Annotated in this window: 51 protein-coding genes and 3 tRNA genes (2 of these 54 running past the window's edge); 28 read left to right on the top strand and 26 right to left on the bottom strand. The window is 73.3% G+C overall.

The window, feature by feature from the left end; genetic code table 11:
• The 3 genes from ACZ60X_RS22695 to ACZ60X_RS22685 all read left to right on the top strand — a co-directional run.
• Positions 1–968 carry the 3' portion of a carbohydrate ABC transporter permease gene (locus tag ACZ60X_RS22695; protein ID WP_469601255.1) on the top strand. Its footprint begins 40 nt before the window's first position, so only the last 968 of its 1,008 coding nucleotides appear in the window; its start codon lies off the left edge, out of view; it ends in the stop codon at positions 966–968.
• A 10-nt stretch (positions 969–978) separates the two neighbouring features.
• Positions 979–1,887 carry a carbohydrate ABC transporter permease gene (locus ACZ60X_RS22690; protein ID WP_469601252.1) on the top strand — a complete coding sequence of 303 codons (909 nt, stop codon included), beginning with the start codon at positions 979–981 and terminating at the stop codon, positions 1,885–1,887.
• Between the two features lie 110 nt (positions 1,888–1,997).
• Complete coding sequence (locus ACZ60X_RS22685; protein ID WP_469601249.1) at positions 1,998–3,428, top strand: GH1 family beta-glucosidase; 1,431 nt, start codon at positions 1,998–2,000, stop codon at positions 3,426–3,428.
• Between the two features lie 101 nt (positions 3,429–3,529).
• Here ACZ60X_RS22685 and ACZ60X_RS22680 read toward each other — a convergent pair whose 3' ends face one another.
• The 3 genes from ACZ60X_RS22680 to ACZ60X_RS22670 form a co-directional block, all read right to left on the bottom strand.
• On the bottom strand, positions 3,530–4,996 hold the full coding sequence (locus ACZ60X_RS22680; RefSeq protein WP_469601247.1) for a glycoside hydrolase family 18 protein: 1,467 nt from the start codon (positions 4,994–4,996) through the stop codon (positions 3,530–3,532).
• A gap of 132 nt (positions 4,997–5,128) precedes the next feature.
• Positions 5,129–6,514 (bottom strand): sensor histidine kinase, encoded by a 1,386-nt coding sequence (locus ACZ60X_RS22675; protein ID WP_469601245.1) that lies wholly within the window; start codon positions 6,512–6,514, stop codon positions 5,129–5,131.
• Positions 6,511–7,215 carry a response regulator transcription factor gene (locus ACZ60X_RS22670; protein WP_469601243.1) on the bottom strand — a complete coding sequence of 235 codons (705 nt, stop codon included), beginning with the start codon at positions 7,213–7,215 and terminating at the stop codon, positions 6,511–6,513. The genes ACZ60X_RS22675 and ACZ60X_RS22670 overlap by 4 nt, the downstream gene beginning before the upstream one ends.
• 100 nt (positions 7,216–7,315) lie before the next feature.
• On the opposite strand from ACZ60X_RS22670, the gene ACZ60X_RS22665 reads away from it, so the two are divergent.
• Positions 7,316–7,813: a hypothetical protein gene (locus ACZ60X_RS22665; protein WP_469601240.1), complete on the top strand. Its 498-nt coding sequence runs from the start codon at positions 7,316–7,318 to the stop codon at positions 7,811–7,813.
• A gap of 6 nt (positions 7,814–7,819) precedes the next feature.
• Here the strand turns inward: ACZ60X_RS22665 and ACZ60X_RS22660 are convergent, their stop codons facing one another.
• Entirely contained in the window at positions 7,820–8,680 is an 861-nt protein-coding gene (locus ACZ60X_RS22660) for a spermidine synthase (RefSeq protein WP_469601238.1), read from the bottom strand.
• A 34-nt stretch (positions 8,681–8,714) separates the two neighbouring features.
• A complete protein-coding gene (locus tag ACZ60X_RS22655) occupies positions 8,715–9,128 on the bottom strand; it encodes a hypothetical protein (RefSeq protein ID WP_469601235.1) in 414 nt (137 codons plus the stop codon).
• Between the two features lie 209 nt (positions 9,129–9,337).
• Between ACZ60X_RS22655 and ACZ60X_RS22650 the strand changes: the two genes are divergently transcribed.
• Positions 9,338–10,855, top strand: coding sequence for a hypothetical protein (locus ACZ60X_RS22650; RefSeq protein ID WP_469601233.1), 1,518 nt, complete (start codon positions 9,338–9,340; stop codon positions 10,853–10,855).
• A 6-nt stretch (positions 10,856–10,861) separates the two neighbouring features.
• On the opposite strand, the gene ACZ60X_RS22645 is transcribed toward ACZ60X_RS22650, so the two are convergent.
• Complete coding sequence (locus tag ACZ60X_RS22645; RefSeq protein WP_469601228.1) at positions 10,862–11,458, bottom strand: histidine phosphatase family protein; 597 nt, start codon at positions 11,456–11,458, stop codon at positions 10,862–10,864.
• A 246-nt stretch (positions 11,459–11,704) separates the two neighbouring features.
• On the opposite strand from ACZ60X_RS22645, the gene ACZ60X_RS22640 reads away from it, so the two are divergent.
• The 7 genes from ACZ60X_RS22640 to ACZ60X_RS22610 all read left to right on the top strand — a co-directional run bounded on the left by ACZ60X_RS22640 (position 11,705) and on the right by ACZ60X_RS22610 (position 18,040).
• Positions 11,705–12,649, top strand: coding sequence for a phosphatase PAP2 family protein (locus tag ACZ60X_RS22640; RefSeq protein WP_469601225.1), 945 nt, complete (start codon positions 11,705–11,707; stop codon positions 12,647–12,649).
• Entirely contained in the window at positions 12,546–13,757 is a 1,212-nt protein-coding gene (locus tag ACZ60X_RS22635; protein WP_469601223.1) for a hypothetical protein, read from the top strand. Before ACZ60X_RS22640 ends, ACZ60X_RS22635 begins: the two co-directional genes overlap by 104 nt.
• Positions 13,748–15,346, top strand: a complete 1,599-nt coding sequence (locus ACZ60X_RS22630; protein ID WP_469601220.1) for a hypothetical protein — start codon at positions 13,748–13,750, stop codon at positions 15,344–15,346. The genes ACZ60X_RS22635 and ACZ60X_RS22630 overlap by 10 nt, the downstream gene beginning before the upstream one ends.
• A complete protein-coding gene (locus tag ACZ60X_RS22625; RefSeq protein WP_469601217.1) occupies positions 15,343–16,680 on the top strand; it encodes an AAA domain-containing protein in 1,338 nt (445 codons plus the stop codon). Before ACZ60X_RS22630 ends, ACZ60X_RS22625 begins: the two co-directional genes overlap by 4 nt.
• Before the next feature lie 223 nt (positions 16,681–16,903).
• Entirely contained in the window at positions 16,904–17,272 is a 369-nt protein-coding gene (locus ACZ60X_RS22620; protein WP_469601215.1) for a hypothetical protein, read from the top strand.
• A 131-nt stretch (positions 17,273–17,403) separates the two neighbouring features.
• Complete coding sequence (locus ACZ60X_RS22615; RefSeq protein WP_469601212.1) at positions 17,404–17,976, top strand: hypothetical protein; 573 nt, start codon at positions 17,404–17,406, stop codon at positions 17,974–17,976.
• Positions 17,967–18,040 (top strand) — tRNA-Lys (locus ACZ60X_RS22610). The genes ACZ60X_RS22615 and ACZ60X_RS22610 overlap by 10 nt, the downstream gene beginning before the upstream one ends.
• 102 nt (positions 18,041–18,142) lie before the next feature.
• Here ACZ60X_RS22610 and ACZ60X_RS22605 read toward each other — a convergent pair.
• Positions 18,143–19,402 carry a M6 family metalloprotease domain-containing protein gene (locus tag ACZ60X_RS22605; protein ID WP_469601209.1) on the bottom strand — a complete coding sequence of 420 codons (1,260 nt, stop codon included), beginning with the start codon at positions 19,400–19,402 and terminating at the stop codon, positions 18,143–18,145.
• 347 nt (positions 19,403–19,749) lie between these two features.
• Between ACZ60X_RS22605 and ACZ60X_RS22600 the strand changes: the two genes are divergently transcribed.
• A complete protein-coding gene (locus ACZ60X_RS22600) occupies positions 19,750–21,576 on the top strand; it encodes a putative bifunctional diguanylate cyclase/phosphodiesterase (RefSeq protein ID WP_469601207.1) in 1,827 nt (608 codons plus the stop codon).
• 107 nt (positions 21,577–21,683) lie between these two features.
• Here the strand turns inward: ACZ60X_RS22600 and ACZ60X_RS22595 are convergent, their stop codons facing one another.
• The 3 genes from ACZ60X_RS22595 to ACZ60X_RS22585 form a co-directional block, all read right to left on the bottom strand.
• Positions 21,684–22,781, bottom strand: coding sequence for an LLM class flavin-dependent oxidoreductase (locus ACZ60X_RS22595; protein WP_469601205.1), 1,098 nt, complete (start codon positions 22,779–22,781; stop codon positions 21,684–21,686).
• A gap of 791 nt (positions 22,782–23,572) precedes the next feature.
• The gene (locus ACZ60X_RS22590; protein ID WP_469601203.1) at positions 23,573–24,304 is read right to left on the bottom strand and encodes a maleate cis-trans isomerase family protein; all 732 of its coding nucleotides are present in this window, start codon (positions 24,302–24,304) and stop codon (positions 23,573–23,575) included.
• 11 nt (positions 24,305–24,315) lie between these two features.
• Positions 24,316–25,098 carry a maleate cis-trans isomerase family protein gene (locus ACZ60X_RS22585; protein WP_469601590.1) on the bottom strand — a complete coding sequence of 261 codons (783 nt, stop codon included), beginning with the start codon at positions 25,096–25,098 and terminating at the stop codon, positions 24,316–24,318.
• Positions 25,099–25,237: 139 nt separating this feature from the next.
• Here ACZ60X_RS22585 and ACZ60X_RS22580 point away from each other — a divergent pair, with 139 nt between their 5' ends.
• Complete coding sequence (locus ACZ60X_RS22580; protein WP_469601201.1) at positions 25,238–26,188, top strand: D-2-hydroxyacid dehydrogenase; 951 nt, start codon at positions 25,238–25,240, stop codon at positions 26,186–26,188.
• A 40-nt stretch (positions 26,189–26,228) separates the two neighbouring features.
• A complete protein-coding gene (locus tag ACZ60X_RS22575) occupies positions 26,229–27,641 on the top strand; it encodes an amidase (RefSeq protein ID WP_469601197.1) in 1,413 nt (470 codons plus the stop codon).
• On the opposite strand, the gene ACZ60X_RS22570 is transcribed toward ACZ60X_RS22575, so the two are convergent.
• Positions 27,628–28,122 carry a DUF3830 family protein gene (locus ACZ60X_RS22570; protein ID WP_469601194.1) on the bottom strand — a complete coding sequence of 165 codons (495 nt, stop codon included), beginning with the start codon at positions 28,120–28,122 and terminating at the stop codon, positions 27,628–27,630. The two genes, ACZ60X_RS22575 and ACZ60X_RS22570, sit on opposite strands and share 14 nt — an antisense overlap.
• Before the next feature lie 46 nt (positions 28,123–28,168).
• Here ACZ60X_RS22570 and ehuB point away from each other — a divergent pair, with 46 nt between their 5' ends.
• From ehuB to ACZ60X_RS22540, 6 genes are all read left to right on the top strand, one after another.
• Positions 28,169–29,095 (top strand): ectoine/hydroxyectoine ABC transporter substrate-binding protein EhuB, encoded by a 927-nt coding sequence (ehuB, locus tag ACZ60X_RS22565; RefSeq protein WP_469601191.1) that lies wholly within the window; start codon positions 28,169–28,171, stop codon positions 29,093–29,095.
• The gene (ehuC, locus tag ACZ60X_RS22560; protein WP_469601186.1) at positions 29,092–29,811 is read left to right on the top strand and encodes an ectoine/hydroxyectoine ABC transporter permease subunit EhuC; all 720 of its coding nucleotides are present in this window, start codon (positions 29,092–29,094) and stop codon (positions 29,809–29,811) included. Before ehuB ends, ehuC begins: the two co-directional genes overlap by 4 nt.
• Positions 29,808–30,458 (top strand): ectoine/hydroxyectoine ABC transporter permease subunit EhuD, encoded by a 651-nt coding sequence (ehuD, locus tag ACZ60X_RS22555; RefSeq protein ID WP_469601183.1) that lies wholly within the window; start codon positions 29,808–29,810, stop codon positions 30,456–30,458. The genes ehuC and ehuD overlap by 4 nt, the downstream gene beginning before the upstream one ends.
• A gap of 55 nt (positions 30,459–30,513) precedes the next feature.
• Positions 30,514–31,263 (top strand): ectoine/hydroxyectoine ABC transporter ATP-binding protein EhuA, encoded by a 750-nt coding sequence (ehuA, locus tag ACZ60X_RS22550; protein WP_469601588.1) that lies wholly within the window; start codon positions 30,514–30,516, stop codon positions 31,261–31,263.
• 217 nt (positions 31,264–31,480) lie between these two features.
• On the top strand, positions 31,481–32,239 hold the full coding sequence (locus ACZ60X_RS22545) for an IclR family transcriptional regulator (RefSeq protein ID WP_469601181.1): 759 nt from the start codon (positions 31,481–31,483) through the stop codon (positions 32,237–32,239).
• Between the two features lie 86 nt (positions 32,240–32,325).
• Positions 32,326–32,399, top strand: a tRNA-Lys gene (locus tag ACZ60X_RS22540).
• A gap of 56 nt (positions 32,400–32,455) precedes the next feature.
• On the opposite strand, the gene ACZ60X_RS22535 is transcribed toward ACZ60X_RS22540, so the two are convergent.
• The 4 genes from ACZ60X_RS22535 to ACZ60X_RS22520 form a co-directional block, all read right to left on the bottom strand.
• On the bottom strand, positions 32,456–34,093 hold the full coding sequence (locus ACZ60X_RS22535) for an AMP-binding protein (protein ID WP_469601179.1): 1,638 nt from the start codon (positions 34,091–34,093) through the stop codon (positions 32,456–32,458).
• A gap of 101 nt (positions 34,094–34,194) precedes the next feature.
• Complete coding sequence (locus tag ACZ60X_RS22530; RefSeq protein WP_469601175.1) at positions 34,195–34,800, bottom strand: lytic polysaccharide monooxygenase auxiliary activity family 9 protein; 606 nt, start codon at positions 34,798–34,800, stop codon at positions 34,195–34,197.
• Positions 34,801–34,875: 75 nt separating this feature from the next.
• Positions 34,876–36,084 (bottom strand): SPFH domain-containing protein, encoded by a 1,209-nt coding sequence (locus tag ACZ60X_RS22525; protein ID WP_469601172.1) that lies wholly within the window; start codon positions 36,082–36,084, stop codon positions 34,876–34,878.
• A 77-nt stretch (positions 36,085–36,161) separates the two neighbouring features.
• Positions 36,162–37,514 carry a peptidoglycan-binding protein gene (locus ACZ60X_RS22520; protein ID WP_469601169.1) on the bottom strand — a complete coding sequence of 451 codons (1,353 nt, stop codon included), beginning with the start codon at positions 37,512–37,514 and terminating at the stop codon, positions 36,162–36,164.
• Positions 37,515–37,700: 186 nt separating this feature from the next.
• Between ACZ60X_RS22520 and ACZ60X_RS22515 the strand changes: the two genes are divergently transcribed.
• The 4 genes from ACZ60X_RS22515 to glxA all read left to right on the top strand — a co-directional run bounded on the left by ACZ60X_RS22515 (position 37,701) and on the right by glxA (position 42,569).
• Positions 37,701–37,774: transfer RNA gene (locus tag ACZ60X_RS22515), tRNA-Lys, on the top strand.
• 67 nt (positions 37,775–37,841) lie between these two features.
• Complete coding sequence (locus ACZ60X_RS22510) at positions 37,842–38,591, top strand: FadR/GntR family transcriptional regulator (RefSeq protein ID WP_469601165.1); 750 nt, start codon at positions 37,842–37,844, stop codon at positions 38,589–38,591.
• A 136-nt stretch (positions 38,592–38,727) separates the two neighbouring features.
• Positions 38,728–40,638: a glycosyltransferase family 2 protein gene (locus tag ACZ60X_RS22505; protein WP_469601162.1), complete on the top strand. Its 1,911-nt coding sequence runs from the start codon at positions 38,728–38,730 to the stop codon at positions 40,636–40,638.
• Positions 40,635–42,569: a radical copper oxidase GlxA gene (glxA, locus tag ACZ60X_RS22500; RefSeq protein ID WP_469601159.1), complete on the top strand. Its 1,935-nt coding sequence runs from the start codon at positions 40,635–40,637 to the stop codon at positions 42,567–42,569. Before ACZ60X_RS22505 ends, glxA begins: the two co-directional genes overlap by 4 nt.
• 1 nt (position 42,570) lies before the next feature.
• Here the strand turns inward: glxA and ACZ60X_RS22495 are convergent, their stop codons facing one another.
• The 10 genes from ACZ60X_RS22495 to ACZ60X_RS22450 form a co-directional block, all read right to left on the bottom strand.
• Entirely contained in the window at positions 42,571–43,605 is a 1,035-nt protein-coding gene (locus ACZ60X_RS22495; RefSeq protein WP_469601157.1) for a glycoside hydrolase family 6 protein, read from the bottom strand.
• 110 nt (positions 43,606–43,715) lie between these two features.
• Positions 43,716–44,381, bottom strand: a complete 666-nt coding sequence (locus tag ACZ60X_RS22490) for a class F sortase (RefSeq protein WP_469601153.1) — start codon at positions 44,379–44,381, stop codon at positions 43,716–43,718.
• A 9-nt stretch (positions 44,382–44,390) separates the two neighbouring features.
• Positions 44,391–45,326, bottom strand: coding sequence for a hypothetical protein (locus tag ACZ60X_RS22485; RefSeq protein ID WP_469601150.1), 936 nt, complete (start codon positions 45,324–45,326; stop codon positions 44,391–44,393).
• A 105-nt stretch (positions 45,327–45,431) separates the two neighbouring features.
• Positions 45,432–46,211: an HAD-IIA family hydrolase gene (locus tag ACZ60X_RS22480; protein WP_469601148.1), complete on the bottom strand. Its 780-nt coding sequence runs from the start codon at positions 46,209–46,211 to the stop codon at positions 45,432–45,434.
• Between the two features lie 193 nt (positions 46,212–46,404).
• Positions 46,405–47,112 carry an HAD family hydrolase gene (locus tag ACZ60X_RS22475; protein ID WP_469601146.1) on the bottom strand — a complete coding sequence of 236 codons (708 nt, stop codon included), beginning with the start codon at positions 47,110–47,112 and terminating at the stop codon, positions 46,405–46,407.
• A complete protein-coding gene (locus ACZ60X_RS22470) occupies positions 47,106–48,230 on the bottom strand; it encodes a TIGR03364 family FAD-dependent oxidoreductase (protein WP_469601142.1) in 1,125 nt (374 codons plus the stop codon). Before ACZ60X_RS22470 ends, ACZ60X_RS22475 begins: the two co-directional genes overlap by 7 nt.
• Positions 48,231–48,321: 91 nt before the next feature.
• Positions 48,322–49,077, bottom strand: a complete 756-nt coding sequence (locus ACZ60X_RS22465; RefSeq protein ID WP_469601140.1) for a GntR family transcriptional regulator — start codon at positions 49,075–49,077, stop codon at positions 48,322–48,324.
• Between the two features lie 49 nt (positions 49,078–49,126).
• Positions 49,127–50,053 (bottom strand): hypothetical protein, encoded by a 927-nt coding sequence (locus ACZ60X_RS22460; RefSeq protein ID WP_469601137.1) that lies wholly within the window; start codon positions 50,051–50,053, stop codon positions 49,127–49,129.
• A 128-nt stretch (positions 50,054–50,181) separates the two neighbouring features.
• Positions 50,182–50,541, bottom strand: a complete 360-nt coding sequence (locus tag ACZ60X_RS22455) for a hypothetical protein (protein ID WP_469601133.1) — start codon at positions 50,539–50,541, stop codon at positions 50,182–50,184.
• 442 nt (positions 50,542–50,983) lie between these two features.
• Positions 50,984–52,507 (bottom strand): ROK family protein, encoded by a 1,524-nt coding sequence (locus ACZ60X_RS22450; protein WP_469601585.1) that lies wholly within the window; start codon positions 52,505–52,507, stop codon positions 50,984–50,986.
• A gap of 63 nt (positions 52,508–52,570) precedes the next feature.
• Here ACZ60X_RS22450 and ACZ60X_RS22445 point away from each other — a divergent pair, with 63 nt between their 5' ends.
• From ACZ60X_RS22445 to ACZ60X_RS22435, 3 genes are all read left to right on the top strand, one after another.
• Entirely contained in the window at positions 52,571–53,641 is a 1,071-nt protein-coding gene (locus ACZ60X_RS22445; protein ID WP_469601131.1) for a Gfo/Idh/MocA family protein, read from the top strand.
• The gene (locus ACZ60X_RS22440) at positions 53,641–54,141 is read left to right on the top strand and encodes a heme-degrading domain-containing protein (RefSeq protein WP_469601128.1); all 501 of its coding nucleotides are present in this window, start codon (positions 53,641–53,643) and stop codon (positions 54,139–54,141) included. Before ACZ60X_RS22445 ends, ACZ60X_RS22440 begins: the two co-directional genes overlap by 1 nt.
• Positions 54,142–54,227: 86 nt before the next feature.
• Positions 54,228–55,127: an LLM class F420-dependent oxidoreductase gene (locus ACZ60X_RS22435; RefSeq protein WP_469601125.1), complete on the top strand. Its 900-nt coding sequence runs from the start codon at positions 54,228–54,230 to the stop codon at positions 55,125–55,127.
• A gap of 126 nt (positions 55,128–55,253) precedes the next feature.
• On the opposite strand, the gene ACZ60X_RS22430 is transcribed toward ACZ60X_RS22435, so the two are convergent.
• A protein-coding gene (locus tag ACZ60X_RS22430; protein ID WP_469601123.1) for a fumarylacetoacetate hydrolase family protein crosses the window boundary here: on the bottom strand, positions 55,254–55,500 show its 3' portion. Its footprint extends 611 nt past the window's final position; 247 of the gene's 858 nt are visible here — the last part of the coding sequence; its start codon lies beyond the right edge, outside the window; its stop codon occupies positions 55,254–55,256.

The raw sequence follows: 55,500 nt of genomic DNA, 5'->3' as shown, positions 1-55,500 counted from the left end.
AGGGGGGCGCGGCCCCGGCCCGCTCCGCCGCCACCGCGGCCGTGGACGAGCGGCGGCGGGCGCGGCTGTCCCGCCGCTGGCAGCGGGACATGCGCTTCAGTCCGTACGCGTTCGTCGCCCCCTTCTTCCTCCTGTTCGTCGCGTTCGGGCTGTTCCCGCTGATCTACACGGGCTGGGCCTCGCTGCACACGGTGGAGCTGACCGCGCCCACCGACATGCAGTGGGCGGGGCTGCACAACTACACCCGGATCTTCGACGACGACTTCTTCTGGAACGCGGCGAAGAACACCCTGACCATCGGCATCATCTCCACCGTCCCGCAGCTGGCGATGGCGATGGGGCTCGCCCACATCCTCAACTACAAGCTGCGCGCCTCGACCTTCTTCCGGGTCGTGATGCTGGCGCCGTACGCGACGTCGATCGCCGCCGCCTCGCTGGTCTTCGTGCTGCTCTTCGGCCGCGACTACGGCATGATCAACTGGGCGCTGCACTTCGTGGGCGGCGGCCACATCGACTGGCAGAACGACAAGTGGCCCTCGCAGATCGCGGTCTCCTCGATCGTGGTCTGGCGCTGGACCGGCTACAACGCGCTGATCTACCTCGCGGCGATGCAGGCCGTCCCGCAGGACCTGTACGAGTCGGCGGCGCTGGACGGCGCCAACCGCTGGCAGCAGTTCTTCCATGTGACGCTGCCGCAGTTGCGCCCGACCATCCTGTTCACCTGCGTCGTGTCGACCATCGGGGCGTCGCAGCTGTTCGGCGAGCCGCTGATGTTCGACGCCAACAAGGGCGCCTCCGGCGGTGCCGAGCACCAGTTCCAGACGCTCGGCCTGTACCTGTACGAGCAGGGCTGGGTCAACCAGCACCTGGGCCGCGCCTCCGCGATCGCCTGGACGATGTTCCTGATCCTCATCGTGATCGGGCTCGTCAACTACGTCATCTCGCGCCGCCTGCGCGAGAGTGGTTAGGAGTACGGCCGTGACGACGACCCTGACCCCGACCTCCGAGGCGACGGAGCCCGGTCGAGCGCGGCGGCTGCGGCGGCCGCGGGCGGCGCGGGCCGGCGGGACCCTGCACGCGGGCCCCCTCGCCTACGCGGTCCTGATCCTGTTCTCGATCGGCTCGCTGTTCCCGCTGGTGTGGACGGCGATCGCCGCGTCCCGCGACAACAACCGGCTGGCCGAGACCCCGCCGCCGTTCTGGTTCGGCTCGAACCTGATGCACAACCTGAACGTCGCCTGGAACGACGCCAATCTCGGCAAGGCGTTCGTGAACACGACGTTCGTGGCGGGCGTCTCGGCGGCGACGATCGTCTTCCTCTCCACGATCGCCGGGTTCGCCTTCGCCAAGCTGCGGTTCAGGGGCCGGGGCGCCCTGATGCTGATCGTGATCGGCACGATGATGGTGCCGCCGCAGCTCAGCATCATCCCGCTGTACATGATGGTCGCCAAGCTCGACTGGACCGACCAGCTCCAGGCGGTGATCCTGCCCTCGCTGGTGAGCGCGTTCGGGGTGTTCTTCATGCGGCAGTACCTGATGCAGGCGCTGCCGGACGAGATCATCGAGGCGGCCCGGGTGGACGGCGCGAGCAGCTGGCGGGTGGTGTGGCACGTCGTGTTCCCGGCGGCCCGGCCCGCGATGGCGGTCCTCGGGATGCTGATGTTCGTGCAGACCTGGAACGACTTCCTGTGGCCGTTCCTGGTCCTGACCCAGAACGGCAACCCGACCGTGCAGGTCGCGGTCTCCGCCCTGGGCCGCGGCTACACCCCCGACCAGTCCCTGATCATGGCCGGCGCGCTGCTCGGCACGCTGCCGCTGCTGCTCGTCTTCGCGATCTTCGGCAAGCAGATCGTGGGCGGGATCATGCAGGGCGCGGTCAAGGGCTGACACGCCCGCGGCCGCCGGCAGGGGGCCGGGCCGGTGCCGCTCCGGCCCCCTGACCCCTCTTCCCCGTCTCACTTCGCCGGTCTTCCACGACCTCTTATGGGAGCGCTTCCATGCCTGACTCTGTCTCCTCCGTGACCTTCCCGCCCGCCTTCCTGTGGGGGGCGGCGACCTCGGCTTACCAGATCGAGGGGGCGGTGCGGGAGGACGGCCGCACCCCTTCGATCTGGGACACCTTCAGCCATACGCCGGGCAGGACGGCCGACGGCGAGAACGGTGACGTCGCCGTCGACCACTACCACCGCTACCGCGACGACGTGGCGCTCATGGCGGAGCTGGGCCTGACCGCCTACCGCTTCTCGGTGTCCTGGCCCCGGGTGCAGCCGACCGGACGGGGCCCGGCGGTCCAGCGGGGCCTGGACTTCTACCGCCGGCTGGTGGACGAGCTGCTGGCCCACGGCATCAAGCCCGCGCTCACCCTCTACCACTGGGACCTGCCCCAGGAGCTGGAGGACGCGGGCGGCTGGCCGGAGCGGGACACCGCGCTGCGGTTCGCCGAGTACGCGCAGATCGTCGGCGAGGCGCTGGGCGACCGGGTGGAGCTGTGGACCACGCTCAACGAGCCCTGGTGCAGCGCCTTCCTGGGCTACGGCTCCGGCGTGCACGCCCCGGGCCGCACCGACCCGGTGGCCTCGCTGCGCGCCGCGCATCACCTCAACCTGGGGCACGGCCTGGCCGCTTCGGCCCTGCGTGCGGTGATGCCCGCCCGCAACCAGCTCATGGTCAGCCTCAACTCCTCGGTGGTGCGGCCGCGTTCGGAAGCGGCGGCCGACCTGGACGCCGCCCGCCGGATCGACGACCTGGCCAACGGCGTCTTCCACGGCCCGATGCTGCACGGCGCCTACCCGGAGTCCCTGCTCACGGCGACGGCGTCCCTCACCGACTGGTCGTACGTCCACGACGGCGACCTCGCCACGGCGCACGCCCGGTTGGACGCGCTGGGGCTCAACTACTACACCCCGGCGCTGGTCTCGGCCACGTCCGGCGATGTCACCGGCCCGCGGGCGGACGGCCACGGCGCCAGCGACCACTCCCCCTGGCCGGGCGCCGACGACGTGCTGTTCCACCAGACGCCGGGTGAACGCACGGAGATGGGCTGGACGATCGACCCGAGCGGCCTGCACGACCTGATCATGCGCTACACGCGCGAGGCACCGGGCCTGCCCCTGTACATCACCGAGAACGGCGCGGCCTACGACGACAAGCCCGACCCCGAGGGCCGCGTCCACGACCCGGAGCGCATCGCCTACCTCCACGGCCATCTGTCGGCGGTCCGCCGCGCCATCACCGACGGCGCCGACGTACGCGGCTACTACCTGTGGTCCCTGATGGACAACTTCGAGTGGGCCTACGGCTACGGCAAGCGGTTCGGCGCGGTGTACGTGGACTACACGACGCTGGAGCGCACCCCGAAGTCGAGCGCCCGGTGGTACGGCGAGGTGGCGCGCACGGGCGCGCTGCCGCCGGTGGACTCCGCCGCCTGACGGAGCGGCGGTGCGCGGCCTGTCGTGGGGGCGGGTCGCGCGCGGCCGGGCGCGGCACCCCGGGGGGATGCCGCGCCCGGCCGTGTGGCCGGCGGGCCGCGTCAGTGGAAGGCGCCGAAGGCCTTCGAGAAGGCGTACGGGCTCTGGCTGATCGAGCTGCACGTGGGGTCGGCGGCGTTCTTGGGGCCGCCGGGGCACTGCTTGTCGCGCGCGGCGGACCACATCGACAGGCCGCCGAGGCCCTTGGTCCTGGCGAAGTCCGCGAGCCGGGTGGCGTCGGCGACCGTGAAGGTCTCGGCGGAGACGTCGTTGACGCCGATCATCGGGGTGACGGCGACGGCCTTCCATGCGGCGGAGTCGGACAGCCCGAGCACGCCCTTGATCTGGGCCTGGGTGGCGGTGGCGGCCTGCTGGGCGTAGGCGCCCATGTCGCCGCTGTACGAGGGGCCGTAGTCCATCGCCATGATGTTGACCGTGCCGATCCGCACGCCGTTGGACTTGGCGTCGGTCAGCAGGTTCACGCCGTCCTGGGTGAGGCCCTCGGGCATCACCGGGAGGGTGAAGGAGACGTCCAGGTCCGGGTGCTGCGCCTGGAGCTTGGCTATCGCCTCGGCCCGCAGGGTGTTCGCCGCCGTGTTCGGCAGCGCGGCGCCCTCGACGTCGAAGTCGACCTTGGTGAGCTTGAAGGCGTCGATCACCTTCCCGTACGCCGCGGCCAGCGCGTCCGCGGAGGAGCAGGTGGTGGCCAGCTCCGAGCCGGAGGCGCCGCCGAAGGAGACCCGGACGTCGCCGCCCTTGGCGCGCAGGGCGCCGATCTGGGCGGCCACCGCGTCGCCGGTCACGTCGGTCACGCCGCCCCACTTGGGGGTGCAGCCGCCGCCGTCGGTGACGAAGGCGAGGTTGTAGTTCTTCACTCCGGTCGCGTCGGCCGCGCCGACCAGGTCGAAGGCCGGGTAGAGGGAGGTGTCGACATAGGGGGCGAAGCCGGCGGAGGCGGCCGTGCCCGAGCCGGTGCCGGTGCCGGTGCCGGTCGTCCGGGAGGCGGTCGGGGTCGGGGTCGCGCTCTGGGTGGGCGTGGCCGTCGGGGTGGGGGCCGGTGACGGGGTCCCGGTGGGGCGGCCGCTCGGCTCGGGGGTGGGGCCGCTGTCCGCGGAACACGGGGAGTCGTCGATACGGCAGCCGGTCGGGGCGCCGCTGCCGTCGACCACGAAGCCGATGGTCACCGACGCGCCCGGGGCGAGCCCCTCGGTGTCCCACGTCGCCGGCCTCACCGTGACGTGCGAACCGCTCACACTCGACTCGCCGTTCCACAGCGAACCGATCCTGGCGCCCGCCGGGAGGTCGAACCGGAGCGTCCAGTTCTTCTCCCGCGAGCCGCTGTTGTTGGTGACGACGTACTGGGCGGTGTAGCCGGTCGACCAGTCGCTGGTCCTGGTGTACGCGGCGTTCACCCCGGCCGCGTTCGCGGTGCCGGTGAGCAGGACCGCGCCGCCGCCGGCCACGGCCGCTGCCACGAGGCCGCCGATCGCCTTGTTCCTGCCACTGATCCTGCGCCGGTGCGTGCTCATGCGCCTGCCTGCCTTCGATGGTCACGGGGGTGGGGTGCGGCAGCACGCTAGCGAGCCGGAATCGGACAAACGGCCTGATCGGGGCGGTGGTTGAAGACCTTAGGGTGCGCTTAAGGAAGGGATCGGGGACGGTTAATGGTCGAGACCGGCCGGCACCGGTCCGCGCGCCCGGCGGCGTCTGCGCGCCTGTCCCCCGCTCCGGGGCCGGCGCCCGTCGAGCTGGAACCAGATGCGCACCTCGGTGCCTCCCAGCACCGAGGAGCCGATCCGCACGTCACCGCCGGTGGACTCGGCGAGCCGGCGCACGATGTCGAGGCCGAGCCCGGTGGAGCCGGCATGGCCCGAGCCGCGCCCCCGGGCCATCGCGGCGTCCGGGTCGGATATGCCGGGGCCCGCGTCGGAGACCAGCACGATCACCGCGTCCTCGGCGTTGTGCACGTCGACCGCGAAGGCGGTGCCCTCGGCGGTGTGCCGGAAGACGTTGCCGAGCAGGGCGTCGAGCCCGGCCGCCAGGTCGGCGCGGGCCACCGGTACGCGCACCGGCCGCTCGACGCCGGCCACCCGCCACGTGCGGCCCTCGTCCTCGGCGAGCGCGGACCAGAACTCCATGCGCTCGCGGACCACTTCGGCCGCGTCGCACCCGGCGCCGGGCCCGGCCGCGGCCGTCTGCGGCTTGGCCTCCCGCGCCGTGCGGATGATGGTGTCCACCTCGCGCTCCAGCTGGGCGACGGCCGCCCGGGTCTGCTCGGCGGCCGGACCGGCGCCGAGGGAGGCCGCGTTGAGCCGGAGCACGGTCAGCGGTGTGCGCAGCCGGTGGGAGAGGTCGGCCGCCAGCTCCCGTTCGTTCGCCAGGAGTTGGACGACCTGGTCGGCCATGGAGTTGAAGGCGACGGCGGCGAGCCGCAGTTCGGTGGGCCCGTCCTCCGGCACCCGGGCGCCGAGCCTGCCCTCGCCCAGCTCGTGCGCTCCCCGCACCAGCCGCTGCGCGGGCCGCACCATGCGCACCCCGAGCCGGTCGGCGACCGCGACCGAGCCGACGATCAGCGCGAGGCCGACGCCGCCGAGCACCGCCCAGGCCGTGCCGACACCGTGGGTCACCTCGGACTCGGGGACGTAGACCTCGACGACCGCGATCGTGCCGGAGCCGAGCGCGACCGGCTGGAGCAGGGTGGAGCCGCCGGGGACGGAGGTGGTCGAGGCCCGGCCCAGTCTCCGTACGGCCTCGATGTCGCGGCCGGCCGCGCGCCTGCTGCCGAGGTCGAGCGCCGAGCGGCCGTCGGCGGCGGGCAGGTGCACGGCCATCCCGGAGTCGGCGCCGGCCGAGGCCACCACGCGCTCCAGCTCGTCCCGGTCGGTGGTGATGGACAGCGCGGGCGCGACGGCGGCGGCCTGCCGCTCGGCATTGGAGAACGCCCGGTCCCGGGCCATCTCCTTGACGACCAGTCCCAGCGGCACGGCGAACGCGACCACCACCATCGTGGTGACCGCCAGGCAGACCTTGACCAGGGCCCATCTCATCGCGGCGCCGCCTCCCCCGGTGGTTCCAGCTTCACGCCGACCCCCCGCAGGGTGTGCAGGTAGCGGGGCCGGGCGGCCGTCTCGCCCAGTTTCCTGCGCAGCCAGGACAGATGGACGTCGATGGTCTGGTCGTCGCCGTAGGACTGCTGCCAGACCTCCGCGAGGAGTTCCTTGCGCGACACGACGACGCCCGGCCGGCCGGCGAGGAAGGCGAGCAGGTCGAACTCCCGGCGGGTCAGGTCGAGGCGGACCCCGTCCAGCTCGGCCTGCCGGCGCAGCGGATCGACGCTCAGGCCGCCGGCCCGCAGCACCGGCGAGACGGGGGCCTCGGCACCGGCGGCCCGGGCCCGGCGCAGCACGGCCGCGATCCGGGCCGAGAGGTGCTCGACCGAGAAGGGCTTGGTCAGATAGTCGTCGGCCCCGGCGTTCAGCAGCCGGACGATCTCCGTCTCGTCGTCCCGGGCGGTGGCGATGATGACCGGTACGTCCGTGATGCCGCGCAGCATCTTCAGGGCCTCGGAGCCGTCCAGGTCCGGCAGTCCGAGGTCCAGGATGACGACGTCGAAACGGACGTGGGCGACCTCGCGCAGCGCCTCCAGCGCCGTGCCGACACTGCGCACGGTGTGCGCGGCGTCGGTCAGGTGCCGGATGAGCGCCGAGCGTACGAACTGGTCGTCCTCGACCACGAGCACACTTGCCATGCGCCGCACCGTACGCCATGCGGCCCGGCCCGGTTCGGGGCTGTGGACAACTCGGGGGTTGTGGACAACGGGTGGAGTTCGTGCGGCAGTATGGCCCGCGATGCGCAGAGGACTCGTACCGGTGATGGCGTGGCTGCTCGCGACGGGAGCGGCGGTCACGCTGTCGTGGTGGGGCGTGCACACGGTCATGGCGGGGACGGTGTACGACCCGCCGCGCGCCCTGCCGATCACGGCGGCCGACGCGCGGGACCGGGCCTCGACGCCCGCGCCCCCGCCGTCCTCCTCCCCCACCCCCTCGCGCACCCGCTCCGCGCAACCGGCGCCCAGCCCCTCGCGTACCCCGGTCCGCACCCCTGCCCCCTCCGCGACCGCCTCCGGCGAGGTCAAGGCGTACGACACCGACGGCGGCCGGGCGGTGTTCGACCTGGGCGCGACCAGTGCCACGTTCGTCTCGGCGACCCCGGGGGCCGGCTGGTCGATGCAGGTGTGGAAGACGGACACCTGGATCCGGGTGGAGTTCAGCCGGGGCACGGACCGGGTGTCGGTGTTCTGCACCTGGCACGACGGGCCGCCGCACGTCGAGGTCGGGACCTACTGAGCGGGCCTACCGGAACACTGAGGGCGGCGGTGCCGGGGAGGCGACGGCGGCCGCGTCCGTCACGGGTACGGCGCCGCCGGTGAATTCGGTGAGGGCCCTGCCGTGTTCGACCCGGCCGGGATGCGCGTCGCAGGCGGCGCGGCGGGTGAGTTCGGCGAGCGGGAGCGGGGCGTCGCAGGCCACCAGGATCGCGTTGCCGAAGCGCTTCCCGCGCAGGACGGCGGCATCGGCGATCAGCGCGAGTTCGGCGAACCGGGCGGCGGCGGTGGCGATCTGGCCGCGCAGGTGGGCGAGCGGCGGGCCGTCGGCGAGGTTGGCGGCGTAGACACCGGAGGGCTTCAGCGCCCGGCGGACCTCGTCCAGGAACTCGGTGGAGGTGAGGTGGGCCGGGGTGCGGGCGCCGCTGAAGACGTCGGCGACGATCAGGTCGGCCCAGCCGTCCGGGACCTTGCCGAGCCCCACGCGCGCGTCCACCGAGCGCACGCGTATCCGGGCGGTGGGGTCGGGCGGCAGCTCCCGGCGCACCAGTCGCACCAGGGCCGCGTCCCGTTCGACGATCTGCTGGGTGGCGCGGGGCCGGGTGGCGGCGACGTACCGGGCGAGGGTGAACGCCCCGCCGCCGAGGTGCACCGCCTGCACGGGCTTGCCGGGCGGGGCGACGAGGTCGATGACATGGCCCAGGCGGCGCTGGTACTCGAAGGAGAGGTACGCCGGGTCGTCCAGGTCGACGTGCGACTGCGGGGCGCCGTCGATCAGCAGGGTCCAGGCCCGGCTCCGGTCGGGGTCGGGGACGAGCTGGGCGAGCCCGCCGTCGACCGGCTCCTCGATGGCCGCAGCGCCGCCGCGTGTGTTCCTGGACCTTCCCACCGGCCCATTTTCGCAGGTGCCGGGGCGGGGTGCCTCAGCGACGGCTGTCGGCGGCCTTGATGAGCCGGGCGGCCTCCCCGAGCGCCTCGCGCAGCACCACGGGGTCGGTGGCGAGGTCGGCCCCGCCGGGCGGCAGCAGCCAGTCGGACCCCTCCACCGGCGGCTGGGGGGCCAGCCGCATGCCGCGCCCGTCCGTCCCGGTGCAGGTGCTGCCGGGGACGTCCCAGCCGGCCGCGGTGCCGGCCGGGACCAGGAAGCCGAGGGTGCCGCAGCCGTCGTCGTGCAGCACGGGGCCCATCGCGTCGCCGGAGCCGCGCCGCAGGATGTCGACCGCCTCCAGGCCCTGCCGGGCGGGCACCGTCACGAGGTCGCACGCCGCCGCGTCCGCACCGGCCCGCGCGGCCGACGACGGCGACGTACAAGGTTCGTTGCTCTGGCTGGTCTCCATGCCGGCCTCCACCACACAGCACTGTTGCGGTCCAACCTGTCCAACGCGCGAGGGCGTCAACGGCTACGGCACAAGTGCGCCGCAAAGGATGGCACTTCATGGCAGATCGTGGATGAGATATCCGGTTTGTAGCCAAACAGCGCGTGGCGGGTCCGTCACAGCAGGTACGTTCATGCCCGGTTCGACGGTTCGCACGAGAGGACCCGGCCATGGCGTCGTCAACCGTGACCTCGTCACAGCCCGACCGGCCAGCACGGCCCAACCTCGCCTTCCGGCAGTTGCGCGGCAGGCGCTCCCCGGCCGAGTTCGCGGCGCTCGTACGGCGCGCCGCGCGCGAGATCGGTGAGCGGGTGAGCTGTGACGCGCGTTACGTCGGCAGGGTCGAGGCGGGCGAGATCCGCTGCCCGAACTACGCGTACGAGCGGGTGTTCCTGCACATGTTCCCCGGCCGCACGCTCACCGACCTCGGCTTCGCGCCCCGCTCGTCCGTCCGCGGCCGGGCGGCGCGCCCCGCCGCGGACGCGGCCGGTGAGTCGCGCACGGCCTCCGGGCCGTATGACACGCCGGACCCGCACCACGGGTACGACCCGCAGGACCAGCAGGACCAGCACCACGGGCACGACCAGCACCACCCGTACGACCCGCACGAGCCGTATGACCCGCACGAGCCGTACGTGAACCACCCCCTGAACCACGAGGAGAGCGACGTGCTGCGTCGCGCATTCATGACCGGCGGAGGCGCCACGGTGGCCGCCGTCACGCTGGGCCCGCTGGGGCTCACCCCCGACGCCGTGGCCGCGGTCAGGCGCCCGGGGCGGCCCGGCGCGGCCGAGGCGACCGCCCTGGAGGAGGCCGTCCGCCGCATCCGGCTGCTCGACGACCGGCACGGCGCGGACGGCCTCTACCGGCGCGCGGCGGCTCCGCTGCGCGCCGCCTACGCGCTGCTGGACGCCGGCGCGACCCGGCAGACCATCGCGGACCGGCTGCACTCGGGCGCCGGTGAACTGGCCATCTCCGTGGGCTGGCTGGCCCATGACTCGGGCCGCTTCGAGGACGCCCGCTCCCACTACGCGGAGGCGTTGGCCACGGCCCGGATGACCGGGGACCCGGCACTGGAGGCACACGCCTTCTGCAACACGGCGTTCCTCGCGCGGGACGCCGGCCGTCCCCGGGAGGCCGTCCGGGCCGCCCAGGCCGCCCAGCGCGCCGCCCGCCCGCTCGGCTCGGCCCGGCTGATGTCCCTGCTGGCGCTGCGCGAGGCGGGCGGCTGGGCGGGGCTCGCCGACCGCACCGGCTGCAGGCAGGCCCTCGCCCGCGCCCAGGCCCTCTTCGCCCGCGGCCGCTCGGACGCCGACCCCGAGTGGATGAGCTTCTACGGCGAGGCCGAACTGGAGGGGCTGGAGGCGCAGTGCTGGTCCATGCTGGGCGACTGGCGGCGCGCGTCACGGCACGCCTACCGCGCCGCCGAACTGCAGGATCCTCACTTCACCCGGAACATCGCGCTGTACACGGCCGAGTTGGCCGACGATCTGGCGCGCGAGGGGCGGCCGGACGAGGCGGCGGCCGCGGGGATGCGGGTGCTCACCTTGCTGGACCAGGTCCAGTCCTCGCGCATCCAGGGCATGTTGGCGGGTACGGCGCGGGTTCTGCTGCCGCACCGCAGGGCGTCCGGGGTGTCCGAGTTCCTGGACCGGCACGCGTCCGTGCCGCGGGCGGCGAGGGCCTGACCGGTCTCAGGGCGCCAAGTGCCCCGTGTCGTTCCAGCTCTCGATCGCCGGCTCCCCGTAAGCCCAGCCCAGCACGGACAACGACGTCGGGTTGAGCCGTATCCGCGCGGCGAAGTCCAGCGGCAGGCCCAGCCAGCGGGCGCCGACGGAACGCAGGATGTGGCCGTGGGCGAAGATCAGGACGTCGCGGTCGGCCGAGCGCGCCCAGGCGACCACCTCGTCCGCGCGCGCGGTGACCTCCGCGACGGTCTCGCCCTCGGGAACCCCGTCCCGCCAGATCAGCCAGTCCGGCCGCCGGCCGTGGATCTCGGCGGGGGTCAGGCCCTCGTAGCCGCCGTAGTCCCACTCCATGAGCGTGTCCCAGTCGGTGGCTCGGTCGCCGAAGCCGGCCAGTTCGCACGTCTCACGCGCGCGTACCAGCGGGCTGGTGCGCACCTCGACGTCAGGCAGCCCGTCCAGCGGCGCGTGGTGCAGGCGCTCGCCGAGCAGCTTCGCGCCGCGCCGGCCCTCCTCCAGCAGCGGTACGTCGGTCCTGCCGGTGTGTTTGCCGGACAGCGACCACTGCGTCTGTCCGTGCCGGGCCAGCAGGATGCGCGGTGCCATGGGAGACCTTTCCGGATGCGAAGGGGGCTCCTCCATCATCGCGCACCCCGCGCCGGGGCAACCCGGCGGGCGATCCCGGCGTCTTCGAGGGCTGAGTGCCCGCTCGGCGCGTCGCCCGGGCGAACACTCGGGCCGCCCTCGAACGGCGAGGGAGCGCCCGCGTGGGCGACGGACGAACACCGTAAAGTGGCACGGTCGCCCTTCAGGGCGCGGGCCGCACAGCACGACAAGGGGGAGGGCGATCGGATGCCGCAGACCGAGACACCGAGCACCGGGGCGGTCACGCGCACCCGGTTGCGTTGGTGGACCGAGCTGCCGCTGCTCTTCCTGGTCTACGGCTGCTACTCGGCCGGCCGTCTCGTCGTCCGCGGTGACGTCCCCTCGGCCGTCGACCACGGCCTGGCGATCCTGCGCATCGAGAAGACCCTGCACCTCAACGCCGAGCACCCGCTCAACCGGCTGTTCACGCGCGAGCCGTGGCTCGGCGTGCCGGCGGACTTCTGGTACGCCTCGCTGCACTACCTGGTCACGCCGGCCATCATGGTCTGGCTGTTCCGGGCCCGCTCCGAGCACTACCGGCGCGCCCGCACCTGGCTGATGACGTCCACGTTCATCGGGCTGATCGGCTTCACACTGCTGCCGACGGCCCCGCCCCGGCTGCTCGCCGCCGGCCAGGGCTTCGTGGACACCATGGCCCACTACAGCTCGTACGGCTGGTGGGGCGGCGACGCCAGCGCCCCGCGCGGGCTGGGCGGCATGACCAACCAGTACGCGGCGATGCCGAGCCTGCACGTCGGCTGGGCCCTGTGGTGCGGGGTGATGCTGTGGCGGTACGGCGGCACGCGCCTGGCGAAGGTCCTCGGCGTCCTCTACCCGCTGGGCACCGCGCTGGTGGTCATGGGCACCGCCAACCACTACCTGCTGGACGCGATCGCGGGCATCGCCGTGATGGGCCTCGGCCATCTGCTGGCGCCCGTGGTGATGCGGGTGCTGGACCTGCTGCGGGCCCGCTTGTTCCCGGGCACCACCCGGGGCGCGCAGGCCGCTGGTTCCCCGATTGTCAGTGGCGGATGCCAGACTTCCGCGGGTGAGCGAATTCCACGGCAGCGCCAGTCGCGGCTCGACGCCGGGGCCCAACCGGACGCCTCCCCCAGCGACGAGGGAGAAGGGGCTGCGGCACCGGCTCGCTGAGCTGCGTGGTCCCGACGTACCGGCCAAGGCCCTGGACGCGCGCGCCCTCGCGGCGCTCGCGGCGAACCCCGGGTGCGCGCGGCGGGCGATCCTGGACGGCGCCGGGGTGGACAAGGCACGGCTGGCGAGCGCGCTGGGCGCGCCGTCCGGTTTCGGGCAGTCGCAGTTCGCGCTGACCCGGGGCAACGCGTTCGAGGCGCGGGTGAAGGCGGACGGCGGCGCGGAACTGCTGCGCCTGGCGCACACCCGGCTCGACCCGGACGCCGAGCCACCGGAGGGCGCCGCCGTGCCCGACCTGACGGCGCACGGCCCCGAGGGGCGTACGGCGCGTACGGCGCTGGCGCTGCGGGAGGCCACGCGCGCGGGCGGCTGGACGCTGCTGGACCATCCGATGCTGGCCCTGGACGTGGCCGGCTCGCTCGCCTTCCTGGAGCCGGACGCGGTGGTGGTGCACCCCGACGGCAGTTGGTCGGTGGTGGAGATCAAGTCCTTCCCGATGCTGGACGGCGCGGCGGACCCGGCGAAGGTCGGCGCGGCGGCCCGCCAGGCGGCGGTGTACGTCCTGGCCCTGGAGGAGGTCGCCGCCCGCCTCGATCCCCCCGCGGTCGTAGGGCACCGGATCCTCCTCGTGTGCCCCAAGGACTTCTCCAACCTGGCGGCCGGCTCCGCCGTGGACGTGCGCAAGCAGCGCGCGGTCACCGCCCGCCAGTTGGCCCGGCTCACCCGGATCGAGGAGATCGCAGAAGCCCTGCCCGAGGGCACCTGTTTCGCGCCCGACCGCAGTGCCGAGGAGCTGACGGCGGCCGTGGCGGCGGTCCCGGCGACGTACGCGCCCGAGTGCCTGTCCGCGTGCGAACTGGCCTTCCACTGCCGGGAGCGCGCGCGTGAGGCGGGCGCCGTCACCCGCCTCGGCCGGCCGCTGCGCGCCGAACTGGGCGGACTGGCCACGGTGGCGGACGTCCTCGCCGCGGCCCGGGGCGTGAGCGGCGACCCGGACGACCCGGCGGTCGCCGCCCTGCGCCGGGCCGCCGCGCTGCGCGCCGAGGCGCTGGAGGGCGCGCGGGACCGGCACTCCGAAGCGGTGGAGGGGGTGGCCGCGTGTCGCTGATCACCACTCTCGCCCGGCTGGAGGCCGTCGACAGCGGCCGGGCGCAGCCCCTCGCGACCGTCCGGCACCGCCATCTGTCCGAGCACCCGCTGGTGTTCGTGCCGCTCACCACCGCCGGTGAGACCGGCGCCCCGCTCGGCGCGCTGGTCGGCACCGACCGGGACACGCCCCGCCTGCTGGTCGTACCGCAGCCCCGCGACCGGGACCAGCGCTTCGGCTTCCTCGCCGACCTGGCCGACGTCGTCCTGCCGTACATCGACGCGTACGCCGAGTCCGTGGAGGCGGCCGAGCGCACGGAGACCGACCCGGAGACCGGCAAGCGGGTCAAAGTCGAGGTGGAGCTGTGCGCGGACGCGCCCCAGCTGATCGTGCCGAGCCGCGCGGGCCTGGACTTCGTACGGCTGCTCGGCCGCTCGATGCGCTTTCGCCGGACGGCCGAGCAGGACCCCGACTCGCCCCATCCCGCGCCGCCGCGCGTGCCGTTGCTGGGCCGCTGGCTGACGCACTACGGCGAGCGGGCGCGGGTCCCCGGCTCCTCGCTGCTGCTCGCCCTCACCGACGTGCTGTCCCGGCACTGGGCGACGGGCCAGTCCAGCCTGGAGGACCAGCACCTGGGCGCACTGCTCGCCTGGATCGACCCCCCGGACGGGATGTCGGGTGCCGAGGCGGCGCGGCGGGCGGAGCTGGCCCGGGACGCCGGCGGCCAGTTGCTGTGCCCGCCGGCCGGACCGGCCACCGACCCGGCGTTCGACAACAAGCTGCTGGCCCCGGCCATCGAGCGCTACGACCGCGCGCGTGCCGCGCTCGCCGCCGCGGAGGACGCCGTGAGCGCCGACGGCCGGCTGGCCGCGCTGACGGCGGCCGAGCGGGAGGTGCGCGAGCTGGTGGCGAGCCGCACCCGGCCGACCTGGGACGCGGTGTGGCGGGGCCTGGACCTGCTGCGGGCGCTGCCGGGAGCCGCGCACGCCGAGGAGCGCTGGCTGCGGGACCGCTGGTCGTTCACGGGCCACCGGGACCGGGTGCTGGCGGGCGAGCCGCCGCAGCCGCGCCGCGACGACGCGGTGACGGCGGCGAACAAGCTGGCCACGCGTGAGCGTGAGCAGGCCCGGCTGGAGGCGCAGGAGGCGCTGGACGACCCGCTGGTGATGGCCGGGCGGCGGCTGGCCGGGGAGGCGTTCGCGGGCGAGGTGACCGACGTCGTCATGGCGTACGGCGAGGGCAGGCGGCCGAGCCCGCGCCCGCTGGTCACGGTCCGCACGGACGACCGGCCGCAGCTCGCCGAGCGGGTGAAGGTGTACCGCTCGCTGGGCGGCAGGCCGCAGTCGGCGGAGGTGGTCGAGGTCATGGGGCCGGAGACCGGCGGGGCGGTCGTGCTGCGGGTGCTGGACAAGATGGGGCGCGGCAAGGAGCCGGAGCCGGGTTCGGTGCCGGAGAAGGGCGACCGGATCTGCTTCACCCTCTTCGAGCACGAGCAGCGCGGGGGCGCGAAGCTGCCGGAGCCGGAGCAGACGCCGTGGACGCACGGGGGCCCGCCGGGCGAGGCCGCACCGGAGGCGCCCGACGCCGTGACGGAGGGGGACATCCTGTGAGGACGACCGGTTTCGACCCTTCGGCCGCGGCGGCGCGCGCCACCGACGCGATCCTGCGCGACACCCTGCGGGGCACCGAGCGGGGCGTGGTCGTGGACTCGCCGCCGGGCGCCGGCAAGTCCACGCTGGTGGTCCGCGCGGCCCTGGAACTGGCCGGCGCGGGCCGCCCGCTGATGGTGGTGGCGCAGACGAACGCCCAGGTCGACGACCTGGTGCGACGGCTCGCCGAGAAGGAGCCCGAGCTGCCCGTCGGCCGGCTGCACAGCAGTGACGCGGACGCCTACGACCCGGCGCTGGACGACCTGCCCCAGGTCCGCACGTCCGCGAAGGCGGCTGATCTCACCGGTCTGCCGGTCGTGCTGTCCACTGCGGCGAAATGGGCGCACGTCAAGGTGGAGGAGCCGTGGCGGCACGCGATCGTGGACGAGGCGTACCAGATGCGCTCGGACGCGCTGCTGGCCGTGGCCGGACTGTTCGAGCGGGCGCTGTTCGTGGGCGACCCCGGGCAGCTGGACCCGTTCGCGATCGTCGGCAGCGAGCAGTGGGCCGGCCTGTCGTACGACCCCTCGGCCTCCGCCGTGACCACACTCCTGGCGCACAACCCGGCCCTCCCGCAGCACCGCCTCCCGGTCTCCTGGCGGCTCCCGGCCTCGGCGGCTCCGCTGGTCTCGGACGCGTTCTACCCGTACACCCCGTTCCGCAGCGGCACGGACCACGGCGACCGCCGCCTGGCTTTCGCCGTGCCCTCGGACGGCTCCGGTCCGGACCGGGTGATCGACGAGGCGGCGCGCTCGGGCTGGGGCCTGCTGGAGTTGCCCGCCCGGCACACGCCGCGTACGGACCCGGAGGCGGTCCGCGCGGTGGCGGTGGTGGTCCGGCGGCTGCTGGACCGGGGCGGCGCGGCCACCTCGGAGCGCTCCGGCGCCCCCACCGCCCTCACCGCCGACCGCGTGGCCGTCGGCACGGCCCACCGCGACCAGGCGGCGGCGGTCCGCGCGGCGCTCGCCGAGCTGGGCGTGCCGGACGTGACGGTCGACACGGCGAACCGACTGCAGGGCCGGGAGTACGACGTCACGGTCGTCCTGCATCCGCTCTCCGGCCGCCCCGACGCCACCGCCTTCCATCTGGAGACCGGCCGCCTCTGCGTCCTCGCCTCCCGGCACCGCCACGCGTGCATCGTGGTCTGCCGCGCGGGCGTGGGCGACCTCCTGGACGAGTTCCCCTCCACCGAACCGGTCCAGCTGGGCACGCTCGTGAAATTCCCGGACGGCTGGGAAGCGAACCACGCCGTCCTGGCCCACCTGGCGGAACACCGGATCAGCTGGCGACCGTGAAACGGTCCACCAGGGCCGCGGGCCCACCACCAGCGCTGCACCACCCGACCCGCCGGCCGGCGACCGTGAAGGCACCGGCGCGGCCGGCGGCGCCACCTGGCGGAACGCCGGGTGAACCGGCGGCCGTGAGGCGGTTCGCCGGGGCTCTTGCGGGGGCGCGGGACAATGGACGGTGGCCCACCTGCAGGCGGTGCCAGCGAACCGTACGAGGAGGAGACAAGACATGGCGGAGCCCACGCCGCGTCGTCACGAACCGCGGCTACGCCCCGCGCCCCTGCTCTTCGAGCCCGCGGAGGCGGCCGCCGATCCGGAGCACTTCTTCGACCTGGAGTCGATCGAGGATCCGCGGGCGCTGCTGGCCCGGGCGACGGAGCTGACGCAGGCGTTCCGCGCGGCGGCCGACCGGGCGGTGGAGTTCCAGGCCATCGCCGCGGCCCAGCTCGCCGACCCGCGCCGCTTCGACCGGCTGACGCCGGCCGACATCGCCGAGCGCGCGGAGTGGACCGAGGACTACGCGAAGAGGATGGTCGAGTTCGGACGGGACCTGATGCGGGGGGACAGCGAGGGGCGGACCACTCCGGACCCCGTGTGACCGTCGGCAGGTCATTCGTCAACCCGTCTGGCATATGCCAGACGGGCAAGATACTCCTCATCCACCCCCGCTGTCCCGGGTTTCCGAAACTCAGGAGAACGGTCCGCTCACGCCCGGTACATCTAGGTGGCATGAGCAGCACACCGAACGTCACCCGCGTCACCCCCGACGGCGTCGCCTGGCTCGCTTCGGCCGCGACGTATCCCCGCAGCACGCTCGCTCACTGGGCGGAGCGCCCCGGCGCTCCCGTCGTCCTGCCCTGCGGCGCCGCCTTCGACGCGGTGAGCGCGCCCGCGATCTTCGGCCGCCGGATGCTGGACCAGCTGTGGGACGAGGGACCGGGCTCGGGCCCGGTCGCGATGTTCCGGGGCCGCATGCTGCTGTTCTGCGCCTCGGGCACGGCCCAGCGACTGCCCTCGCTGCTGGCCTGGGAGGAGTGGGGCTCGCATCGTACGCAGGAGGTTCCGCCGCTGCTGTGCCACGGCACCGGCGACGCGGTGACGGTCCCCGCCCCCTACGGCGACGGTCCCGGCACGAGCGAGTCGCGCTGGCTGGTGGCGCCGGACCAGCGGCATCCCTGGCTGCCGGGCCCGGAGATCGTGCTCTGGGCGGCCGTGCGGGCGGCGAGGGCGGCGGTGCGGATATCGATTTTTCCTCCCGCCGACCAGGATGCTAAGGTCTACGACGTCAGCAGGCGCCGCTAGCTCAGTTGGTTAGAGCAGCTGACTCTTAATCAGCGGGTCCGGGGTTCGAGTCCCTGGCGGCGCACGCGAATGAAGGACGGCGGGTCCGATTCGAAAGAATCGGACCCGCCGTTCTCGTATCCCCACGCCGGTCCACACGCCCCGCTCCGCACACGACGACCGGCGCTCAGCCCTCGTCCCTCAGCCCCGGCGTGATCCGCACGGTCCACGCTCCCGACGCCGTCCGGCCCTCCACCTCCACCTTCACGCCCTCCCCGGGCACGGTGAAGCTCTCGCCGAGGGCGACCGGGGCGTCCGCGAGGGGCGGGTAGACCGAGTTCTCCCAGCAGGCCTCGGTGTGCGGGTGGGCGTCCACGACCTCCACCGGGCCGTCGCCGGACTCCGCGCCGCCCCTGATGCGGTACACGAGCACGCCCTGCTTGCAGGCGGCCCGGTCATTGCCGGCCGCGCTGCGCACCTCGAAGGCCAGGGCGCTGTCGGCGCCGGTGCGCACGACCGCCAGCTTCACACCGTGCCCGAGGCCGAAGGCGGGGGCACCCGCCGGGCCCTGCACCGGGACGCCGGGCCCGGCCTCCAGCGGCTCCAGCGTCAGCCGGGTCGGTCCCGCGCCGCGCACGCACACCACCTGGCGCGGATCCAGCCAGCCCAGCTTCCACTTGTGCCAGGCGAACAGGTCGGAGGCCAGGCCGAACTGGCTGCCCATCAGGTCCCAGTCGCCGACGTAGGTGTCCCAGTCGCCCTTGCCGTCGACCGGGCGGTGGTAGAGGTCGGGCAGGTCGAAGACGTGCCCGGTCTCGTGGGCGAGGACCAGGCGGTCCGGCGGGTGCTTCTCGAAGACCGTGACGACCCGGCGGACGTCCGTGCCGTCCACGCGCACGGGCGTGTCGAGGTTCACGACCTTCGTGGCGTCGGAGTCGACACCGGGCGCGTCCGGGTCGGCGACGAAGTACACGACCTGGTAGCGCGAGAAGTCCACCTGCGGGTCGGCCGCCGCGAACGCGTCCCGCAGGTAGGCGCCGCGGTCCTCGGCGCTCCAGTCGCGCTTCATGGCGTACGCCGAGGAGGGCTTCGGCATGCGCAGCCAGTGGTCCAGCGGGTGCGGGCGCAGGGTGAAGCGGCCGTAGGAGGCCTGGTCGTAGTAGCGGCTGGTGGCGGGGAAGTGATCGGCCGTCAGTTCGGCGGGGGTCGTGCGCGGGGTGGCGTCCGGGAAGGAGAGGAAGACCAGCACGGCGTCGAGGGTGCCGGTCGGGCGGGCGTAGTCCGGGCTCCAGGTGTCGACGCCCTCCGAGTGGTGGGCATCGGTGCGCCGCAGGGCGCAGGGGGCGGTGGAGAAGGGCTCGGCGACGGAGGGACCGCTGAGGATCGAGGTGGCGGCGAGCGCCGACAGCGTGGTGCACACGGCGGCGGTGCTGCGCAGCTTGGGCACGGACTTGACCTCCGGACGCGGTTCACGGGACCCGCTTTCCAGACTGGTGCTGTTTGTTACCGCATGCCCTGTTTGTCTGCACCGGAAGGGTGAGCGCGCCCTCCAGCGCTCCGGCGTGCCCCGGCGCTCGACACCCCGGTTCACTCACGGAACGTCACAACTGGTCCGGGGCCTGAAGAACCCGTCCAGGTGCGGGCAGAAACGATCTGTCAGAACCCGTGCTCGATCCTGGAGACTGGAGAGTGGCTGGAAGGGCCCGGGGACAGCCTCTATGATCGGCACACTTTCCGGCACGGACAGGCACGGACAGGCACGGACAGAGATCGAGTGCACTGCGGGAGCGAGCGGTGAGCGGAACGTCCGAAGGGCCGACGCCCGCGGCAGACCTCGACCGGTCAGCCGTCACAGACAGTGACCACACCACCTACCACCGTGTCTTCGCGGCCGCCCCGCTCGCCATGGCCGTCGTGGACCGCGCGGGGCTCGTCGCCCACGCCAACACGGCGTTCGGCGAGCTGCTCGGCCGGTCCGCGGACACCCTCACCGGCCGGAGCGCCGCCGAACTGGTCGACCTGGCCTCGGACGCCCGCAGCTGGCATGCCTACCGCGAGGTCCTGCGCGGGCGGCAGGCCCGGCTGCGCTGCACCCGCCGGCTCAAACACCCCGAGGGGCACTCGGTGTGGGTGCAGGTCACCGTCTCGCCGCTCACCGGGGCGGGGCCCGGCGTACCGCTCCCGGACGGAGAGCCCGGAGTGCTGCTGTCGGTCGCGGACATCAGCGCCCGCCGTGAACTCCAGGCACGGCTGCGGCACTTGCAGATGCACGACCCGGTGACCCGGCTGCCCAACCGCACGCTGTTCTTCGAGCGGCTCTCGGCCGCGCTGGAGGCGGACCCCGAGGAGCGGGGCGGCACCGGCCGGATCGGCCTGTGCTACCTGGACCTCGACGGGTTCAAGGCGGTCAACGACACCCTCGGCCACCGCGTCGGCGACCGGCTGCTCGCGGCCGTCGCCGAGCGCCTGACCCGGGTCGCCGACGAGACCGGCTACGCCCGCGCCGCCACTCCCCTGGTGGCCCGGCTCGGCGGCGACGAGTTCGCGCTGCTGGTCGAGGACTCCACCGGCACCGAACAGCTCGCCGAGCTCGCCGAGTCGGCGCTGAAGGCGCTGGAGGACCCCTTCGACCTGGCCGGGCAGCGGCTGTCCCTGACCGCCTCGATCGGGGTCGTGGAGCGCCACGCGGCCGGTACGACGGCCACCGGCCTGATGCAGGCGGCGGACACCACGCTGTACTGGGCCAAGGCCGACGGCAAGGCCCGCTGGACGCTGTTCGACCCCGAGCGCAACGCGCACCGGATGACCCGCCAGGCCCTGTCCTCCACCCTGCGCCCGGCCATCGAGCGCGGTGAGTTCGCCCTCGAATACCAGCCGTTGGTGGGGATGGAGGACGGGCGGCTGTCCGGGGTCGAGGCCTTGGTGCGCTGGCATCATCCGCAGTTCGGCACGCTGACGCCGAATCGGTTCATCGGACTGGCCGAGGAGGACGGCTCGATCGTGCAGCTGGGCCGCTGGGCGCTCGGCACCGCCTGCCGGCAGGCCCGCCGCTGGCAGCTGGACCACCCCGGCGAGCCGCCCATCTTCGTCAGCGTCAACGTGGCCGTACGGCAGGTGTGGGACTCCGACCTGGTCGCCGACGTGGCGGCGGTGCTCGCCGAGACCGGGCTCGCTCCGCACCTGCTGCAGCTGGAGCTGACCGAGTCGGCGGTGATGGGCTCGGCGGGCCGCCCGCTGCAGGCCCTGCAGGCGCTCAGCGACATGGGCGTGCGCATCGCCATCGACGACTTCGGCACCGGCTACTCCAACCTCGCCTACCTCAGCCGGCTGCCGGTCTCCACGCTGAAGCTGGACGGCTCCTTCGTGCGCGGCTTCCAGTACGAGGGGGACCAGAAGGCGATGGCCCCCAACCCCGCCGACGAGGTCATCGTCGAGGCGATGATCCAACTCGCCCACCGCCTCGGCATCACGGTCACCGCCGAGTGCGTGGAGACCTCCGCGCAGGCCACCCGGCTGCGCCGGATCGGCTGCGACACCGGACAGGGCTGGCTGTACTCGCGCCCGGTGCCGCCGGATCGTATCTCCGAACTGCTCGCCACCGACGCCTGCCCTCAGCCCTGACCATCGCCATCCTCGCCGGCGCCGGCTCCGTGACCGGCCTCGACTGCTCGATCGTGAGGGTGGGTGGCCGCGGACCGTCCGCTGGTGACGGCGACGGCCGTGCCGCGTCAGGCGCTCGGCAGGCCGTAGGCGTCGGCGATCAACTCGTAGGAGCGCAGCCGCAGTTCACCGCGGTGGGCATGGGAGACGAGCATCAGCTCGTCGGCGCCGGTGCGCTTGTGCAGGTCGTCCAGGCCGGCGCGGACCTCGTCGGCGGCGCCGTGCACGATGTTGGCCGTCCAGGAGCCGATGAACTCCTCCTCCGTGGGGCTGAACCCGTGCTTCTCGGCCTCCGCCGGATCGGGGAAGAGGCCGGGGCGGCCGGTGCGCAGCCGGAGCATGTTCAGGGCCATGGCACGGGTCTGGCGACGGGCCTCGCGCGGGTCGTCGGTGGCGAGGGTGGAGACGCCGATGAGGGCGTACGGCTCGTCGAGGACGGCGGACGGGCGGAAGGTCTCCCGGTACAGGTCGAGGGCCGGGATGGTGTTCTGGGCGGAGAAGTGGTGCGCGAAGGCGAAGGGCAGGCCCAGCATCGCGGCGAGGCGCGCGCTGAAGCCGGACGAGCCGAGCAGCCAGACCGGCGGCCGGTGCGGGGACTGGACGCCGCCGGGAGTGGTCGCCTGGACGGGGCCCGGGATCGCGTGGATGCGGGCGTACGGATGCCCCTCGGGGAAGTCGTCGTCCAGGAACCGGATCAGCTCGGCGAGCTGCTGCGGGAAGTCGTCGGCGCCCTCGTTGAGGGTGTCGGTGCGGCGCAGCGCGGCGGCGGTGGCGCCGTCGGTGCCGGGCGCCCGGCCGAGGCCGAGGTCGACGCGGCCCGGGGCCATCGCCTCCAGCGTGCCGAACTGCTCGGCGATGACGAGGGGCGCGTGGTTGGGCAGCATGACGCCGCCCGAGCCGAGCCGGATGCGGTCGGTGTGGGCGGCGAGGTGGGCGAGGATCACGGCGGGCGAGGAGGAGGCGACGCCCGGCATGGAGTGGTGCTCGGCGACCCAGTACCGGTGGAAGCCGCGGGCCTCGGTGTACTTGGCCAGCGCCACGCTGGTGCGCAGGGCGTCACCGGCGGTGCTGCCCGCGCCGACGGTCACCAGGTCCAGTACGGAGAGGGGGACGGGGGCGCTGCCGAGCGTCGTGCCCCGGATCTCGTCTGCCTCGTCTGCCGACACGGTGTGGCCTCCTGTTTGTGGCGTGGACTGTCCATCCGGGCCGTAACGGGAGGCAGTCTCCGCTTATTCCCGGCAACGTCGGAGACGCGGGCACGGGGACACGCGCGGCGGGGGCTCACCGACGGGGCGGGGACTCGCAGGCGGGACAAGCGCGGCGGGGGCGGAGACGCACAGGCAGGAAACACGTAGGCGGGCAGAGACCCGCCGACGGACACACGAGGCGCGGGCCGCGGACCCACGACCAGGACACGCATGGGCGACCGGAGACCCGCAGGCGGGACACGGACAGGCGGCCGCCCCAGACGGACATCGCGGCGCGGGCCCGAGCCCCCAGCCCGGACACATCCAGGCGGACAGAGCCCCGCAGACACGACACGCACAGGCGACCGCCCCCTGGATATGCGGCGCGGCCCGAAGCCCCCCGACGGACATGCGGCGCAGCCCGGACACTCGCTGACCGGGACGCCCGCAAGCGGCCCGAGCCCCACCCACAACCAGGGCACCCCCACGCACGGTCATGCACAGGCCGTCGGACACCGCGGACCGCCAAGACGGGCCGCCGGAAGCCGCCGAAAAGGGACAGCGCGGCCCAGGGCCGGAGCCGCGCACCGCGCACCACCAGGACAGGCACGGCCGAGCGCACCAACGGGACACGCACGGCCGGAGACGCACCGCGGGACACACAGCGACCGAAGACCTACCACCGGCACACACTGCGACCGGAGATCCACCACCGGCACGCGCAGGGGCGGACGTACGGGCGGCTCAGCGGCCGGGCGGGCGGGCCCTTGTCAGACCTGGACGATGGGCTCGCGGGTGAAGAGCTTTCCCAGCGTCGGCGCGTTCACCCGCCGGTCCGCGAGCCTGAGCCCCTCCCACACCGTCACCTGGTTGGCCGTGAGCACCGGCTTGCCCAGCTCCTTCTCCAGCAGCGGCAGGTACGCGGCCGTGTGCAGGGCCGTGTCCGGCAGCAGGACCGCCTGCGCGCCGGAGTCGTCCGCCGCGCGCGCCAGCGCCAGCACCTCCGCCTCCCCCCACGTGCCGACCTCCGCCGCCGTGACGATCCCGGACGCGCGCACCCCGGTCACCTCCAGTCCCCCGGCCCGCAGGAAGTCCGCGAACAGCGCGGCCACGTCCTCCGGGTAGGTCGCGCCGACGGCGACCCGCCGTGCCCCGATCTCCTGGGCCGCGTGGACGAAGGCGAACGACGTAGAGGAGGCGGGCATCCCGGAGACCCGGGCCAGGGCCCGCACCTGCTCCCGGGCGCCCTCCCAGCCGCGCACGAAGCTGCCGCTGGTGCACGCCCACACCACCGTCTCCACGCCCGTGCGCCGCAGCTCCTCCACCCCCGCCGCGAGCCGCCCCTCCGATCCCATCTCGCGCAGGGCGTCCACCCGGTGCGCGTCCTCGCCGATGTCGGTGTGGACCAGGTCCAGCCGGATGTCGCTGCCGAGGAGCTGCTCGATGCGCGGGTAGTCGTCCTCGCCGGAGTGGCCCGGGTAGAGGAATCCGAGTGCGGTCATGACCGTCCTTTTCAGTGTTCCTGCGTCTCTTCCGGCAGTACGGGGGGCCACGCGCGCGCCGACTCGTCGAGCAGCGCCTGATACGGCCCCACGGCTCGGGTACCCAGCCTGCGCAGTGCCGCCCACATCGTGACCTGGTTGGCTGACAGCACCGGGATGCGCAGCTCGGCCTCCAGCTGGGGGATCACGTCGTACGTCGCAAGATTGGTGCAGGAGATGAACAGCGCGTCGGCGCCGCCGGGGCGCACGGCCTGGCGGGCCATGGCGACCACGTCCCGGTACGGCACCTGCCAGATGTGCCGGGTCAGCCCCATGAAGGCGCACCCGGTGACCCGCACCCCCGCCTCGGCGACGAACTCCTCCAGCACCCGGGTGACGGACACCGTGTACGGCGTGACCAGCGCGACCCGGCGTACGCCCAGCTCGGCCAGCGCCTCCAGCAGGGCCCCGGAGGTCGTCACGGACGGCGGCGCGCCCGCGAGGCTCATCGCCGCGCACATCGCCCGCTCCCCGGCGATCCCGCCGACGAAGCTGCCCGAGGTGCAGGCGTAGGCGACGACCTCGGGGGCGACGGCGGTCAGCGCGCGCACGGCGTCGCCGAGGGTCTCGTGCTCGCTGACCAGCCGGGCCAGGTCCAGGCTCACCTCGACCGGCACGTACGGGGTGCGGGTCAGATGCAGCGACACCTCGTCGGGCACCCAGCGCCACAGCTCCCGGTCGAGGGCGAAGTCAAAAGGGGCGACGACTCCCACACCGCGCTGCGGGCGGGGTCCGCCGAGAAAGGAGACGTCCATGGCAGGCACCGGCCTCACGGTGAGCGGACGGGTGGGCAACGGGTGGTGACTGCGCCCGTGTTGACGAAGGTAGGTTCGGGTGCGAGCGTGGTCAATCCGCGCATAATCCGCGCATGTCAGACGCCCGGAGCCGCCCCGTATGACGACGCTTCCCACGCTCCTCGTCCTGGACGCCGAGCCGCTGCCCCGCCTCGGCCGCCTCACCGGCCGCGCCCGTGTCGTGCACACCGACGCCTCCGGTCTGGCCGAACGACTGCCCCGGGCCGACGTGCTGCTGGTCTGGGACTTCACCTCGCACGCGGTCCGCGAGGCCTGGCCGGGCGACGGGCCCCGGCCCGCCTGGGTGCACACGGCGAGCGCGGGCGTGGACCATCTGCTGTGCCCGGAGCTGGCGGCCTCGGACACGGTGGTCACGAACGCGCGCGGCGTCTTCGACCAGCCGATCGCCGAGTACGTGGCGGCCCTGGTCCTTGCGGTCGCGAAGGACCTTCCGCGCACCCTGGAGTACCAGCGGGAGCGGACCTGGCGGCACCGGGAGGGCCGGCGGGTGGCGGGCACGCGCGCGTGCGTGGTCGGCTCGGGCCCGATCGGCCGGGCGATCGTACGGATCCTGAAGGCCCTCGGCGTGACCACGGCCCTGGTCGGGCGGACCCCCCGGACCGGCATCCACGGCCCGGCCGACCTGGACCGGCTGGTCTCGCGCGCGGACTGGGTGATCGCGGCGGCGCCGCTGACCGAGCAGACGCGCCACATGTTCGACGCCCACCGCTTCGGCGTGATGCAGCCGTCGGCGTTCTTCGTGAACGTCGGGCGCGGTCAGCTGGTCGACGAGGACGCCCTGGCCCAGGCACTGACCCGGCGCTGGATCGCGGGCGCGGCCCTCGACGTCTTCACGGCCGAGCCCCTCCCCGAGGACAGCCCGCTGTGGGGTCTGCCCGGTCTGATCGTCTCCCCGCACATGAGCGGCGACACGGTCGGCTGGCGCGACGAACTGGGAACCCAGTTCCTGGAGTTGTACGAGAGGTGGGCAGCGGGCAGATCACTGGTGAACGTGGTCGACAAGAAGCGCGGCTACGTCCCCGGTCACTGACCTCGGGGCCCAGGGGCCGCGGGGACCTTTTGGAGGGTGCATGCAGCTCACCGACCTGACCGCCGTCCAGCTCCTCGACGGATACCGCAAGGGCGAGTTCTCCCCCGTGGAGGCGGCCGAGCAGGCGCTGGAGCGGGCCCGGCGGATCCAGCCGGAGGTGAACGCCTTCGTCCGCCTCACCGAGGAGGATGCGCTGGAGCGGGCCCGGCAGTCGGAGGGGCGCTGGCGCCGCGGTGAGCCGGCGGGGCTGCTCGACGGGGTGCCGGTGACGGTGAAGGACATCCTCCTGCTGCGCGGGCTGCCGACGCTGCGGGGCTCGAAGACGATCTCCGAGCAGGGCGGTTGGGCCGAGGACGCGCCGCCGGTGGCCCGGCTGCGCGAGCACGGCGCGGTGTTCCTCGGCAAGACCACCACCCCCGAGTTCGGCTGGAAGGGCGTCACGGACTCCCCGCTGTCGGGGATCACCCGCAACCCGCACGACGCGTCCCGGACCGCCGGCGGCTCCAGCGGCGGCAGCGCGGCGGCCGTCGCGCTCGGCGCGGGCCCGCTGTCGCTGGGCACGGACGGCGGCGGCAGCATCCGGATCCCGGCCGCGTTCTGCGGGATCTTCGGCCTGAAGCCGACGTACGGCAGGGTGCCCATCTACCCGGCGAGCGCGTTCGGCACGCTGTCGCACAGCGGCCCGATGACCCGGGACGCGGCCGACGCGGCCCTGCTGCTCGATGTCATCGGGGCGCCCGACGCCCGCGACTGGTCGGCCCTGCCGGCCGCGCCGGGCTCCTTCACGGAAGGCCTGAAGGGCGGTGTCCGCGGGCTGCGGGTGGCGTACTCGCCCTCCCTGGGCGGCCAGGTGGCGGTCCAGCCGGCGGTGGCGGCGGCGGTGCGCCGGACCGTGGCCCGACTCGCCGACCTCGGCGCGTACGTCGAGGAGACCGACCCCGACTTCAGCGACCCGGTGGAGGCGTTCCACACCCTGTGGTTCAGCGGCGCGGCCCGGCTCACCGAGCGCTTCTCGCCCCGCAAGCGGCTGCTGATGGACCCCGGGCTGCGGGAGATCTGTGCCCGGGGCGCCCGCTACAGCGCGCTGGACTACCTGGCCGCGGTGGACGTCCGCATGGACCTCGGGCGGCGCATGGGACGCTTCCACGAGACGTACGACCTGCTGGTGACGCCGACGCTGCCGGTCACGGCCTTCGAGGCGGGGCCGGAGGTGCCGACCGGCTCCGCCCACCGCCGCTGGACGGGCTGGACCCCGTTCACGTACCCCTTCAACCTCACCCAGCAGCCCGCGGCCACCGTTCCCGTCGGCGCGGACGGCGACGGGCTGCCGGTGGGCATGCAACTCGTCGCCGCCCGGCACCGTGACGACCTGGTCCTGCGGGCGGCGCACGCGCTGTACGAGGCGGGGGCGGTCTTCGCCCCGCAGGCCCCCGGAGCCCTCACTCCCTCCTGAAGCTCAGCCGCTCCCCCTCCGCTCCCTTCCGCCACAGGTCGTTGCACGCCTCGGCCATCGCCTCCAGCCCCTCGACCACCTGGCCCCAGACGATCCCCGGCACCCAGCCCACGTCCCCGTTGAGGAGGAGGTTGTTGCGCTCGTAGAACAGGGCCAGGTCGACGACGGTGCCGCCGGGGCGGACCTCGCGGTCGTAGCCGTAGGCCTTCGTGCCCAGTTCGGCGCCCGCGAAGGAGAAGTAGCAGAGGTCGCCGGGAATCGGGGTGACGGTCGGGTTCTCCAGCGGGGGTTCCGTGGAGGCGAACGGCGGGAAGAGGGCGTAGATCTCGTTGCGCGCGTACTTGGCGTGGTAGACGTCGCCCGACAGGGGCAGGGCCTGCCAGACGGCCTCGCAGGTCACCGGCGCGCGGTCGGTCAGGAGGCGGGCCGTGCAGCGCACGCCCCGCTTGTCGAGTGAAACCGTGACGAATCGATCGGCCATGAAACCAGGGTGCATACCCCGGGTGCGCTTGGGTAGCCGCGCCGCCATGGCTCCACCACTTGGGAACGACGCACACACATTCCGGTCGGAACACAGACACAGCCGGCGGTCCGTGCTCGGCGCCCTCGGCGGGTTCGCAGCCCTCGGGGCGCTGGGGGCCGCCGGGTGCACGCGGGTGGCCGCCGCGTCCGGCAGACCGGGCGGTGACCTGCTTCAGCGGCTGCGGGCGCAGGGGGTCGTGCGGCTCGGCATCGCGGGGGAGATCCCGTTCGGGTACATCGACAGGGACGGCCATCTCACCGGTGAGGCACCCGAGTTGGCGAAGGCCGTCTTCAAGCGGCTCGGGGTGGACAGGGTGCAGCCGGTGCCGACGGAGTTCGGCTCGCTGATACCGGGGCTCAACTCCCAGCAGTTCGACGTCGTCGCCGCCGGGATGTACGTCAACCCCGAGCGGTGCCAGCAGGTGATCTTCGCCGATCCGGACTACCAGATGCTGGACTCCTTCATCGTGCGCAAGGGCAATCCCAAAGGGCTGCACGACTACAAGGACGTCGTCGCGAAGAAGGCGAAGTTCGCGACCGGCACCGGGTACGCCGAGATCCAGTACGCGGTCGAGGCCGGGTACAAGCAGGACGACATCCTCATCGTCCCGGACCAGGTGGCCGGGCTGAACGCGGTCGAGGCGGGCCGGGTCGACGTCTTCGCCGGCACGGCGCTGACCACCCGCGAGGTGGCGCGGAAGTCGGGCAAGGCGGAGGCCACCGCGCCGTTCGCGCCGCTCGTCAAGGGCAAGCCGCACGTCGACGGCGGCGCCTTCGCGTTCCGGCCGACCGAGACGGCCCTGCGGGACGCCTTCAACGTGGAGCTGCGCAGGCTGAAGAGGAGCGGGGAGCTGTTCCGGATCCTCAGACCCTTCGGTTTCACCAGGGCCGAGATGACCGACCTCACCGCGAAGGAGCTGTGCGGCGGATGACGGCGGGACTGTGGGAACTCGTACTGGAGGGTGTCTGGACCACCGTCCAGCTGCTGGTGTTCAGCACGCTGCTGGCCACCGCCGTGTCGTTCGCCGTCGGCGTCGCGCGGACGCACCGGCTGTGGATCGTGCGCTTCGTCGCCGGTTTCTACACCGAGGTGTTCCGCGGCACCTCGGCGCTGGTGATGATCTTCTGGGTGTTCTTCGTGCTGCCCATCGCCTTCGGCTGGCAGCTGGTGCCCATGTGGGCGGGCACCCTCGCGCTCGGGATGACGTACGGCGCGTACGGCTCGGAGATCGTGCGCGGGGCGCTGAACGCGGTGGACCCGGCGCAGAAGGAGGGCGGGATCGCGCTCAGCTTCACGCCGTGGCAGCGGCTGCGGCTGATCGTGCTGCCGCAGGCCGTGCCGGAGATGATCCCGTCCTTCTGCAACCTGCTGGTCGAGCTGCTCAAGGGCACCGCGCTGGTGTCCGTCATGGGCATGGGCGACCTGACGTTCAGCGCCAACCTGGTGCGGCTCGCGCTGCAGCGGAGCGCGGAGATCTACACGTACGTCCTGCTCATCTACTTCGCGATCGCGTTCGTGCTCACCCGGCTGATGCGCGCGCTGGAGAAGAGGCTGAAGGCCGGGATCGGCAAGGATCCCGGGACGGAGTCGGCGGCGCGTGAGCTGAAGCGGGCGCGGACGACCTCGGTGGGGAGTGGTGTCGCGTGAAGTGGGACTGGACCGCCGTCCACGACTTCCTGCCGGAGTTCTGGCACGGCCTGCTGGTCACGCTCCAGATCCTGGTGCTGGGCTCGCTGCTGTCGTTCTCGCTCGGCCTGGTGTGGACGCTGCTGATGCGCACGCCGACCCGGTGGGTGCGCTGGCCGGTCGGGGTGCTGACGGAGTTCGTGCGCAACACGCCGCTGCTGGTGCAGCTGTTCTTCCTGTTCTACGTGCTGCCCGAGTGGGGCCTGACGTTCTCGGCGCTGGCCACCGGTGTGTTCGCGATCGGCCTGCACTACTCGACGTACACGATGCAGGTCTACCGGGCGGGGATCGAGGCGGTGCCGGCCGGACAGTGGGAGGCCGCGACGGCGCTGAACCTGCCCCGGCGGCGGACCTGGACGGCGGTGATCCTGCCGCAGGCGATCCGCCGTGTGATCCCCGCGCTCGGCAACTACGTGATCTCCATGCTGAAGGACACCCCGATGCTGATGGTGATCACCGTGCTGGAGATGCTCGGCCGGGCCCGGCTCTTCTCCCAGCAGCACTTCCAGTTCACCGAGCCCCTCACCGTGATCGGTGTGGCCTTCATCCTCATCTCCTTCCCGGCCTCCCTGCTGCTGCGAGCTCTGGAGCGACGCCTTGTCCGTTGAACCCGTCGAACCCCGTACGCCCGAGTCCCCCACGTCCCCCGCGAAGTCCTCCGTCATCGACGGCGTGCCGGGCGAGCTGGTCCGGCTGGAGAAGGTGACCAAGCGCTTCGGCTCGAACACCGTCCTCGACCAGCTGGACTTCACCGTGCGGCCCGGAAGGCACGTGACCCTGATCGGGCCGTCCGGCTCCGGCAAGACCACGATCCTCCGGCTGCTGATGACGCTCACCAAACCGGACGAGGGCACCATCACCGTGGACGGCGAGTCGCTGTTCCCGGCGCCGGAGAAGCAGGTCCGCGAGGTCCGCAAGAAGATCGGGATGGTGTTCCAGCACTTCAACCTGTTCCCGAACATGTCGGTGCTGCGGAACATCACCGAGGCGCCCGTGCAGGTCCTCGGCATGTCCAAGGACGAGGCCGAGGCGCGGGCCCGGGAGCTGCTGGAGCTGGTGGGGCTCTCCGACAAGTGCGACGCGAAGCCGACGCGGCTGTCCGGCGGGCAGCAGCAGCGGGTGGCGATCGCCCGCGCGCTGGCGATGCGGCCGCGCGTGCTGCTGCTCGACGAGGTGACCTCCGCGCTGGACCCGGAGCTGGTCGCGGGCGTCCTGGACCTGCTCCGGGACATCGCCCGCAGCACCGACATCACGATGCTCTGCGTGACCCACGAGATGGGTTTCGCCCGGGACATCTCCGACCAGGTCCTGATGTTCGACGGCGGCCGGGTGATCGAGTCGGGCCCGCCGGAGAAGATCTTCAGCGATCCGGAGCAGGATCGCACCCGGGAGTTCCTGGGCGCGGTGCTGTGACCCGTCCGGCCGGGGCCTGTGCAACGGCCCCTTCGCCACCCACTCCCCTGACCATTCCACTGGCATATGCCAGACAGATGGCAGCCAGCTCGGAGCGGGCGGCGAACGCCACAATCTCGCCAACGCCCTCTCCCCAACGGCCCATTGCCCGATATCGTGGTAGCGATCCGCCGACCGGATCTCGCGGCCAGAGACAGGCAAGCCAGGGGGGAACACCGTGGCCCTGATGCACGAGCCGACCGCCCCGTACCACTCCGCCCAGGACGCGCTGCGCGTGCTGGAGACCGTGGCGCGCCACTCCAGCGGGGTCACCGACACCGAGCTGGCCCGCCGCACCGGGCTCGGCGCCGAGCGGCTCGTCGCGCTGCTGCGCATGCTGCGCCGCGAGGGCTACGTCGAGCAGATCGGCGAGGGGGCGTACGTCACGGGCGACACCCTGCGCCGGCTCACCTCGGCGCACGACCGCGAGCGGGCCCTGCGCAAGAAGCTCCAGCACACCCTGGACCGGCTGCGCGACTCGGTCGGCGCGGCGGTGTACATCAGCCGGTACGTCGACGGCGAGGTCAAGGTCACCCAGTACGCCGCCGGACCGGCCACCCCGGCGGTGAACGAGTGGGTGGACTTCCGCTACTCGGCGCACGCCACCGCCGTCGGCAAGAGCCTGCTGACCCAGCTCGACCACAACGCCCGCCGCGACCACCTCTCCCGGCACAAGATGGCCCGCCTCACCTCGCGCACCATCACCAGCGACAAGCTGCTGCTCTCCCGGTTGGAGTCCCAGCCGCCGACGGTGCCGGTGCTCGACCTCCAGGAGTACGCGATCGGCACGGTCTGCGCGGCCGTCCCGATCACCGCGGGCGCCTCGGTGGGCTGCCTGGCCGTGTCGCTCCCGGTGGAGCACGCGCACCGGCTGAAGCAGGCGGCGGAAGCCCTCAACCGCAACGCGGCACCGGTCCTCCTCTCGCTGACCCTCTAGGTGGTCACGAGCACCCCTCAGGACCAGGTAGTATTTTCTTCGTCGCCAGCCGCGGGAAACAAGATCCGGCGGAGGGCGGGAGTCATGCGCCGCTAGCTCAGTTGGTTAGAGCAGCTGACTCTTAATCAGCGGGTCCGGGGTTCGAGTCCCTGGCGGCGCACGATGACGATGGCGAGCCACGTCCGCAAAAAGCGCGGACCTGGCTCGCCATCTCTGTTATTGCGCGGCTCCGCCGCGCGTTGCGGGGGCTTCGCCACCCACGCCCCCCTCGGCCTCACCCGAACCCAGTCTCCTGTAACTGGCCTCCCCCGGCGGCCGCCACCACACCGGGTCGCCGCACCGGTAGCCCTCCTTCCTGAGCAGCGCGCGGTGGATCTTGCTCGTCGCCGTCACCGGCATCCGCTCGACGACCCGCACGAAGCGGGGTGCCATCTTCGTGCCCAGGTCGGGCTGGGCCGCCAGGAAGTCCGTGAAGTCCGCCGGGTCGAAGGCGCCGGCGATCGTCGCCATCACCTGGTCGCCGGTCACCGGGTCCGGTACCGCGTACACGGCGACGGCCGCCGCACCCGGGTACCGGGCGACGATGTTCTCGATCATCGCGGCGGCCAGGTTCTCCCCGTCGACCCGGATGCGGTCGTCGCCGCGGCCCGCGAAGTACAGGTAGCCGGCCGCGTCCCGGTAGAAGAGGTCGCCGGTCCAGTACGCCCCGTCCCTGCGCCGCTCGGCCTCCGCGGCCGGGTTGCGCCAGTAGCCCTCGAAGGGGTTGGGGGCGCGGTTGACCAGCTCCCCGATCGCCCGCTCCCCGTTGAGCAGGCGCCCGGCGCCGTCGAAGACGGCCGGCGGGCACTCGTGTCCGGTGGCCGGATCCAGCACCACCAGTCCGGGCTTCGCCGGGCCCACGGCACCCGCCGGGGTGCCCGGCGCCCACTGGATCGCCGCCCCTCCCTCGGAGGAGCCGTAGCCCTCCACCAGCCGCACCCCGAAGCGCCGCTCGAAGGCCGCCGCGTCCACCGCGCCCGCCTCGGTCCCGAAGCCGAGCCGCAGGGGGTTGTCCCGGTCGCCGGGCTTCTCCTCGGTGGCGAGGACGTACTGGATGGCCCGGCCGACGTAGGTGAAGTAGGTCGCGCGGTAGCGGCGTACGTCGGCCAGGAAACCGGACGCCGAGAAGCGGCGCCGCAGGGCGACGCCCGCGCCCGCCGCCAGCGCGGGCGCCCAGTCGGCGATCACCGCGTTGCCGTGGAACAGCGGCATGCAGACGTAGTGCACGTCGTCGGAGCGCACCCCGAACTGCCGCACCAGCGCCTGCCCGGCCGCCGCCAGCCGCCCCTGGGAGCAGATCGCGGCCTTGGGGGCGCCGGTCGAGCCGGAGGTGAAGTACAGCAGGAGGCGGTCGGCGGGGGTGGCACGGGACGGGTCGGGTACGGCGCCGGCGTAGGGGGCGAGGAGGGCCGCGTACTCCTCCTCGTCCGTCACGAGGACGCGCACCCCGGGCAGCTCCAGCCCGGCCAGCAGCGGCAGGTGGGCCCGCTCGGTGATCAGCAGCGGGCACTCGGTGTGCAGGATGTCGCGGGCCAGCTCCGGACCCCGCCGGGTGGGGTTGATCCCTGCGACGGCCGCGCCGGCGAGGGCGGCGGCGCCGAGCCAGAGCGGGAACTCCTCGGTGTTGTCGAGGAGCACCCCGACGTGGCGTACGGCGCCCGGTGGCAGCAGCTCGGCGAGCAGGGCCGCCCGCGCCGCGGCACCCGACGCCGCCTCGGCGTGCGTGAGCACCCGCTCCTCGCACCACAGCCCCGGCCGCCGGTCCTCCGACCGCGCCGCGATCAGCCCGGCGACCGTGCGTGTCATGGACTCCATGACCGCGCAGGTTAGTTGACGTTCCGTCAGATGTGGACAGCTACGGCAGGCATGGGGAGGGGGCCCTTCCCACGCCTGCCGCGCCGTTGTTCGGCGGACGCTCAGAACGTGACGTCCGAGCAGGCGTAGAACGCGTTGCCCGTGTCGGCGATCGTCCACACCGCGACGATGACGTGGTGCCCGCTCAGACCGGACGGCAGGGTGCCGCTGTGGCTGAGGGTGGCCGGCGGGCGCCGGCCGTCGTACGGCACCGTCAGGAACGGGGTGAGGGTGAGGTCCGAACGGGACAGGGGGTGGCCCTGGTCCCAGCCCTGCCTGGTGACGTAGTACCGGAAGTCGGTCGTGGCGTGCATGGCGGTGAACTGCCAGCGGAACGTGTACGTCTGGCCGCCCGTCACCCGGGTGGTGGGCCAGGGCGCGCCGGACGGCGTGGTCGGCGAGCTGATCTGGGCGAACCGGTCGACGCCGCCGTTGCATATCCGGCCGTCGGCGGGCCCCGCGGCCGGGAATCCCTTGGGGCCCTCGACGCTCTGCGGCTCGTACTGGATGTCACCGCAGCCCGTCACCGTGCCGTTGGCGCAGAGCTTCTGCCTGCTGACGGGCAGATCGGTGTAGCCGTGCCCGCTGGCGCCGCCGGTGGAGAGCACGAACGCTCCGGCGGTCACCACCCCGAGCACGACCGCGGACAACTTGGTCTTCGTGCGCATACTGCCGCTCCTGGAGAACGTGGGGAGTTCGGTGAGCTGTGCAGGCCGTGCATTAGGTCTAGACCAAGTGTCAGGTTATTGCCGCCTGTTGAGCATGTCCATACCAATCGCGGAGGAGCGGGTCCACGACGGCTCCGCGCGCCCCGCGCAGAAGGCCACCGTGAGGTCCCGCACCAGCGCCTTGCGCTCGTAGTCGTCCCGTCCGACCAGGCCGCGGGTGGTCAGCCGGGTCACCGTGTCCTCCACCGAGTCCACCACCGAACCGACCAGGCCGGCCCGCTGGCGGGCGTCCAGCAGGGCCATCCGGCGCCGGTGCATCGCGGCGGCGACCTCGGGGGCGTACTCCACCCGGACCGGCTGCACCGAGAACACCTCCACGCCGACCGGCGCGCTCTCCGCCGCGACCAGCCGGGTCAGCGCGTCCCCGGCCGCCGCCGGGCCGCCGCGCGCCCCGCCCGCCGGCTCCAGCGGCACCCGGGCCAGCGCCGCCTCCACGCACTCGCGCACATACGTCTCGTGGTCCTCGATGCCGAGCACCGCCCGCGCGGTGTCCCGCACCCGCCACACCACGAGGACGACCACCCTGAGCGCCATGCCGTCCGGGTCCGCCGCCGGCATCGCCCCGCTGCGCCAGTGCCGCAGCCGTACGTCCACCCGGCGGCGCAGCAGCAGCGGGTTCACCCACAGCAGCCCGGTGCGCCGGACGGTTCCCCGGTAGCGGCCGAACAGGCCGAGCACCCAGGCCCGGCCGGCCTGTCCGCGGGCCAGCCCGCCGAAGCCGAGCACGCCGAGCGCCCCGGCCCCGGCGTACGCCGCCCACTGCGCCGGCCCGAGACCCGCGCCGGCGGACGCGGTCAGCCCGAGCGCCCGCACCGCGAACGACGGGAGCAGCCCCGCCCACCACGAGGTCGCCACGCACCCGGCGACCCCGCACGCGCCGGCCAGCACCCCGGCCGCGCCCGGCAGCACCCGCGCGGGGCGCTCGGCCAGCTCCGGATCCGCCTCCGGCAGCGGCCGGCCGCGCACCGCCACCGGTGCCGATGCCGGTGTCGGGCGCCGGATGCGCGGCTGTTCGCCGGTGCCCTGCCGGCGCCCCGCCACGGCGGGCTTGAGCGGCACCTTCGCCGGCGTCTTTGGGCCGGGGTCGTCCCGGAAGAGCAGATGGACGGGGATCTCGGTGGTCGACTCGTTCTGGATGAGCCGGACGGGCCGCCCGGCCAGGCCCACGGCGGTCTCCGGGCGCCCGTCGGATTCGGGCGGTGTGTGCGATGTGGTGGTTCTCATGCGTGCCTCCAGCCTCCGCGCCAGATGCGTCATGAACAGGCATGAACAGGAAGGGGGGTGGGATCGGACGGGCTGGGTCAGAGTCCGGCCGTCCGCTCCGGGTCGGTGTCCGCGAAGAGCCGGCGCCAGGTCTCCGGGCCCGGAAAGCCGTCCGCCGCGCCGCCCCGCCAGCCCTGGTCGCGCTGGAAGGCCTGCACGCCACGGCGGTCGGCCTCGCCCCAGGCCGGACCGGGACCGGTCGGGTAGAACCTGCCGTACCCCCTCTCCACCAGCCGGCGGCCCAGCAGGGTGACGTGGTCGTTGTCCGCGCCCGGCAGGAAGAAGGCGCGGCCGGGATAGCCGGGCACCCCGTGCGAGGCGGGGGCCTTGTGGGAGGCGCGAGTCCTGTGGGAGGCGGGAGCCGCGGTGGCCGGGGCGATGTCCCTGCCCCGGCCGGTGACGAGCAGTTCCCAGGTACGCGGGCCGGGCAGCCCGTCGGCGGCGGCGCCGGTCCAGCCCTGGGCCAGCTGGAACGCCCGGGTGGCCCTCCGGTCGCCCTCGCTCCAGACCGGGCCGGGGCCGTGGGGGTAGTAGGCGCGGGCGCCGCGGGCCACCAGCATCCGGCCCAGCAGGGTGACGTACCGGTTGTCGGCGCCGGGGCCGAAGGCGGCGGCGCCCGGGTAGCGGACCCCCACCCCCTTGCCGTCGGCCGGCTGCGCGCCCGCCGTCGTGGGCGTCAGGCCCTTGTAGCGGTAGGGGACGTACTTGGTGGTGTTGCTCCAGTACGGGTAGGGCGTGGTCTGGCTGCGGGTGTTCGGGGGTGTCTGCTCGTAGACGGTGTAGTGGGTGTGCGTGGAGTCGGTCCAGCCGCCGAAGATCACCACGTGGGAGCCTCGCTCGGGGTTGTCGGGGTTGTGGTAGAGCAGGATGTCGCCGGGCTCCAGCTCCTCCTTGGTGATCTTCACGCCGTACTGGCCGAGGCTGCCGGTCCACTCGTTGCTCCCGAGACTCCAGGCCATGGAGACATAGCCGGAGCAGTCCTGCCGGTAACCGTCGGACCAGTAGTCGTTCATGCTGTACGGCACCTTCGCCGCCAGCCAGACCTTGGCCCGCTTGATGATCTCGGCCCGGGTGGTGGCGGTGACGGTGCCGGGCTTGACCGGGCGGCCGCCCCGGCCGTGCAGCGGGGACCTGGCGCCCTGGGGGGTGTCGGACTCGCCGTCGCCGGGGACGTGGGGACGCTGGACGGCGGGCCGGCCGGAGGTGGCGGCGGCCGGGGCGGCCGCGCCGAGGACGGCGGACACGGCGGCGACCACCGCGAGTCCGCAGGCGGCCGAGCGGCCGACCAAGCGACCGGGCAGCGCACGGGGACCCACCCGGCGCGCCCGGACGCAACCCTGGCAGTCGCAGTCGCTCCCGGGGTCGAATTCCTCGAACACCGGAGCGACCATGAGAGCTGCCTCACATTCAGGGGAAATTTGTCCGCGAGTGTGCACGTTCGTCAGTTTCCCAACTGTCCGGCAGACCGCCACTTTGACGGTCCGAATGATGTACGCGCCCCCCTCGCACCCCCTCCGGCCACCCGGGGGTGGTCATGAGCACCCCCGAAGGTCAGGTAGAGTTGTCCCTGTCAGCAGGCGCCGCTAGCTCAGTTGGTTAGAGCAGCTGACTCTTAATCAGCGGGTCCGGGGTTCGAGTCCCTGGCGGCGCACTCGACAGGAAAGGCCCCTCGCGCGAGCGGGGGGCCTTCTCCATGTCCGGCCGGATACCCTCTCGACATGGCGGCCCGGGACCTTCAGGAGCGGATCAAGAAGCTGATCGTGGACCGGCGGCTGCCCTCGGGGGCGCCGCTGCCGACCGAGCCGGAGCTGATGGAGCACCTCGGGGCGAGCCGGAACTCGGTGCGCGAGGCACTGAAGGCGCTCCAGGCGATGGGGATCGTGGAGATCCGGCACGGGTTCGGGACGTACGTCGGCTCGATGTCGTTCGCGCCGCTGATCGAGGGCCTGGCCTTCCGCACCGTCGCCGGGCACCACCGGGGCGAGGGCTCCCTGCTGCAGTTGCTGGAGCTGCGCGAGGCCGTGGAGACCGGGCTGGTGTCGCGGCTGGCCGGGCGACTGCCCGAGGCGGACCTCGTCGACCTGGACGCGCTCGTCGGCCGCATGGAACGGGAGGCCGCGCAGGGGGCGGGCCTCGCCGAGACCGACCGCGCCTTTCACGCCACCCTCTACCGCGGGCTGGACAACGTCCTGCTCAGCGAGGTGCTGGAGGCCTTCTGGGACGCCTTCCACCGGGTGCAGCGGGATCTGGTGGACGTGCCGCAGGACCCCCGGGTCACCTGCCGCCAGCACCGGGAGATCCTGGACGCGGTCCGCTCCGGGGACTCGCCGCGGGCGGAGAAGGCCATAAGGGATCACTTCGGCCACATCCGTGCCCGCCTCGCCGGCACCGGCGCACCCCGGCTCGCCGAGAGCACCGGCGCACCCCATTCCCTCAAGCCCCCCATGCGCCCCAATGGACGGGTTTGACCGGTAAACACCAGGTTTCGCTTCTTGCGATCATGCGGAGCGGCGTACAACCCTGGTTGTCCAAGCTGACGCCGATTGGCGGCAGTTGGGGGGAAATAACAGACACGCGGTGATCCGCGTGTGGGGGGAATGACTCATGACGTCGACGCCGACGGGCGCCGGGCACCACCATGACCGGTCACAGTACGCGCACGATCGATCACAAACCCTGCAACTGAGAGCACTCGGGCATCGAAGCGACCGCCGAACCGCCGGGACGAACCCGCCGAGATACGACTACGAGCACTACAGCCGTCTCGCGGGCCCGCTCACCCAGCCCGACCCGGCCAGGCCGTACCGGGTGCGGTACCGGTCGCTGCTGTCGCAGGAACCGCACCGCATACGCGCGGCGCTCGTGCTGGGCGCCGCCCCGGTCCTCTCCCTGGTCCTGCTGTTCTGGCTGCTGCGCCCACAGCACTGGACCCATCGCGACCACCCCGCCCACGCCTTCCTGCCGGCCCTCGACACCGTCATGCTCGTCTCGATCGGCCTGATCGAGTTCTTCCGCTGCATGAACGTGCTGTCCAACGCGCACGCCACCCTCGTCGCCCGCGACCCGGTCCCGGTCGTCCCGCGGAGCGGCACCCGCGTCGCCTTCGTCACCACCTTCGTGCCCGGCAAGGAGCCGCTGGAGATGGTGACCAAGACCCTCCAGGCGGCCGTGCGGCTGCGCCACCGGGGCCTGCTGCACGTGTGGCTGCTGGACGAGGGCGACGACCCGGCCGTCAGGGAGGTCTGCGCCCGGCTCGGCGTGCACCACTTCACCCGCAAGGGCGTCGAGCGGTGGAACCGGCCCAGCGGCCCGCACCGCGCGAAGACCAAGCACGGCAACTACAACGCCTGGCTGGAGGCGCACGGCGACGCCTACGACTACTTCGCCTCCGTCGACACCGACCATGTGCCGCTGCCCAACTACCTGGAGCGGATGCTGGGTTACTTCCGCGACCCGGACGTCGGCTTCGTCATCGGCCCGCAGGTCTACGGCAACTACGACACGTTCGTCACCAAGGCCGCCGAGTCGCAGCAGTTCCTCTTCCACGCCCTGATCCAGCGCGCCGGCAACCGCTACGGCGCCCCGATGTTCGTGGGCACCTCCAACGCCGTACGGATCAGCGCCATCCGGCAGATCGGCGGGCTGTACGACTCGATCACCGAGGACATGGCGACCGGCTTCGAGATGCACCGGGCCAGGAACCCGCTGACGGGCCGGAAGTGGAAGTCCGTCTACACCCCGGACGTGCTCGCCGTCGGCGAGGGACCGGCCGCCTGGACGGACTTCTTCACCCAGCAGCTGCGCTGGTCCCGGGGGACGTACGAGACGATCCTCAAGCAGTACTGGCGGGGCCTGTTCACCCTGGGGCCGGGCAGGCTCTTCAACTACACGATGATGATCGTCTTCTACCCGATGTCCGCCCTCAACTGGATCCTCGCGGCGCTGAGCTGCGCGCTCTTCCTGGGCCTCGGCGCCTCGGGCGTGGACATCGACCCGACCGTGTGGCTGATGCTGTACGGCAACGCCTCCGCGCTCCAGATCGGGCTGTACGTCTGGAACCGGCGGCACAACGTCTCCCCGCACGAGCCGGAGGGCTCGGGCGGGGTGGCGGGCATGGTGATGTCCGCGCTGTCCGCGCCGATCTACGCCCGCTCGCTGCTGGACGCGGTGCTGCGCCGCAGGAGCCGGTTCGTCGTGACGCCGAAGGGCGAGTCGGCCAGCCCCGACACGCTGTTCGGGACCTTCCGCGTCCACTGGTTCTTCGTCCTGGCCTTCGGCGGCTCGCTCGGCGCCGGCTTCGCGCTCGGCCACTCCCACCCGGCGATGATCGTCTGGGCCGCCCTCGCGCTGCTGATCACCGCTTCGCCGATCGCCGTCTGGCGCTACACGCTGCGCCATGAGAAACGGCAGTCCGCCGCGGCCCCCGTGCCGCAGCAGCGCCCCGCCTGGGCGGTGCGGGACGACAAGGAGACCGTGCGGATCGCCCTCGGCGGACTGGGCGGAGGCAAGGAATGACGGAGCAGTCCGGCCGCCGGCGCGCCCGCAGGCTCGCGATCGGTACGGCGGTGGTCCTCGCGCTGGCCGGGATGAACGGTCCGTGGGTGTACCGCTTCGGCACCGCCCGGTACCACCAGTACGAGATCAACAGGGCGGAGTACAAGGCCGCGAACGGCCACTGGGACATCATCGAGTTCCCGAAGGAGTACCGGCAGGACACGATCCACGCGACACTCCTGCGCACCGGGAAGCTCCTGATGATCGCGGGATCGGGCAACAACCAGGACAACTTCGACGCCAAGAGGTTCGACACCCGGATCTACGACCCGGTCAAGGGCACCATTAAGAAGGTGCCCACCCCGGCCGACCTGTTCTGCACCGGCCACACCCAGCTCGGCGACGGCGACATCCTGATCGCCGGCGGCACCAAGCGGTACGAGAAGCTCAAGGGCGACGTCAAGAAGGCCGGCGGCGTCATGATCCTCTACAACGAGAACCCGGACAAGCCGATGACGCTGCCCGCCGGCACCAGGTTCACCGGCAAGCGCAACGGCAGGACGTTCGTCTCCCAGGACCCGGTCCTGCTCCCGCGCGCGACGAAGGTCTTCGACAGGCGCGGGAAGTGGCTGCGGAACAACCCCGGTTACGGCCGGGTCTACGTCGAGGCGCCGCGCGAGGGCACCCGGTACGAGACCGGCACCCAGGACAACTACACGATCCAGGGCCTGACCGGGGCCGACGCGCGCAACACCTACGGCATCGCGCAGAAACTCGCCCTCGACAAGAAGGACTTCGAGGGGATCAAGGACGCCTACGAGTTCGACCCGGTCGCCGAGCGGTACGTCAAGGTCGACCCGATGAACGAGGCCCGCTGGTACCCGACCCTCACGACCCTGTCGGACGGCAGGATCCTCAGCGTCTCCGGGCTGGACGACATCGGTCAGCTGGTGCCGGGCAAGAACGAGATCTTCGACCCGAAGACCAGGAAGTGGACGTACACCAGGACCGTCCGGCAGTTCCCGACCTATCCGGCGCTGTTCCTGATGCAGAACGGGAAGATCTTCTACTCGGGCTCGAACGCCGGGTACGGGCCGGACGACGTCGGCCGCGACCCCGGTGTCTGGGACGTCGACACCAACCGGTTCACCAGGCTGCCGGGACTGAGCGATCCGAACATGATGGAGACCTCCGGGACCGTGCTGCTCCCTCCGGCGCAGGACGAGAGGTTCATGGTGATCGGGGGCGGTGGCGTCGGCGAGTCGAAGCTGTCCAGCAGGAAGACCCGGCTGATCGACCTGAAGGCGAAGAAGCCGCGCTTCGCGGACGGGCCCGCGCTGGAGAAGGGCACCCGGTACCCGCAGTCCTCGATCCTGCCCGACGACACGGTCCTGGTCTCGGGCGGCTCGGAGGACTACCGGGGGCGCAGCGACTCCGACATCCTGCAGGCACGGCTGTACCACCCCGACAGCAACAGCTTCACGCGGGTCGCGGATCCGCTGGTGGGGCGGAACTACCACTCCGGGTCGATCCTGCTGCCGGACGGGCGGGTGATGTTCTTCGGGTCCGACTCCCTGTACGGGGACAAGGCGAACACCGAGCCGGGGAAGTTCGAGCAGCGGATCGAGGTCTACACGCCGCCGTATCTGTACCGGGACTCCCGGCCCGATCTGAGCGGGGGTCCGCAGACGATCGCGCGCGGCGCCTCGGGGACGTTCACCTCGAAGCACGCGGCCGGCATCAGGAAGGTGCGGTTGATCCGGCCGAGTGCCTCCACGCATGTGACGGACGTGGACCAGCGGTCGGTCGCCCTGGACTTCAGGACGTCCGGGGACAGGATCACGGTGACGGTCCCGGAGAACCGGAACCTGGTCCCGTCCGGGTGGTACATGCTGTTCGTGGACGACGACCAGGGGACGCCGTCGCAGGCGCAGTGGGTGCGGATTCCTTGAGTCACCTGCTGTTCCCGGCCAGGGCGAGTGCGTAACTCGCCCACCAGTCCCCGGCCTTCGGGCCCCCCTTGCACGTGCCGTCCGACTCCCCCGGGCGCTTGACCCACAGGTAGGCGTCCACGAGGGGGGCGGACGTCCTGGTGGTCGGGGGCTGTCCCAGGGCGCGGCCCGGCGGGTTGCACCAGCGCTGGTCCGGATCGCCGCCGGTGTAGGGGCCGTTGCCGTTCCTGCTGGTGTCGATGACGAAGTGCTTGCCGCCCACCTTCGCCGAGAGCTGTTCGCCGTAGGCGAGGGAGTCCTGGGTGGAGTAGAAGTTGGAGACGTTGACGGCGAAGCCGTCGGCCCGGTCGATGCCGGCCTGCCGGAGCGGCTGGTAGATCTGGTCGGGGTGGCCCCAGCCGGCGTTGCCCGCGTCGAGGTAGACCTTGGTGTTCTTCAGGGCGGTGAGCGTGGCGATCGCGCCCTTGAGGAGGTCGTAGCGCTCCTCGTGGAACCGGGCGGGCGTGCAGCCGTCCACCAGGTGCAGCACGGCGTCCGGTTCGAGGATCACGAGGGCGGGGCGGTCCTGGATGCCCCGGGCGACGCCGTCGATCCAGGCGCGGTAGGCGTCGCCGTCGGCGGCGCCGCCCTGCGAGTACTGGCCGCAGTCGCGGTGCGGGATGTTGTAGAGGACGAGCAGGGCCGTGCGGTCGGCGCGCTGGGCGGCCTCGGTGAAGCCGCGGGCCTCCTGCTCGGGGTTCTCCGGGCCGATCCACTCCCCGACCGGCTGCTCGGCGATCTTCCGGATCTGCCCGGCCTCGGCGGTCCGGCCGGCCTTGACGTAGGCGGCGAGCTGCCGGGCCGCGGTGCCGTCCGGGTTCACCCAGAACGGGTCGGCCGACCGGGGCTGTTGGGTGATCGGGGCGCCCGGGTCGGCGTTCTTGTCACCGCCCCCGCCCCCGCCTGTCGAGGAGCAGCCGGCGAGCAGCAGTGCCGCCCCCAGCACCGCCGCCGCGGACGCCCGCGCGGCCGACCGGGCCGCCCTGCTGTGGTCCATGCGATTCCCCCTGGTTCCCCCCTGGGCGCACCGGTCCGGGCGCCGTCCCATGCTGGCATATCGGGACGGTTCGCCACGAGGTCGCACAACGGGGCGTGCGGGATCAGTGCTCAGTGCGTGGTGGCCGTGAGGTAGGCGTCGACCACCACGTTGGCGGTGTAGCTGCGGGTGGCGCGGTCGAAGGTGCCGCCGCAGGTGATCAGGCGCAGTTCGGCGCGGCCGGCCCGGCGGGGGCCGTAGGCCTGGCGGGCGTCGAAGCCGGCGCGGGGCAGCACGCGGACGTCGTCGACGGTGAACTGGGCGACCGTGCCGTCCGAGCGCACCACCCGGACCGTCGCGCCGGGTGTGAGGGTGCTGAGCTTGTAGAAGACGGCGGGCCGGGTCTCGGTGTCGACGTGTCCGACCAGGAGGGCCGCCCCGCGGGCGCCGGGCCGGGTGCCCGCGGCGTACCAGCCGACCACTCCTGGCTGGTCGAAGGGCGGGGGGTCGATGGACCCGCGCGCGTCGAGGCCGCGCGCGACCACGGGTGCCTGCACGCCGAGCCGGGGGATGTCGAGGCGCTGGGGCAGCGCGTCGGTGAGCGGCGCGGCCGGGCGGGGCAGGGCGGCGGGGGCGGTGCCGGCGGCGAACGCGTCACCGGTGGCCGGACCCGTGCGGTCCGGGAGACCGGTCACCTCCCGCCCCCACAGCCACAGCCCGAACAGCAGCACCCCCCAGGTCAGTACGGTGACCAGCCGTCCGGTGCCGGTGGTGGCGCGGCCCTCGTCGTCGGTCATGCCCACCCGTCAGCGGGTGTCACGGCTGTCGTGGTTCTCGTCGCCGTCGTGGGGTTTGCGGCCGCGGTGGGCGCGGAGTCCGACGGCGAGCGCGGCGACCCCGGCGAGCCCGAGGCCGGTGAACGCCTGGGCGGTGCCGGGCCCGGACTCGTTCGTGGCGACGGTGGCGAAGTGCGTGCCGGGGGCGGCGCCGCCGCCGCCCGCGTGGACGGGGGCGACGGGAGAGGCGTCCGCGCCGGGCCACCGGCCCTGCTCGTCGGCCCGCCCGGTGCCGTGGTCGGTGCCGGAGTCGGTACCCCGGCCGGTACCGGTGCCGTGGTCGGTGCCGGTGCCGGTGCCGTGGTCGGTGCCGGAGTCGGTACCCCGGCCGGTACCGGTGCCATGGTCGGTGCCGGAGTCGGTACCCCGGCCGGTACCGGTGCCGTGGTCGGTGCCGGAGTCGGTACCCCGGCCGGTACCGGTGCCATGGTCGGTGCCGGAGTCGGTACCCCGGCCGGTCCCGGTCCCTTGGCCGGTCCCCTGGTCGGTTCCGTGATCCGTACCGCGGCCGCTCCCCTGGTCCGTGCCGTGGTCGGTGCCCCAGCCGGAGCCGTGGTCGGTGCCCTGGCCGGTGCCCCGGGCCGCCACGGTGATCCGCCCGCTGATGACGTAGTCGGCGCAGGTGACGCGTACGTCGTAGGCGCCTGGCGCGAGGGAGGAGCGGACGCGGGTCTCGCCGGAGAGGCTGCCCCGGCTGCCGGTCAGCCGGGCGTCGGAGACGAAGGCGCCCGAGACGGCCGTGCCCTGCGACCCGGAGCAGCCGTGGACGCGCAGGGACACGTCGGTGCCGGGGGCCGGGGAGTCGGGGGCAACGGAGACGGCGCCGCCGTCGGCCGCGTGGGCCGGTGTGCCGAGGGCGGCGACGGCCAGGATCCCGGTACAGAGAGTGAGGCGAAGTGAGCCCATCGTGAACCTCCAGATATCTGGAGGCTCCCCCGCCACAGGCGCCCCCGCATCCTCGGGGGGCGCCTGATTACTCCATCCGGGTGGCTCCGGGCTTGGGGCCGCAGGTCAGACCAGGTCGACCAGGTCCGCGATGGAGTCGACGACCTTCGAGGGGCGGAAGGGGTACTGGTCGACGGCGTCCGGCTGGGTGACCCCGCTGAGCACCAGGAACGTGCGCATTCCGGCCTCCAGGCCCGCGAGCACGTCGGTGTCCATGCGGTCGCCGATCATCGCGGAGGTCTCGGAGTGGGCGCCGATGGCGTTCAGGCCGGCCCGCATCATCAGCGGGTTGGGCTTGCCGACGAAGTACGGCTTCTTGCCGGTCGCGGCGGTGATCAGGGCGGCGACCGAGCCGGTGGCGGGCAGGTCGCCCTCGGTGGACGGGCCGACGTTGTCGGGGTTGGTGGCGATGAACCGGGCGCCGTTGTTGATCAGCCGCACGGCCTTGGTCAGGGCCTCGAAGGAGTAGGTGCGGGTCTCGCCGAGGAGTACGAAGTCGGGCTCGTGGTCGGTGAGGATGTAGCCGACGTCGTGCAGGGCCGTGGTCAGACCCGCCTCGCCGATGACGTAGGCGCTGCCGCCGGGGCGCTGGTCGTTCAGGAACTGGGCGGTGGCGAGGGCCGAGGTCCAGATGTTGTCCACCGGGACGTCCAGGCCCATGCGGCGCAGCCGGGCGTGCAGGTCGCGGGCGGTGTAGATGGAGTTGTTGGTGAGTACCAGGAAGGGCCGCCCGGACTCGCGCAGCTTCTTCAGGAAGGCGTCGGCGCCGGGTATCGGGACGCCCTCGTGGATCAGGACACCGTCCATGTCGGTCAGCCACGACTCGATCGGCTTGCGGTCTGCCATGTTGTGCGTCTCCTGGCGTACGTGCGGTCAAGAAGGCGGGCGGGAAAGCGGGGGGCGCCGGAACCACGGCGTACCGACGCCCCCAGGGTAGTCAGGCCGGCCTGATCCTGACCCTGCCGTCCGCCTGTCGACCGGCCCCGCGGCCAAGCTCGGTTGCCGGAGACGGTGACGGAGCGGGAAACGGACGCCCGTCTCACCGGTCTCCCAGCACCAGCGCGGGCAGTGCGGCCACGGAGTCCAGGACATGGGTGGCCCCGGCGGCCCGGAACTCCCGGTCCCCGTGGGCCCCGGTGCGTACCCCGGCCACCAGCCCGGCGCCCGCCCGCAGGCCGCTGAGCACGTCGTACGACGTGTCCCCGGCGACGGCGATCTGCCGCACGTCGTCCGCGGCCTTGGTGCGGACGAAGGCCTCCAGCACCATGTCCGGGTACGGCCGTCCGCGCCCGCCGGTGTCGGCCGGGCACAGGGTGAGCGGGACCAGGTCCCGCCAGCCGAGGGCGTCGAGGAGGGCGTCCTGGGTGACGCGGGCGAAGCCGGTGGTCAGCACGACGGTACGGCCGCCGCCGGCCAGCGCCTCGATGGCCTCGCGGGCGCCGGGGACGGGCGCGACCAGACCGGCCTCGACCGGTTCGCCGTACGCCTTCTCGAAGGCGGCATTGGCGCGCCGGGCCCGCTCCTCGGTGCCGAACAGGTGCCGGAAGACGGAGATCTTGGACTCGCCCATGGTGGCGCGGACGTACGCGAGGTGCTCGGCGTGCTCGGCCGAGCCGGGCTCGACGCCGAGTTCGGAAGCGGCCGCGGCGAAGGCGCGCTCGACGAGGCCGCCGTCGGCGACGGTGGTGCCGGCCATGTCGAGGACGACGAGACGGATGTCCTCGGTGTTCATCAGGGTCTTCACCATCCCAGTTCGTTCGCGGTCGTTTCGGCGATCGCCGGTGCGCAGGTCATGCCGCGCCCGCCGGGCCCGGTGACCAGCCACACCCCGTCGCCCACCTGCTGCCGGTGCACGACCCGGCCGGGGTCGGTGCACTGCGCGTACACCCCGGCCCAGCGGCGCCGGACGCGCGGCAGCGGGCGCCCGAGCAGGGACTCGACCACGCCGGTCAGGTGCTCGTACGGCTCCTCGACGGTGTCGAAGGCGAAGGGGTGCTCGTACTCGTGGGTGTCGCCGATGGTCAGCCCGCCGTCGGCCCGCTGCACCATGAGCAGCTGCATGCGGTGGGCGGCGGCGGTCTCCGGCTGCGGCTGCCCGGCGTTCAGCCGGTCGAGGGCCGGGGAGGCGTAGGCGGGGTAGTAGCGGAAGCTGTCGGCGTCCGCGACGGAGGTGGTCAGCGGCTCGCCCAGCGGGTCGGTCTGCATCATCTGCAGCCGGACCCGGCGCACGGGCAGGCCGGGCCCGGCCAGTTCACGGACGAGCCCGCCGAGCCAGGCGCCGGTGCACAGCACGACCGCGTCGGCCCGGTGCACGTCCCCGTGGTCGTCCCGTACGGTGCCGGCGCCGACGACCTCGCGCACCTCCCGGCCCGGCAGGAAGGTGTAGTTCGGACACTTCAACAGCTCGGCGCGGAGGACCAGTTGGGCGGTGCGCGGCTCGACCGCCGCGTCCCGCTCGCAGTACAGGGCGGCGGTGAAGTCGCCGCGCAGCGCCGGGTTGAGGGCGCGGGCCTCGCTCGGCACGAGGAGTCGGTAACCGCGGGCGGCCGCGTCCGCGCGGGCCACGGCGGCCTCGGCGACGGCGAGCTCCAGGGGGCCTCGGACGGGGGTCAGGGACCCGTTCGCCCGGAAGCCCAGCGCCGGGACCCGCGCGCCGATCTCCTCCCACAGCTGCCGCGCCCGCAGCGCTGCCTCCAGTTCCTCTCCACCGGCGCGGCCACTGACCCAGATCTGCCCGAAATTGCGCAGCGAGGCGCCGCGCGCCTCGGCCTCGCGCTCGATCTGGACCACCTGGTGGCCCCGCTGGACCGCGTGCCAGGCGTGCATGGTGCCCACCACGCCTGCTCCGACGACTGTCACCTTCATGTTCACAACGAGAGCGTGACCCACTCACCCCGTTTGGGCTAGACCCGTTATCTTTTCGTTATATTCATGCGGGTGTGGACATCGGCCTCCTTCAGCGCTCGAGGTGGGTGGTGAAGGAGAACCGGTCCCCCCGGTACAGCGAGCGCACGCGCTCCAGGGGCCGGCCCTCGGTGTCCCGCGAGACCCGGTGGATCAGCAGCATGGGCAGGGCGGGCGGGGTGCCGACGAGCAGGGCCTCGCGGGGGGTGGCCAGCACGGTCTCGATGCGCTCGTCGGCGTCACCGAAGGCGATGCCCTGGGCGGCGAGGTAGCCGTAGAAGGAGGAGTCGGGGTCGAAGTCGGCGTCCAGCCGCGGCACCCGCGCGACGGCGACGTACGTGCTCTCCAGCCCCACCCGCTCCTCGTCGGCGAGCAGCACGCGCTCCAGGTGCCAGACGGGTTCGCCAGGGGTGAGCCCGGTCTCGGCGGCAAGGGCCCGCGGGCACGGGAACCGGTCGAGGGTGACCAGGGTGCGGCCGGGGGTACGGCCCTGCCGGCGCACCCCCTCGGTGTAGCTGGCGAGGGACAGCGGCTGGGCGAGCTTGGGCCCGGCGACGACGGTCCCCCGGCCCCGGCGCCGCAGCCGCCCCTCCAGCACCAGCTCGCGCACCGCCTGCCGCACGGTCTCACGCGCGACGTCGTACCGCTCGGCCAGATTCCGCTCGGTGGGGATGGAGCCGCCCTCTCCCAGCTCGTCGAGGAGCGCGGCGATCCGCGCCTTGACCGCGTAGTACTTGGGGATGCGCCCGTGCTCGGGGATGCCGGAGCGGACGGGGGCGCCGGGGGCCTGGTCGTTCGGGTAGTCCACGCAGGGATCGTCGCAGACGGTGAGGGTGGTGCCGGTACGGGACCCCGGTTCAGCGGCGCCGGCGGACCAGCAGGAACGCGCCACCGCCGACCCCGAGCAGGGTGAGCGTGGCCGCGAACAGCCCGTGCGCGAGCCCGAGCCCGGTCCGCGCCAACTCCCGTGCCCGTTCCCCGGCTTCGGCCGCCTCTTCGGCGAGGGGGAGGGCGGGCTCGGGTTCGCGGGCGTGGGGGGAGGGGGTGCGGGCGGATGTGCCGGCCGGGGTGCCGGTGGGGGTGGCGCCGGTGTCCTGGGTGCGGCCGGGCCGGGGGGCGGCACCTCCCTCCTGGTGTCCCGTGCCGTCTGCGTCGTGGGCGATCCCGAACACGTACGGGTCGGACTGGCCGACCCAGTCCCCGTCGGCCTCGCCCCGGCGCTGGACGACGGCGGCGCTGGCGGTGACGCGGTCGGTCACGGCGTCGGAGGGGAAGGACAGCCTGACCCTGACACTGACGGTCGTGCCGGACGGCACGGTGAACCCGGCGAACCCGGCGGCGTCCAGCACGCCGACCAGTTCCTGCTCGTCGGTGTCCTGGAACGACACGGGCCGGGCGCGGGAGCCGTCGTAGAAGTCCAGCTGGGGCTGGCCCGGCTTCAGGGCGCGCCTGTCGTCGACGAGGACGACGACAGGGTGGATGCCGGTGCAGGTGCGGCGGGTCTTGTTGGTGAGGTCGAGGTACCAGTCGCCGTATCCGCCGCCCGCCTCGTACGAGCCGGGGCCGCCGCGGATCCGGGCGGCGAGCGGGAAGGCGTGCGTGTCGGTGCCGACGCAGGCGGGGGGCGCGGGCGCTCCGGCGGCGCGGGCGGTGTGCGGGGAGAGGGGGACGAGGAGGACGGCGGCGAGGGCGGTGGCGGCTGCTGCGGCTTGGCGGAACGGCCGGGTCGGCTGGGACGGCCGGGAAGGGGCGGGGGGCCGGGCCGGGTTCGGGGCAGCGGACATGCACGGTCGCATGAACACATGACCATGCCGGGTCCCCGGGGGTACGCCGGCTCGCCGCTCCGGCCCGGAGCGCGCGGTCCGCTCGTTCAGCGCAGGCGGCGCGGGCGGGTACAAGGACGGCCGTGCGGTCAGTCGACGACGGCGGCGTCCGCCGTGGCGACGTCGTCCGGGTCCGAGGCGCGGGCCAGGTAGGTGTGTGTCACGCCCGGTCGCGTGCCGGGGGCGATGCGGGCGGTTCCGACCAGCGTGCCGGCCGCCATGAGGGGGAGGTCGAGGGGGTCGCCGGCCGCTCGCTCGGCGCGGCCGCCCTCCCGGGGTCTGCCGCGTCCGGTGAGGGTGAGGTGGACGTCCTGACCGGCCGTCACCCGGGCGGGACCGACCGTGCGGACTGCTCCGGCGGCGAAGGCGAGGGACACGGCCGCCGGTCCGGAGAGGGGCAGGAGTCCGGCGCCCAGCGGGGCGGGGACGGTGAGGCGAGAGCAGCGCATGATTCACTCCTCGCTGAGGCGTCTGAGGCGCAGGAGGCCTCAGTCACCTGTGGAGACCACTGATGCGGTTGCTTCCATGGTGGAGCGACGGACCGCCCTTCGCAGCCCCGGCCACGGGGCGGAGTACGTCGGGCTCCGCGCGGGCGCCCCATGCCGGACCGGAGCGACAGGTCAGGCACCGGGCAGCACGCCCGGCACCGCACCGGTCGCCCTGCGCCCCACCCGGGGCACGTCAGACACCGCGCGGCCTCACAAACAGGCTCGGTACGCCCAGCACCCGCACCGACCCAGCCGGACAGGCCGCCGCCCCAGGCACCGCGCAGGCACGCCCCGCACCATCCGGGTCGCCCGAACCCCGGCCGCCGCACGTCAGGCACAAAGCGGTCGCCGTGCGCCCCACCCGGGGCACGTCACGCACCGCTCACCGACACGCCCGGCACCGTCACGCGTCCGCCCGCCCGAACAGCCTTCCCAGCAGCAGCTGTGCGGCGCCCTCGGCGACGACACGCTCGCCGCCCCCGGCGACCCGGACCGGCACCGTCCTGCCCAGCGCCCCCTCCCGCCGGGCCCGGTCCGCCAGCACCTCGCCGACGCCCCGCACGAACACCTCCGGCGCCGCCGCCACCGTCCGCCCCCCGAGCAGCACCGCGTCGATGTCGAGCAGCCCCACCAGATTCGCCGCCCCCACGCCGAGCACCCGCGCCGCCGCCGCCGGCTCCCCGCGCCCGACGGCGCCGAGACACAACACCTCCACGCACCCCCGGTCACCGCACTCGCACAGCGGCCCGTCCAGCTGGATCACCTGGTGCCCGAACTCCCCCGCCCCGGTCCGCGCCCCCCGGTGCACGCTCCCGCCGATCACCAGGCCCGCCCCGAGCCCCGTACCGAGGTGCAGGTACGCGAACGAGCCGGCCCCGCCCTCGCCCCGCACCGAGAGCCCCAGCGCAGCGGCGTTCGTGTCCTTGTCCACCACGACCGCCACCCCCAGCCGCGCCTCCAGCGCGTCGCGCAGCGGAAAGCCGTCCCACTCGGGGAATCCGGTCACCCGGTGCAGCACACCCCGCGCGTGGTCCAACGGGCCCGGCAACGCCACCCCGACCCCGAGCAACGTCCCGGCCCCGGCGAGCACCCCGCCCCCAGGGCCCCCGACCGCAACGCCTCTGTCCGGAAGGCCCCCCTCCGCATGGCCCTTACCACCGGACCCCCTTCCCGCAGGGCTGCCGCCGCCCGCGAGCCCCCCATCCCCGGCACCTCCTTCCCCGACGCCCCCACCCGCACGACCTCCGCCCGCACGGCCCCGCTCCCCAAGCCCCTCACCCCCGAGCCCCGCGCCCGCAACTCCCCCGCGGGCAAGACCCCCATCCCCCGCACCTCCATCTCCCGCGCCCCCAACCGCCCGGCCCCCCTGCGCGCAGCCTCCGCCGCCGAGTCCCCTCTCGCCATCGACCCCGCCCCCGAGGCCCGCACTCCCGCCTCCCAGCGTCTCGCCCACCAGCGCCTCCACCGCCCCGGCGAGCACCCCGAGCACGGCATCCGCCCCGGCGCCCAGATCCAGTTCCGTGCGCCGCTGCGCCACCACGGTGCCGTCGAGGTCGACGAGTACGGCGCGCAGTTCGTCCCGGTCCAGATGCACCCCGACGGCGTGCCCCGCCTCCGGCACCAGACGCAGCACGGTGCGCGGCTTGCCCCCGGTGGACGCCCGCCGGCCGGCCTCCGCCGCGAGCCCCTCCTCGCGCAGCCGGGCGGTGATCTTGCTGACGGCCTGCGGGGTCAGCCCGGTGCGCTCGGCCAGTTCGAGTCGGCTGATGCCCTCCGCCCCGGCCTCCCGCAGCAACCCCAGCACCAGCGCGGTGTTGTGGCTGCGCACCACGCCGAGGTTCGCCCCCGCCGTCCGGTCCGCCCTCGGTCCCCTCCCCATCCCCGCCGCCGAACCCTTCTGCGTCCTCGTCCTGTCCACGCCACCCATGTTCACGCCCCCCATTGTCCCCGCCGCTTGCACTTTGGCAACAGCGTTGCGAAAGTAGGCGTCATGACTGCTGCCACCCCTCTCCGCGTCGGCCTGATCGGCTACGGCCTCGCCGGCTCCGTCTTCCACGCCCCGCTCATCGCCGCCACCGAGGGCCTCGCCCTGGACACCGTGGCCACCTCGAACCCCCAGCGGCAGGAGCAGGCCCGCGCCGAGTTCCCCGACGTCCGTACGACCGCCGGCCCCGAGGAGCTGTTCGACCGCGCCGACGAGCTGGACCTGATCGTCATCGCCTCCCCCAACAGGACGCACGTCCCGCTCGCCACCGCCGCCCTCAAGGCGGGCCTGTCCGTCGTGGTGGACAAGCCGGTCGCCGGCACCGCCGCCGAGGCCCGCGGCCTCGCGGCCCTCGCCGAGGAGCGCGGTCTGCTCCTGTCCGTCTTCCAGAACCGCCGCTGGGACAACGACTTCCTGACCCTCCGGCAGCTGCTGGCGGACGGCGCGCTCGGTGACGTATGGCGCTTCGAGTCCCGCTTCGAGCGCTGGCGCCCGCAGCCCAAGGGCGGCTGGCGCGAGTCCGGCGACCCCGCAGAGATCGGAGGTCTGCTCTACGACCTCGGCAGCCACGTGGTCGATCAGGCCCTCGTCCTCTTCGGCCCGGCCACCGAGGTCCACGCCGAGACGGACATCCGCCGCCCAGGCGCCGAGACCGACGACGACACCTTCATCGCCGTCACGCACGCGAGCGGCGTCCGCTCCCACCTCTACGTCTCCGCGACGACCGCCCAACTCGGCCCGCGCTTCCGGGTGCTGGGCTCGCGGGCGGGCTACGTGAAGTACGGCCTGGACCCGCAGGAGGGAGCCCTGCGGGAGGGCCTGCGCCCCGGCCCCCGGTGGGGCGCCGAACCCGAGTCGCTGTGGGGCCGTCTCGGCGCCGGGGAGTCCCCGCTGAGCGGCGGCGGCACCCCCGTACCGACGCTGCCGGGTGACTACCCCGCCTACTACGCGGCCGTCGCCGCCGCCCTGCGCGGCACCGCCCCCAACCCCGTGACCGCGCTGGAGGCGGCCGCCGCCCTCGACGTGCTGGAAGCGGCCCGGCGCTCGGCCCGGGACAAGGTGACGGTGACCCTCTGATGCACCACTCGCCGATCTCCCCCCGGACCATCCCCGAACTCACCCCCTCGGTCGAGGAGTTGGAGGCCGAGGAGCGCCGGCTGGTGTTCCGGAGGTTCAGCCACGACGACGCCTGGGCCCTCGGCTCGCTCCTGGTCGAGCTGGCCCGGGAGCGCCAGGCGCCCGTCGCGATCGACATCCACCGCGCCGGCCAGCAGCTCTTCCACGCGGCCCTGCCGGGCTCCACCCCGGACAACGACGCCTGGATCGCCCGCAAGCGCCGGGTGGTGGAGCGCTACGGCGCCTCCTCCTACCTGGTCGGCTCCCGCTTCCGCGCCAAGGGCACGACGTTCGAGGACTCCTCGCGCCTGGACCCCGACCGCTACGCGGCCCACGGCGGCTCGTTCCCGGTCCACGTGGCGGACGTGGGCGTCGTCGGAGCGGTGACCGTGTCCGGCCTGCCGCAGCTCCAGGACCACCGGTTCGTGGTGGAGGCGCTGGAGCGGTTCCTGAAGGTGTGACACCCGCCGGGAATCCGTGGGGGCTCCCTCCGGTTGGGAAGAGCTGAAGACGTGATGATCACGGACCCGCCCGGAGGGATCGCCCCATGAGCACCGCGAGCACCGCCAGCGCCAACGGCGCCCACAGCGCCTTGAAGGACCGGATCGGCAGGTACGGCATCTGGAGCTTCGCCCTGCGCGTGGAGGAACCCTCCCGGCGCGGCGAACTGGCCGAAGCCGCCGCCGAGTTGGAGGAGCTGGGCTACGGCGCCGCCTGGCTGGGCGGCAGCAGCGCCGCCCGGCACGCCGTACCGCTGCTGGAGGGCACCGGCACGCTGACCGTCGGCACGAGCATCCAGAGCATCTGGCAGTACGACGCCGAGGAGAGCGCGGCGTCCTACGCCGAGGTGGAGGCGGCGCATCCCGGCCGCTTCGTACTCGGCCTGGGCGTGAGCCACGCCAAGCTCGCCGAGCAGTACCGCCGCCCGTACTCGGCCCTGGTGACCTACCTCGACGCGCTGGACAAGGCGGGCGTCCCCGCCGGGCGCCGGGTCCTCGCGGCCCTCGGCCCGAGGACCCTGGAGCTGTCCCGGGACCGCGCGGCGGGCGCGGTGCCGTACCTGACCACCGCCGAGCACACCGCCCAGGCCCGCGAGATCCTCGGCGACGGCCCGCTGCTCGCCCCCGAGCTGAAGGTCGTCCTGGAGACCGACCCGGCCAGGGCCCGCGCCATCGCCCGCGAGACCCTGGCGATGTACCTCGCCCTGCCGAACTACACCAACAACTTCCTGCGCCTCGGCTTCACCGAGGACGACCTGGCGAACGGCGGCAGCGACCGCCTGGTCGACGCGGTCTTCGCCTGGGGCGACGAGAGCGCCGTCCGCGACCGCGTCGACACCTTCCACCAGGCGGGCGCGGACCACGTGGCCCTCCAGGTGGTCACGGGAGGCCCGCGGGAGCAGCTGCCGCGGGAGGAATGGCGCCGCCTGGCCACTCTGCTGGGCTGAGTGGAAGCGCCCCGAAGGGGCGCGAGGCTGTGTCTGACATGCGGCTCCGCCGCGCGGGCGCGAGAAACCACGACGGACCCGCAGCCGCCGAGTGGGGCCGTGGTTCCTCGCGCCCCAGCGGAGCGTCTACGCGTCCTTCAACTCCTGCCTCTGTCGGCCGAGCCCGTCGATCTCCAGCTCGACCACGTCCCCGGCCCTCAGGTAGGGCTTGGGCTCCGGCTGCCCCATCGCCACCCCCGCCGGCGTCCCGGTGCTGATGACGTCGCCGGGGTACAGCGTCATGAACCGGCTGACGTACCGCACGACCTCTCCCACGGAGAAGATCTGCTCGGCCGTCGTACCGTCCTGCCTCAGCTCCCCGTTGACCCACAGC

The organism is Streptomyces sp. NPDC104106, from assembly GCF_055584345.1.
This window is presented reverse-complemented; position numbering and strand designations above follow the sequence as displayed.

Bases quoted from the DNA above. Each gene is read 5' to 3' on its own strand.
- ACZ60X_RS22685 (WP_469601249.1), top strand. From the start codon at position 1,998: ATGCCTGACTCTGTCTCCTCCGTGACCTTCCCGCCCGCCTTCCTGTGG.
- ACZ60X_RS22680 (WP_469601247.1), bottom strand. From the start codon at position 4,996: ATGAGCACGCACCGGCGCAGGATCAGTGGCAGGAACAAGGCGATCGGC.
- ACZ60X_RS22675 (WP_469601245.1), bottom strand. From the start codon at position 6,514: ATGAGATGGGCCCTGGTCAAGGTCTGCCTGGCGGTCACCACGATGGTG.
- ACZ60X_RS22670 (WP_469601243.1), bottom strand. From the start codon at position 7,215: ATGGCAAGTGTGCTCGTGGTCGAGGACGACCAGTTCGTACGCTCGGCG.
- ACZ60X_RS22665 (WP_469601240.1), top strand. From the start codon at position 7,316: ATGCGCAGAGGACTCGTACCGGTGATGGCGTGGCTGCTCGCGACGGGA.
- ACZ60X_RS22655 (WP_469601235.1), bottom strand. From the start codon at position 9,128: ATGGAGACCAGCCAGAGCAACGAACCTTGTACGTCGCCGTCGTCGGCC.
- ACZ60X_RS22650 (WP_469601233.1), top strand. From the start codon at position 9,338: ATGGCGTCGTCAACCGTGACCTCGTCACAGCCCGACCGGCCAGCACGG.
- ACZ60X_RS22645 (WP_469601228.1), bottom strand. From the start codon at position 11,458: ATGGCACCGCGCATCCTGCTGGCCCGGCACGGACAGACGCAGTGGTCG.
- ACZ60X_RS22640 (WP_469601225.1), top strand. From the start codon at position 11,705: ATGCCGCAGACCGAGACACCGAGCACCGGGGCGGTCACGCGCACCCGG.
- ACZ60X_RS22620 (WP_469601215.1), top strand. From the start codon at position 16,904: ATGGCGGAGCCCACGCCGCGTCGTCACGAACCGCGGCTACGCCCCGCG.
- ACZ60X_RS22615 (WP_469601212.1), top strand. From the start codon at position 17,404: ATGAGCAGCACACCGAACGTCACCCGCGTCACCCCCGACGGCGTCGCC.
- ACZ60X_RS22590 (WP_469601203.1), bottom strand. From the start codon at position 24,304: ATGACCGCACTCGGATTCCTCTACCCGGGCCACTCCGGCGAGGACGAC.
- ACZ60X_RS22585 (WP_469601590.1), bottom strand. From the start codon at position 25,098: ATGGACGTCTCCTTTCTCGGCGGACCCCGCCCGCAGCGCGGTGTGGGA.
- ACZ60X_RS22580 (WP_469601201.1), top strand. From the start codon at position 25,238: ATGACGACGCTTCCCACGCTCCTCGTCCTGGACGCCGAGCCGCTGCCC.
- ACZ60X_RS22575 (WP_469601197.1), top strand. From the start codon at position 26,229: ATGCAGCTCACCGACCTGACCGCCGTCCAGCTCCTCGACGGATACCGC.
- ACZ60X_RS22570 (WP_469601194.1), bottom strand. From the start codon at position 28,122: ATGGCCGATCGATTCGTCACGGTTTCACTCGACAAGCGGGGCGTGCGC.
- ehuB (WP_469601191.1), top strand. From the start codon at position 28,169: ATGGCTCCACCACTTGGGAACGACGCACACACATTCCGGTCGGAACAC.
- ehuC (WP_469601186.1), top strand. From the start codon at position 29,092: ATGACGGCGGGACTGTGGGAACTCGTACTGGAGGGTGTCTGGACCACC.
- ACZ60X_RS22535 (WP_469601179.1), bottom strand. From the start codon at position 34,093: ATGGAGTCCATGACACGCACGGTCGCCGGGCTGATCGCGGCGCGGTCG.
- ACZ60X_RS22530 (WP_469601175.1), bottom strand. From the start codon at position 34,800: ATGCGCACGAAGACCAAGTTGTCCGCGGTCGTGCTCGGGGTGGTGACC.
- ACZ60X_RS22525 (WP_469601172.1), bottom strand. From the start codon at position 36,084: ATGAGAACCACCACATCGCACACACCGCCCGAATCCGACGGGCGCCCG.
- ACZ60X_RS22520 (WP_469601169.1), bottom strand. From the start codon at position 37,514: ATGGTCGCTCCGGTGTTCGAGGAATTCGACCCCGGGAGCGACTGCGAC.
- ACZ60X_RS22510 (WP_469601165.1), top strand. From the start codon at position 37,842: ATGGCGGCCCGGGACCTTCAGGAGCGGATCAAGAAGCTGATCGTGGAC.
- ACZ60X_RS22505 (WP_469601162.1), top strand. From the start codon at position 38,728: ATGACGTCGACGCCGACGGGCGCCGGGCACCACCATGACCGGTCACAG.
- glxA (WP_469601159.1), top strand. From the start codon at position 40,635: ATGACGGAGCAGTCCGGCCGCCGGCGCGCCCGCAGGCTCGCGATCGGT.
- ACZ60X_RS22495 (WP_469601157.1), bottom strand. From the start codon at position 43,605: ATGGACCACAGCAGGGCGGCCCGGTCGGCCGCGCGGGCGTCCGCGGCG.
- ACZ60X_RS22490 (WP_469601153.1), bottom strand. From the start codon at position 44,381: ATGACCGACGACGAGGGCCGCGCCACCACCGGCACCGGACGGCTGGTC.
- ACZ60X_RS22485 (WP_469601150.1), bottom strand. From the start codon at position 45,326: ATGGGCTCACTTCGCCTCACTCTCTGTACCGGGATCCTGGCCGTCGCC.
- ACZ60X_RS22480 (WP_469601148.1), bottom strand. From the start codon at position 46,211: ATGGCAGACCGCAAGCCGATCGAGTCGTGGCTGACCGACATGGACGGT.
- ACZ60X_RS22475 (WP_469601146.1), bottom strand. From the start codon at position 47,112: ATGGTGAAGACCCTGATGAACACCGAGGACATCCGTCTCGTCGTCCTC.
- ACZ60X_RS22470 (WP_469601142.1), bottom strand. From the start codon at position 48,230: ATGAAGGTGACAGTCGTCGGAGCAGGCGTGGTGGGCACCATGCACGCC.
- ACZ60X_RS22460 (WP_469601137.1), bottom strand. From the start codon at position 50,053: ATGTCCGCTGCCCCGAACCCGGCCCGGCCCCCCGCCCCTTCCCGGCCG.
- ACZ60X_RS22455 (WP_469601133.1), bottom strand. From the start codon at position 50,541: ATGCGCTGCTCTCGCCTCACCGTCCCCGCCCCGCTGGGCGCCGGACTC.
- ACZ60X_RS22450 (WP_469601585.1), bottom strand. From the start codon at position 52,507: ATGGGTGGCGTGGACAGGACGAGGACGCAGAAGGGTTCGGCGGCGGGG.
- ACZ60X_RS22445 (WP_469601131.1), top strand. From the start codon at position 52,571: ATGACTGCTGCCACCCCTCTCCGCGTCGGCCTGATCGGCTACGGCCTC.
- ACZ60X_RS22440 (WP_469601128.1), top strand. From the start codon at position 53,641: ATGCACCACTCGCCGATCTCCCCCCGGACCATCCCCGAACTCACCCCC.
- ACZ60X_RS22435 (WP_469601125.1), top strand. From the start codon at position 54,228: ATGAGCACCGCGAGCACCGCCAGCGCCAACGGCGCCCACAGCGCCTTG.